This window comes from Chitinophagales bacterium, assembly GCA_040877935.1.
Lineage (GTDB): Bacteria > Bacteroidota > Bacteroidia > Chitinophagales > CAIOSU01 > JBBDNB01.
In genome coordinates this window covers 1-57671 of sequence record JBBDNB010000026.1, presented here as the reverse complement: position 1 = coordinate 57671, position 57671 = coordinate 1, and the positions used below count along the sequence as shown (strand labels likewise).

52 protein-coding genes and 1 tRNA gene (1 of these 53 running past the window's edge) are annotated in these 57671 nt (G+C 40.2%); 27 read left to right on the top strand and 26 right to left on the bottom strand.

Annotated elements, in window-relative coordinates:
- Positions 1-2094, bottom strand: partial view of a two-component regulator propeller domain-containing protein gene (locus tag WD048_06565; GenBank protein MEX0811860.1) — the 5' portion only. Its footprint begins 1056 nt before the window's first position; 2094 of the gene's 3150 nt are visible here — the first part of the coding sequence; the start codon lies at positions 2092-2094; the stop codon falls past the left edge of the window.
- Positions 2095-2348: 254 nt separating this feature from the next.
- Here WD048_06565 and WD048_06560 point away from each other — a divergent pair, with 254 nt between their 5' ends.
- From WD048_06560 to WD048_06540, 5 genes are all read left to right on the top strand, one after another.
- Positions 2349-3689: a tail fiber domain-containing protein gene (locus WD048_06560; GenBank protein MEX0811859.1), complete on the top strand. Its 1341-nt coding sequence runs from the start codon at positions 2349-2351 to the stop codon at positions 3687-3689.
- A gap of 73 nt (positions 3690-3762) precedes the next feature.
- Complete coding sequence (locus tag WD048_06555; GenBank protein ID MEX0811858.1) at positions 3763-4263, top strand: T9SS type A sorting domain-containing protein; 501 nt, start codon at positions 3763-3765, stop codon at positions 4261-4263.
- Between the two features lie 50 nt (positions 4264-4313).
- The gene (locus WD048_06550) at positions 4314-5666 is read left to right on the top strand and encodes a hypothetical protein (GenBank protein MEX0811857.1); all 1353 of its coding nucleotides are present in this window, start codon (positions 4314-4316) and stop codon (positions 5664-5666) included.
- Between the two features lie 42 nt (positions 5667-5708).
- Positions 5709-7145 (top strand): FISUMP domain-containing protein, encoded by a 1437-nt coding sequence (locus WD048_06545; GenBank protein ID MEX0811856.1) that lies wholly within the window; start codon positions 5709-5711, stop codon positions 7143-7145.
- Positions 7146-7170: 25 nt separating this feature from the next.
- Positions 7171-8949, top strand: a complete 1779-nt coding sequence (locus WD048_06540; protein MEX0811855.1) for a T9SS type A sorting domain-containing protein — start codon at positions 7171-7173, stop codon at positions 8947-8949.
- A 7-nt stretch (positions 8950-8956) separates the two neighbouring features.
- On the opposite strand, the gene WD048_06535 is transcribed toward WD048_06540, so the two are convergent.
- Both WD048_06535 and WD048_06530 read right to left on the bottom strand, forming a co-directional pair.
- Positions 8957-9475 (bottom strand): hypothetical protein, encoded by a 519-nt coding sequence (locus tag WD048_06535; protein ID MEX0811854.1) that lies wholly within the window; start codon positions 9473-9475, stop codon positions 8957-8959.
- Between the two features lie 13 nt (positions 9476-9488).
- Positions 9489-10415, bottom strand: a complete 927-nt coding sequence (locus WD048_06530) for a hypothetical protein (protein ID MEX0811853.1) — start codon at positions 10413-10415, stop codon at positions 9489-9491.
- Between the two features lie 292 nt (positions 10416-10707).
- On the opposite strand from WD048_06530, the gene WD048_06525 reads away from it, so the two are divergent.
- The 5 genes from WD048_06525 to pheS all read left to right on the top strand — a co-directional run bounded on the left by WD048_06525 (position 10708) and on the right by pheS (position 20091).
- The gene (locus tag WD048_06525; GenBank protein MEX0811852.1) at positions 10708-12639 is read left to right on the top strand and encodes a T9SS type A sorting domain-containing protein; all 1932 of its coding nucleotides are present in this window, start codon (positions 10708-10710) and stop codon (positions 12637-12639) included.
- Positions 12640-12830: 191 nt separating this feature from the next.
- Positions 12831-15329, top strand: coding sequence for an SdrD B-like domain-containing protein (locus tag WD048_06520; GenBank protein ID MEX0811851.1), 2499 nt, complete (start codon positions 12831-12833; stop codon positions 15327-15329).
- Between the two features lie 45 nt (positions 15330-15374).
- Entirely contained in the window at positions 15375-17360 is a 1986-nt protein-coding gene (locus tag WD048_06515; GenBank protein MEX0811850.1) for a T9SS type A sorting domain-containing protein, read from the top strand.
- Between the two features lie 207 nt (positions 17361-17567).
- Positions 17568-19037, top strand: a complete 1470-nt coding sequence (gene guaB / locus WD048_06510) for an IMP dehydrogenase (GenBank protein ID MEX0811849.1) — start codon at positions 17568-17570, stop codon at positions 19035-19037.
- A gap of 13 nt (positions 19038-19050) precedes the next feature.
- A complete protein-coding gene (gene pheS / locus WD048_06505) occupies positions 19051-20091 on the top strand; it encodes a phenylalanine--tRNA ligase subunit alpha (protein MEX0811848.1) in 1041 nt (346 codons plus the stop codon).
- A 9-nt stretch (positions 20092-20100) separates the two neighbouring features.
- On the opposite strand, the gene WD048_06500 is transcribed toward pheS, so the two are convergent.
- The 5 genes from WD048_06500 to gltX all read right to left on the bottom strand — a co-directional run bounded on the left by WD048_06500 (position 20101) and on the right by gltX (position 23610).
- Entirely contained in the window at positions 20101-20964 is an 864-nt protein-coding gene (locus WD048_06500; protein MEX0811847.1) for a 3-hydroxyacyl-CoA dehydrogenase NAD-binding domain-containing protein, read from the bottom strand.
- A gap of 20 nt (positions 20965-20984) precedes the next feature.
- Complete coding sequence (locus WD048_06495) at positions 20985-21215, bottom strand: hypothetical protein (protein MEX0811846.1); 231 nt, start codon at positions 21213-21215, stop codon at positions 20985-20987.
- A gap of 267 nt (positions 21216-21482) precedes the next feature.
- On the bottom strand, positions 21483-21794 hold the full coding sequence (locus tag WD048_06490) for a type II toxin-antitoxin system RelE/ParE family toxin (protein MEX0811845.1): 312 nt from the start codon (positions 21792-21794) through the stop codon (positions 21483-21485).
- Positions 21779-22006 (bottom strand): hypothetical protein, encoded by a 228-nt coding sequence (locus WD048_06485; protein MEX0811844.1) that lies wholly within the window; start codon positions 22004-22006, stop codon positions 21779-21781. The genes WD048_06490 and WD048_06485 overlap by 16 nt, the downstream gene beginning before the upstream one ends.
- A gap of 65 nt (positions 22007-22071) precedes the next feature.
- Positions 22072-23610 (bottom strand): glutamate--tRNA ligase, encoded by a 1539-nt coding sequence (gltX, locus tag WD048_06480; protein MEX0811843.1) that lies wholly within the window; start codon positions 23608-23610, stop codon positions 22072-22074.
- Between the two features lie 187 nt (positions 23611-23797).
- On the opposite strand from gltX, the gene WD048_06475 reads away from it, so the two are divergent.
- From WD048_06475 to WD048_06445, 7 genes are all read left to right on the top strand, one after another.
- Positions 23798-24412 carry a polysaccharide deacetylase family protein gene (locus tag WD048_06475; GenBank protein ID MEX0811842.1) on the top strand — a complete coding sequence of 205 codons (615 nt, stop codon included), beginning with the start codon at positions 23798-23800 and terminating at the stop codon, positions 24410-24412.
- A 2-nt stretch (positions 24413-24414) separates the two neighbouring features.
- A complete protein-coding gene (locus tag WD048_06470) occupies positions 24415-25200 on the top strand; it encodes a TatD family hydrolase (protein ID MEX0811841.1) in 786 nt (261 codons plus the stop codon).
- Positions 25201-25271: 71 nt separating this feature from the next.
- Positions 25272-25359 (top strand) — tRNA-Ser (locus WD048_06465).
- A gap of 62 nt (positions 25360-25421) precedes the next feature.
- The gene (locus WD048_06460; protein ID MEX0811840.1) at positions 25422-26273 is read left to right on the top strand and encodes a MotA/TolQ/ExbB proton channel family protein; all 852 of its coding nucleotides are present in this window, start codon (positions 25422-25424) and stop codon (positions 26271-26273) included.
- 32 nt (positions 26274-26305) lie between these two features.
- On the top strand, positions 26306-26626 hold the full coding sequence (locus WD048_06455) for a hypothetical protein (GenBank protein MEX0811839.1): 321 nt from the start codon (positions 26306-26308) through the stop codon (positions 26624-26626).
- Between the two features lie 9 nt (positions 26627-26635).
- The gene (locus WD048_06450) at positions 26636-27181 is read left to right on the top strand and encodes a biopolymer transporter ExbD (protein ID MEX0811838.1); all 546 of its coding nucleotides are present in this window, start codon (positions 26636-26638) and stop codon (positions 27179-27181) included.
- Between the two features lie 2 nt (positions 27182-27183).
- Complete coding sequence (locus WD048_06445) at positions 27184-27657, top strand: biopolymer transporter ExbD (GenBank protein MEX0811837.1); 474 nt, start codon at positions 27184-27186, stop codon at positions 27655-27657.
- 73 nt (positions 27658-27730) lie between these two features.
- On the opposite strand, the gene WD048_06440 is transcribed toward WD048_06445, so the two are convergent.
- Together WD048_06440 and WD048_06435 are read right to left on the bottom strand one after the other, a co-directional pair.
- Positions 27731-28339 carry a superoxide dismutase gene (locus WD048_06440; protein MEX0811836.1) on the bottom strand — a complete coding sequence of 203 codons (609 nt, stop codon included), beginning with the start codon at positions 28337-28339 and terminating at the stop codon, positions 27731-27733.
- A 145-nt stretch (positions 28340-28484) separates the two neighbouring features.
- Entirely contained in the window at positions 28485-28925 is a 441-nt protein-coding gene (locus tag WD048_06435) for a nucleoside deaminase (GenBank protein ID MEX0811835.1), read from the bottom strand.
- A gap of 103 nt (positions 28926-29028) precedes the next feature.
- Between WD048_06435 and WD048_06430 the strand changes: the two genes are divergently transcribed.
- On the top strand, positions 29029-30459 hold the full coding sequence (locus WD048_06430) for a TolC family protein (protein ID MEX0811834.1): 1431 nt from the start codon (positions 29029-29031) through the stop codon (positions 30457-30459).
- On the top strand, positions 30452-31723 hold the full coding sequence (locus WD048_06425; protein ID MEX0811833.1) for an efflux RND transporter periplasmic adaptor subunit: 1272 nt from the start codon (positions 30452-30454) through the stop codon (positions 31721-31723). Before WD048_06430 ends, WD048_06425 begins: the two co-directional genes overlap by 8 nt.
- A gap of 32 nt (positions 31724-31755) precedes the next feature.
- Here the strand turns inward: WD048_06425 and WD048_06420 are convergent, their stop codons facing one another.
- The 5 genes from WD048_06420 to WD048_06400 form a co-directional block, all read right to left on the bottom strand.
- Positions 31756-32193 (bottom strand): DoxX family protein, encoded by a 438-nt coding sequence (locus tag WD048_06420; protein MEX0811832.1) that lies wholly within the window; start codon positions 32191-32193, stop codon positions 31756-31758.
- Between the two features lie 3 nt (positions 32194-32196).
- Complete coding sequence (locus WD048_06415) at positions 32197-32967, bottom strand: sulfite exporter TauE/SafE family protein (GenBank protein MEX0811831.1); 771 nt, start codon at positions 32965-32967, stop codon at positions 32197-32199.
- 11 nt (positions 32968-32978) lie between these two features.
- Positions 32979-33308, bottom strand: a complete 330-nt coding sequence (locus WD048_06410; GenBank protein MEX0811830.1) for a YnfA family protein — start codon at positions 33306-33308, stop codon at positions 32979-32981.
- Between the two features lie 72 nt (positions 33309-33380).
- On the bottom strand, positions 33381-34637 hold the full coding sequence (fabF, locus tag WD048_06405) for a beta-ketoacyl-ACP synthase II (GenBank protein MEX0811829.1): 1257 nt from the start codon (positions 34635-34637) through the stop codon (positions 33381-33383).
- Positions 34638-34650: 13 nt separating this feature from the next.
- Positions 34651-34887 (bottom strand): acyl carrier protein, encoded by a 237-nt coding sequence (locus WD048_06400; protein MEX0811828.1) that lies wholly within the window; start codon positions 34885-34887, stop codon positions 34651-34653.
- 145 nt (positions 34888-35032) lie between these two features.
- Here WD048_06400 and WD048_06395 point away from each other — a divergent pair, with 145 nt between their 5' ends.
- The 6 genes from WD048_06395 (at position 35033) to WD048_06370 (ending at position 41055) form a co-directional block, all read left to right on the top strand.
- The gene (locus tag WD048_06395) at positions 35033-35470 is read left to right on the top strand and encodes an IPExxxVDY family protein (GenBank protein ID MEX0811827.1); all 438 of its coding nucleotides are present in this window, start codon (positions 35033-35035) and stop codon (positions 35468-35470) included.
- Positions 35467-36900, top strand: coding sequence for a pyruvate kinase (pyk, locus tag WD048_06390; protein MEX0811826.1), 1434 nt, complete (start codon positions 35467-35469; stop codon positions 36898-36900). The genes WD048_06395 and pyk overlap by 4 nt, the downstream gene beginning before the upstream one ends.
- Before the next feature lie 2 nt (positions 36901-36902).
- Positions 36903-37952: a M42 family metallopeptidase gene (locus tag WD048_06385; protein ID MEX0811825.1), complete on the top strand. Its 1050-nt coding sequence runs from the start codon at positions 36903-36905 to the stop codon at positions 37950-37952.
- Positions 37953-38254: 302 nt separating this feature from the next.
- Positions 38255-38491 (top strand): 4a-hydroxytetrahydrobiopterin dehydratase, encoded by a 237-nt coding sequence (locus tag WD048_06380; GenBank protein ID MEX0811824.1) that lies wholly within the window; start codon positions 38255-38257, stop codon positions 38489-38491.
- Between the two features lie 67 nt (positions 38492-38558).
- Complete coding sequence (gene ligA / locus WD048_06375; GenBank protein ID MEX0811823.1) at positions 38559-40664, top strand: NAD-dependent DNA ligase LigA; 2106 nt, start codon at positions 38559-38561, stop codon at positions 40662-40664.
- A gap of 103 nt (positions 40665-40767) precedes the next feature.
- Complete coding sequence (locus WD048_06370) at positions 40768-41055, top strand: ATP-dependent Clp protease adaptor ClpS (protein MEX0811822.1); 288 nt, start codon at positions 40768-40770, stop codon at positions 41053-41055.
- A gap of 223 nt (positions 41056-41278) precedes the next feature.
- On the opposite strand, the gene WD048_06365 is transcribed toward WD048_06370, so the two are convergent.
- The 3 genes from WD048_06365 to WD048_06355 all read right to left on the bottom strand — a co-directional run bounded on the left by WD048_06365 (position 41279) and on the right by WD048_06355 (position 44518).
- Entirely contained in the window at positions 41279-42760 is a 1482-nt protein-coding gene (locus WD048_06365) for a trypsin-like peptidase domain-containing protein (protein MEX0811821.1), read from the bottom strand.
- An 11-nt stretch (positions 42761-42771) separates the two neighbouring features.
- Positions 42772-43656, bottom strand: a complete 885-nt coding sequence (locus WD048_06360; GenBank protein MEX0811820.1) for a hypothetical protein — start codon at positions 43654-43656, stop codon at positions 42772-42774.
- Positions 43657-43789: 133 nt separating this feature from the next.
- On the bottom strand, positions 43790-44518 hold the full coding sequence (locus tag WD048_06355; protein MEX0811819.1) for a hypothetical protein: 729 nt from the start codon (positions 44516-44518) through the stop codon (positions 43790-43792).
- A gap of 125 nt (positions 44519-44643) precedes the next feature.
- Between WD048_06355 and WD048_06350 the strand changes: the two genes are divergently transcribed.
- Positions 44644-45393: a phosphatase PAP2 family protein gene (locus WD048_06350; protein ID MEX0811818.1), complete on the top strand. Its 750-nt coding sequence runs from the start codon at positions 44644-44646 to the stop codon at positions 45391-45393.
- A gap of 3 nt (positions 45394-45396) precedes the next feature.
- Here the strand turns inward: WD048_06350 and WD048_06345 are convergent, their stop codons facing one another.
- Complete coding sequence (locus WD048_06345; protein MEX0811817.1) at positions 45397-45903, bottom strand: dihydrofolate reductase; 507 nt, start codon at positions 45901-45903, stop codon at positions 45397-45399.
- On the bottom strand, positions 45900-46694 hold the full coding sequence (locus tag WD048_06340; GenBank protein MEX0811816.1) for a thymidylate synthase: 795 nt from the start codon (positions 46692-46694) through the stop codon (positions 45900-45902). Before WD048_06340 ends, WD048_06345 begins: the two co-directional genes overlap by 4 nt.
- 187 nt (positions 46695-46881) lie before the next feature.
- On the opposite strand from WD048_06340, the gene WD048_06335 reads away from it, so the two are divergent.
- Positions 46882-49134, top strand: a complete 2253-nt coding sequence (locus WD048_06335) for an MMPL family transporter (GenBank protein MEX0811815.1) — start codon at positions 46882-46884, stop codon at positions 49132-49134.
- A gap of 78 nt (positions 49135-49212) precedes the next feature.
- Here WD048_06335 and WD048_06330 read toward each other — a convergent pair whose 3' ends face one another.
- The 6 genes from WD048_06330 to WD048_06305 all read right to left on the bottom strand — a co-directional run bounded on the left by WD048_06330 (position 49213) and on the right by WD048_06305 (position 57505).
- Positions 49213-50460: a porin gene (locus WD048_06330; GenBank protein ID MEX0811814.1), complete on the bottom strand. Its 1248-nt coding sequence runs from the start codon at positions 50458-50460 to the stop codon at positions 49213-49215.
- A gap of 214 nt (positions 50461-50674) precedes the next feature.
- Complete coding sequence (priA, locus tag WD048_06325) at positions 50675-53116, bottom strand: primosomal protein N' (GenBank protein ID MEX0811813.1); 2442 nt, start codon at positions 53114-53116, stop codon at positions 50675-50677.
- Positions 53117-53304: 188 nt separating this feature from the next.
- Positions 53305-54465 (bottom strand): hypothetical protein, encoded by a 1161-nt coding sequence (locus tag WD048_06320; GenBank protein ID MEX0811812.1) that lies wholly within the window; start codon positions 54463-54465, stop codon positions 53305-53307.
- Positions 54466-54660: 195 nt separating this feature from the next.
- Positions 54661-56340 carry a mechanosensitive ion channel family protein gene (locus WD048_06315; GenBank protein MEX0811811.1) on the bottom strand — a complete coding sequence of 560 codons (1680 nt, stop codon included), beginning with the start codon at positions 56338-56340 and terminating at the stop codon, positions 54661-54663.
- Between the two features lie 188 nt (positions 56341-56528).
- On the bottom strand, positions 56529-56879 hold the full coding sequence (locus tag WD048_06310; protein ID MEX0811810.1) for a DUF962 domain-containing protein: 351 nt from the start codon (positions 56877-56879) through the stop codon (positions 56529-56531).
- 41 nt (positions 56880-56920) lie between these two features.
- Positions 56921-57505, bottom strand: a complete 585-nt coding sequence (locus tag WD048_06305; protein ID MEX0811809.1) for a hypothetical protein — start codon at positions 57503-57505, stop codon at positions 56921-56923.
- Between the last annotated feature and the right edge of the window lie 166 nt (positions 57506-57671).

Sequence of the window (57671 nt, the reverse complement as noted above, 5' to 3'; positions counted from 1 at the left end):
ATTGATGATGGCGTTAGAATAGGTGGAATCCGTATAAAAATATTTGGGATGAAAGGCGACCACGCCATTTACACCACCGAAATAGAGCGTGCCATCACTGGCTTTGCTAAATTCATAGCGATTGAATTCATTCCCAGCTAAACCATGATTGGTATTGTAATTTACAAACTTGTTTTCTGCAATATTAAAATGGCTCAATCCCTTGTTGGTGCTCAACCACAGATTGTTTTTATGATCAGTTTGAATGGCATAGACCACATTATTGGGCAAACCTTGTGCTTCATTGAATATTGTAAAATTTCCGGTTTTGATATTGAGCCTGTTCAACCCGCTCCCATTGGTTCCCGCCCAAATATATTTTTCCGGATTAGCAGGATCGGGACATACGCTTAATACCATGTCGAGCGAAAGGCTGCTGTCATTGGAAGGATCATACTGGTAGTGTTTCCACTTGTTTTTTTCAGGATTGAAAAGAAACAGACCCTGCGTGGTGCCCAGCCAAAAACTGCCATTTTTATTTTCGTACCAATCATGTACAAAACGATAAACACTTTCCTGAGGCTTAACGGGAACAGTGTATTCTATTATTGAATCGGATTCTATCAAATGATTGAATAATTGTAAGGAATCCCCCTTGCTTCTCTCGCTGTACCAAATATTGTTTTTTTTGTCAATAAATATAGGTGTGAAATACCATTTGTCAATAGGCGTAGTTCGCATTTCGAGCACATTGACCCCATAAGTATTGGTATCAATTTGCAGCAAAAAATTGCTGTCACTTTTGGTGTTTATTAAGTTGACATAAATAAAACCATTATTGTCAATTGTAATATTTGATTGCCTACTGGCGAATTGATGTCCTGCTTTTAGGGAAACGCTATCTTTTATTTTGCCCCACTTTTCCTTTATATCTTTGGAAAATACGGCCTTCGATCCAGGTTTTGAAACCCTGTAATCCCAAACAAGATTGGCAGAATTGTTTTTAATAGTTATTGTTTCAAATTTTTGTGAAACGGAAGACCACTTTAATGCTCCAAAACCTCCTGTGCCAATCCAAAGGTTATCATTTTGATCGTGGTGCTTAAAAAAAGTACAGCAAAAACCTTGCTCATTAAATCCTTCTGAATTGGCAATGAAAGAAACAAGCTTTTTTTCTTGCAAATTGATATTCAAGTATTTGTTATTTCTAAAAGCAATCCACAAGCGGCTCTTGTTGTCTATAAAAAGGTCGTGGATATTGGTGAGTCTTAAGGGCAGTTTTAAATAGGGGAGAAATTGCCTGGAGATTGTGTCATATTTTTCAATAATGGAGTTTGAAAGGAGATAAAAATCTTCTGTTTTCGGGTCAAATATAAATTGGTTTTCAAAATAGATTTCAGAAGAAGAGATATTATTTGGATAGGAATGATATGAAGCATTTTCCAATTCAGGGTTTTGTATGCTGTAAACTGAATCCAAACCATAATACCAGGCCTCACCATTTGATTTAAAATAAAGGTGCTTGGTACAACAGTCTTTTCCTGTTACTTTTCTCAGACCGGGATAAATATTCTGAATGGGGTAAATCCTAAAGTTATTTGGAGTGTTTGTAGAATCCGGTACTAAAATGTCATAGCCATTCCCTGACTTGGTTTGAATGATGATATTTCCTTTGGGGTCTTCAAAAATTTTTCCAATGGAACTAGAGCTCAACTTTTGTTTGGGTTTAGAATCTGTGTTGAAATGATTGAAGCTTTCAGTTTTGCGATCAAAAAAATTGAGCCCATTGAGATCTGTACCTACCCATAAGTTGTTTTTGGAATCAACAAAAAGACTAGTGATAAGATTGTCAGATATAGATAATGGGTCTTTTGGATTGTGCCTAAAAACCTTAAACTTTTTTCCATCGTATCGATTGAGCCCTTCTTTAGTGGCTATCCACATATAGCCATCCTGGTCAATCACAAGATCATTGATCATGCCCTGTGACATACCATCCTCAATACCCAGATGATCCAGGTATATTTCGCGCTGCTCAGTAGTGTCCAATAGAACCTGTCCACTGATTATAAATGGTATAAAAATCAGTACAAGGGTGAAACGATACAGTGTCATTAATCTATTTGGGTTCAAACAGGAAGCAAATGTAAAGCATTGAATAATATTAATGCAGTTGTCATTGATTCCAATGATACTATAAAGTGTTCAAAATACTGATTAAATCTGAAAACACACTGTTAGCAGGAGGCAGGAGTTACTTTTTGAATTTGCTTGTCAGATTTACGGATTTGAAAATCATTGAATCCAACTATTGTATTGCATCTAATATGTTTTGATTTTTACATCATTCATTCATTAAAAAAATTATCATGAAAAATCTAATGAAATTATTGTTCGCTGTGGCATTGATTTTTGCTGCAACTTTTATTTATGCTCAAGCACCAGAGGGCTTTAATTATCAGGCTGTAGTTCGCAATGGATCTGGTGATTTGATTACATCAGGTAGTGTTGAAATGCAATTTACCATCCGTACAGGTTCTGCAACAGGTACGGTGGAATATCAGGAGACTACAAATGCTACACCCAACCAATTTGGCTTAGTGAATCATGTGATAGGTGCTGGTACAGTAGTATCTGGCTCTATGGCTAGTGTTGACTGGACTTCGGGCGATAAGTTTTTACAGGTAGAGGCTAATACCGGAAACGGTTTTGAAGATTTAGGCGCACAGCAATTACTAAGCGTGCCTTACGCCATTCATGCAGGGAATACATATTGGGAAAAATCAGGGAATAATATTTACAGCAATAATAGTGGTAATGTGGGTATTGGCACAACAAGCCCAAACAATAAACTACATGTCGCAGGGGAGATTACTTCTGGAAATATTACCATAAACGGAAGAACTTTAGGAAGTGGTGGCAATAGTTTGGTTTTTGGAAATAATGCCATACAAACAGGAAATACAAATACAGTAGTTGGGGATGGGGGAATGGCTGCTAATACTACCGGTTATGATAATGTAGCATTTGGAGTAGGAGCTAACGCATCAAATACTACAGGTGCTCAAAATACGGCAATTGGAACAAGAGCTATGGAAACCAACACAACCGGAGATGGAATAACTGCAATTGGCCATTTGGCAGGTGTAACCAGTAATAATTTAAGTAACTCTATTGTAATAGGAAATTTCACAGCTGTAGATGCCAGCAACAAAGCAAGAATTGGTGGAGGAAGCTACAATAGCATAGGGGGGCAAGTAAACTGGACCGCTTTTAGTGATGGCAGGGTGAAGGACAATATTCAGGAAACCGTAATTGGCTTAGATTTCATCAAAGCACTTCGTCCTGTAACTTATAATTACGATGTAAACAAACAAGAGCAGTTAATGGGACTTAAAGAGACAGGTCAATGGGAAGGTAAATATGACATTGAAAAAATTCAATTTAGCGGGTTTATTGCACAGGAAGTTGAAGCTGCTGCTAAAGAAGCCAAATATAATTTTAGCGGGATAGATAAGTCTGGAGAAATTTTAGGCCTGAGATATGCAGAATTCACAGTGCCTCTGGTAAAAGCGGTTCAGGAACAACAAGAACAGATTGAAGCCTTAAAAGCAGAAAACCAAAAATTAAAAGCAGCAAATCAGCAATTCCTGACTGATTTAAATGCCATCAAAGCCCAATTGGGAATGGATATTCAAGGAAAAAAATAAGCTTTTCACAATAGGCAAAACAAGCGGTAATGATGCAGCTTGTTCTGCCTTTCTTACTTTAAAAAAACCAAACATGAAAAACATAACAGTAATACTCATTGCTCTTTTACCAGTAGCATTATTTGCCCAAAGCCTGGAAAGACAGGTAATCGCATCCAGTGGAAGCTATTCTGAAACAGCCAATTTGCAAGTTTCTTCCACTATTGGGGAAACAGTTATTGCAACAGGCACATCAGCTTCAGTTATTCTTACGCAAGGTTTTCAACAACCCGCTTCTGACAATACGGTTGGCATTGAAGAACCTGAGTTTGGTTTCTCCATGCAGGCCTATCCCAACCCAACGGCCAATATGGTGATTCTGGATTTCAATGCGGACAAAGAGTTGGAACTACAAATCAGCTTAATTGATGTAATGGGAAAACAATACCCAGTAGCAAAATCAAACATCACTGTTTTGGGCAATAGTCGCCAGCAGATTGACCTTTCGGCTTATGCGGCAGGCAACTACTTCATTCGCATAGACGATGAAAAGGGACAGTTTTCAAAAACGATTAAGATTCAGAAAATCGACTAATAAATTTATTTAGCAATCATACAATGTTTTAAAAACCAAATAAAAATATCATGAAAAACTTCTTGTCGTCTATCCTACTCATCGCTCTATTAATCTTGAGCAATACCCTTTTTTCACAAAGCCCTGAAGGAATGAACTACCAGGCAGTGGTTCGAAATGCAAGTGGTGAAATCTTGCAAAATGCTACAGCAGATTTGCGCTTTACTGTCATAGAAGATCTGCCTACAGGAATTACTGTTTACCAGGAAAGCTTTAGCAAAACCACCAATGATTACGGATTAGTAAATGTAGTAATTGGCGAAGGAACTGCTCTGAGTGGATTATTTTCGACTATCGACTGGAGCAATCACGAATATTATTTACAGGTAGAAGTGAATACCGGTAATGGTTTTCAGGATATGGGCACCACCAAATTTATGAGTGTGCCTTATGCCATGCATGCAAAGTATTCTGATACTGCCAAAGTAGTTTTGGGAAGTAATTCGCCCTGGACGCTTTTTGGGAATGATATTTACAATACGAATGCTGGAAATGTGGGCATAGGCACAGCTGCTCCTTTTCATAAGTTTGAAGTCAATGGACAATCAAGTTTAGGCTCAAGCTCTAATGTTGTTACAGGAGGATCTTCAGTAGCGGTAGGATTAGATGATACAGTTTCTGGCTATGGTTCATTTGCTGCTGGAAGATTCTGTAATGCCACGGCCAACCACTCCATTTCTATGGGCTTTCAAAATAATGCTACCGGAGGCCAATCCTTTTCAATTAATAGAGGGAATACTGCTTCAGGGAATCAATCTTTTGCTGCGGGTAGAGATAATGTTGCTTCTGGGACCCAGTCTTTTGTAGCTGGTATAGGCAACAGCGCAGTTTCAAATAATGAGGTTGTAATTGGTCAGTATGCCACTGAATATTCTCCACAGGGAAATAATACAGATAGAATATTTGCTGTAGGAGTAGGGGCAAACTCAAATAGCAGACAGGATGCAATCACTATTTTAAAAAGTGGAAATGTTGGCCTTAGTATAAGTAATCCTCAGGAAAAACTAGATGTAAATGGAGCGGTGAAAATTCAGCAAAACACCACTAACCCACAACCAAGAACAGTCTATGGAAACTCTACTCCAATTGCTTATGGCTTTGCTGATTACCTTGGGAATCTAGGTAGTAATTCTTATGGTGTAGCAAGCATGACCCGAACAGCTACAGGCAGATACACCTTAGTGCTTGATAACCCTGCCAGTGGAGCAATTGTGTTTAACGCTACCATGTGGGATACCAATGTGTATGGTTTTATCAATTACTACCCAACCAACAGCACAACTATAACGATAAGAACCAGAAATGGCAGCGGAACGGATACCAACCAGGGTTTCAGTTTTGTGGTTTACGGTACGCCACAGTAACCCCACCAGGATATTAGTTTTGAAAAACTAAACTGATCTAATATGAAGCATTTACATTATTTAATTATCGCCATCTCGATTATTCTATCGGCTTGCGAAAAAGATCCTGAAGACCCCGATGCACCACAAACCAATGACAACAATGAAGTAATGAGCTGTTCTGTGAGAAGCATGCCGGCCTCTGCTAATTATGCCAGTTTATATACGCAATATATCAATTGTACTGGAATACCGGTGATTGCTCCTGATGGCGTGCCTGAACAAGCATTAAGGGTGGGCGATGAAACCATTGAGTTTATGTTGACGGGTTTAGATGAAGTAAAAAACAAATTGATCGAAAGAGGGGAGTATTATATCCTTTTTGGACCTGGTAAGACAGCGCAGGAATTACCGGAATTTATAAATACTACAGTTTCCGAAATAGGTGTCTATTGGGATATGCCAGGAGCAGGAGCGTCAACTGCTGCTGGCTTGCTTTGTTTTGCAGAAGATAACCCTTCTCCAAACCACAATATCATGGTACATGAAATGGTCCACATGGTTGATATTTCAGGATTGCGTTTGCTTGATAGTGATTTTGAAAGCGAATTAAGCAGTGCCTACAATAATGCCAGGTCACAGGGGCTTTGGAACAATACCTATGCAATGACAAATAAAGAGGAATATCTGGCAGAATGTGTTATGATTTATTATGAGGTGCATTTTCCTTTTGGCCCTCCGGGAGGGGATGGAAATAGCAATGATATAATTACACGGGCACAGTTGCAAAATTATGATCCTACGATCTATAATATTATCGCGTCCCGCTTCAACAGTAGCTTTGATGTTCCCGGTTGTATTCAACGTAATGAAGTAATACCATATGAGGATGAGAGCATCACTTGTCCTTCAACCATAACAGATGCCGATGGTAATTCCTATCCGGTAGTTAGAATTGGTAATCAATGCTGGATTGCTGAAAACTTAAGAACCACGAAATATAAAGATGGCTCTCCCATTGATCATGTTTCAGATTCTCTGGCGTGGATCAGCACCAATAGCGGAGCTTATGCCTATTATCGAAATGATATATCTAACCAACAGACTTACGGCAATCTTTACAATTGGTTTGCCATTACCCATTTAAAAGGAATTTGCCCGGATGGATGGCGAGTTCCAGTACCAGATGACTGGCAAACTTTGAAAACTCATTTGCAATCGATAGACGAACCCACAGGAGGTCCCTTAAAAAGCAGAAGCTTATGGGATGCGCCAAACGATGGTGCAACGAACAGCACCGGTTTTAATGCAGTGCCTTCCGGAATCAGGGAAGATGACGGACATTTTACAGGAAAAGGACATGCCAATATGTTTTTTACCAATTTTGAGGAAAGTGCTACTGAAGCAAAGACTTACAACCTTTGGTCCAATGGAGATTTTTTAAATAGCCAGACCCATAACAAGAAAAAAGGCACTTCCTGTAGGTGTATTAAAGAGTGATGTTTAATTTAAAATGTATTTAATTATGAGGTATTTAATTTTTATTCTCCTTCCTTTAGCTGGAGTATTTTTGAAAAAGTCCATACAAGCTCAGTGTCCTATTCCGCAAAATAATAATTGGACAGCAGAACAAATTGGGAATGGATTTAACGATGGCAGTTACTCTTTACATATAAATGCGCAAGGAGATTTATTTGCTGGTGGGCAGTTAACTGAGAAAGTTGTTCAATGGAATGGTAATACCTGGATCCAGGTTGGAACGCCTTTTGGTGCAGGTAGTACAGGAGGTAGAATATTCGGTTTGAAATCTATAGGAGGAGATTTATTTGCCGTAGGTAATAATAGTAGCGCAGATTTATTACAAAAATGGGATGGAAATATATGGTCTAAGCTTATTGGATCAAATATAACTTCCTATTCAATTGCAATACACAATTCCAGTGTCTATGTTGGTCATACAACTAATTCTTTTTTTAACAATGGCATAATTTCTTATGAAGGGGTATTTGAATGGAATACAAATTCTCAAACTATTTCTGCATTAGGAGATGGCTTAACGAGAAGTAATTCACAAGGTGGAGGAGCTGTAGGGATTATAACAGCATTAGTAACTGATTCTAATGGTGATTTATATGCCAGTGGAGGTTTTGATGAAGCAGATGGAATAGCTGTTAATAATTTTGCTAAATGGAATGGTTCATCCTGGTCGGCTGTTGGTGGAGGATTACCTGGCGGTGCTGAAACACTTGTTTTCTCTTCAAATGGTGATTTATATGCAGGAGGCTATTTCACAACAGCGGGAAGCGTCTCTGCAAACCATGTGGCTATATGGAATGGCACAACATGGTCAGCTTTGGGTTCTGGTTTGAATGGTGATTGTTTTGCCCTGGCCTTTGACTCCCAGGGAAATCTATATGCTGGCGGAGATTTTAGTATGGCAGGAGGTATATTCGTGAACAATTTGGCCAAATGGGATGGTTCATCCTGGTCGGCTGTAGGTATGGGGGTGAATGCTTCGGTTCAAGCTCTTGTTGTAGATGATTGTGACCGACTAATTGTTGGGGGTGAATTTACTGAGGCAAATGGTACTCCAGCAAATAGAATAGCAATGTTTTATACTGAATGTAATTTGGACACCTCAGTCACTGTTAATAGCGGAACTCTTAGCAGTAACGCTTCTAATGTGAGTTATCAATGGCTTGATTGCAATAACGGTAACTCACCTATTCCTGGAGCCAATAGTTCTTCATATACTCCCTCAGCAACTGGCAATTATGCAGTTATTGTGTCTGACCAGTGCGCTGATACTTCTGCATGCAGAAAAGTTTGTGTTGCCCCTTCCGTATCTGTAAGTGTTTCAAATACAACTTTAACTGCAACTCCGGCCGGATTAAACTATCAGTGGATTGATTGTGATAATGGGAATAGCCCTATAGCAGGGGCTACAGGTCAATTCTACACTGCTACGGAAAATGGAAGTTATGCGGTAGAAGTTGAGGAAAATGCTTGTTTTAATATTTCTAACTGTACAAACATTAATTTTGTCAATATCAATGAAGCTAAGGGCGTGAATGCCAATATGCTCATTTACCCTAATCCTGCTGAAAACCAGATCATAATAGATGCTGGTAGAGAAAACATTCAAAGGGTAAGCATAACCAGTATAAGTGGAAAGCAGCTAATGAATGTTCAAGGACTTAATACTTCAAAATACCAGTTAAACCTGGATATTAAAGCCGGAATTTATCTGATTGAGGTTTACACGATTGCCGGCATCTCAATTAATAAGTTAATCATTAACTAGGGCTTCCTCAAAAAGCCCTAACTAAGTTTGTTGGCTCAACTAATTGTTTCACCAACCAATCTCTATTGGTGATATTTTTTGTTTTTTGAATTTGCTTTAAAAGCTTTCGGGTTTTTTGTTGGATTTGTGTTTTTCTATCGGTGTAGCTCAAATTCCTAAGCTGATAGCAGCGCTTTGTAAAGCGAATGAAATTCAAATGTACCTTGCGCTGATAAGCAGAAATCACTTTATTCCGCAGCAGGTAAATCTTAAATGCGTGAAAATGCGCATCCAGGGCATCGTCCTCTTCCATTTCAAAATAGATTTTCATCAGCATAGAGCGGGCACCCAGGGCGAAATAGGTATCGGTAAATTGTACAGTGTGTAGCAATTGCAGGGCTTTCTCGAAATCATTTTTTTCGTAATAAAATGCGGCCAGGTTATATTGGAACACATCTTCCCTGATTTTTTCATCCAACTTGTTTTTGTAGCGGTGAATGAAACTTTCCGTCCATTCAAATTCGTTCAGGCGGCAGGCAATGGTCACAATGTTTTTAAAATCAGAAGGTGGAAACAGCCCCTTTCAGTTCTTTTTCCAGCATCAGTTGATAGAGGTCAAGCAATTCCCTTAGATATTTGGAATCCCCCTGATTGATGCGCTTGATGCAATAATTTTGCGCATAATCGTACATGGCCTTGGCTTCCTGATGGGGAAATTCGCTGCTAAACTGCAGCAGGTTATTTTTCAAGGCACTGAAATGCTGCTCTGCATCCGGCTCGTAAAGGGTTTTGAGTATGCGGTAATAAATACTGATAAGCGGTATGCCGAGGTATTTTTCCTGATTGGAAGCTATGAGTTGCAACAGTGCATCGAGCAGCGGATAGTCGTATTCAATATTCAGCACATTGCTGCGGTTGAGCATATCGCAGTAGTATTGTAGCTTGGTGGCCAAAAAGAAATGATCCAAGCTGTCGGATTTTTTCTGAAGGAAATTGGCTTTTGTTCGCTTTTTCCGGTTGATATAAAACTCATCCAGCTCGGCTTCGGCCTTGCCTTTATAAAGAAAATAATCGGCACTGTGTTGGTCATTTTTGTCTAGGTTTTTAAGCATTTGCTGCAATTTGCGCTCGTATATTTTACCCGGCACTTTTGTTTTCAATTCCTGCACAGCGAGGTACTCCCTTAGAAAATCATCTGCTTCAAAAGCTTCTGTGGCCAAAAATTGCTCCATCAGTTTTAGCAGGTAATTCATCAGGTGGGAGAGTTTTTGTTCCTCAAACTTCTGTTTTGGAAAAAGCTTTTTAAACACCTTTTTCCTGTCGAGCGGCTCTGCTTTAAAATCAGGGTGAAGTTCAAAAAGCAAATCCATCAGTGCCCTGACTTTGGGGTGCTTGTTGTAATAGGGCGAATGCACAAAATCCCGCAGCCGGTTGAGTTCCGGCCGGGACAATGCTTTGAGGTGGACTATGAGTTTGCTTTGCTGCATGGTGGTTTGAACGCTGATGATGCTAATAAAGCGGATTTTCGCAGATATTTTTGTTTATATCATTTTTCATCTGCTCCACCTGCGTTCCATTAAAAATTTCATTTCAAGTAAAAAATGTTTTCTAAAAATTTATTAATTCATTGATTTACAGTAATTTAAACTATTTAATACTAATTTAACTCAATTTTATTACCCGAAAAGTACCAAAAAACGTGCTTTTTTCTAAGCAAATAAGCATTTACTTTCATAGCTGTGAAAAAGTCTTTAAGCGAATAGATAAAATTACTGTGCTATGAAAAAGAATTCAAAATTGATGTTAATTACGATCCTAAGCCTAATGCCATATTGGGTATATTCTCAATCAAGCACCTCAGATTGTGAGGGAGCGATAACTATTTGCTCAGATATATATTATGTTTCAAGCCCTAATATTGGGCAAGGTTTTGTCAATGATCTTACAATAAATTATTCAGGATGCTTAGACAATGGGGAGACAAATTCTATGTGGTTTAGAATAGATATTCAAAGTAGTGGCCAACTTTTATTTGATATTATACCAGATAGCCCAGCTGATTATGATTTTGCTGTTTTTCAATCTCCTAATGATGGTATTATTTGTAATGGGATTGCTTCTGGAGTCATACAAGATTTAAGATGTAATTTTTCGGCTGTTTCACAAGATACTACGGGTCTGCGTGCAGGGTATTCGAATTTTTCATCAAGTCCATCTGCCGCACCATTTTCAGCTCCAATTAATGCATTGGCAGGAGAAACATTTTTTTTAGTTATTGATAAATTTTCAAGCGGTACAGTTGGGTATACATTAGATTTTTCTTCGAGTACAGCAAGTATTTCAGATACCTCAAGACCAGAAATGGTTGCTGTTTCTCAAGGAGTGGGTTGCCAGATAAATGATAGTATTCTTGTTTCATTCAATGAACGTATCGATTGTGATTTGGTAGAAGTTTATAATTTCAGGATTGTTGGAGGAACAACAGTTTCAATTGAAGATGCTATTCCTCAAAATTGTCAATCTGATGATTTGATATCTCAAGTAATGCTGGTTTTTAACCCACCTTTGACTTCCAATAATACCTACCAGATTATACCAAGAAATATATTTGATTTATGTGGAAATCGGATAGATTCTAATGCCAGTACTTTAACAATTACTGTATCAGATTCTAGTTCATGTTCTATTCCAGACCCTAGTGGTGGTGAATGTTCTTGTGTTTGGCCTGGTGATATAAATTATGATGGTGTCGCTAATAATTTTGATGTTCTGGGCTTGGGTATTGCTTTTGGTTCAACCGGGCAAATTAGAGCAAGTGCATCATTAAATTGGGAAGCCCAAGAATCGGAAAATTGGATAGATACTTTTTATAATGATGTTAACTATAAACATGCAGACTGCGATGGGGACGGATTGATCGATTATTCCGATACCCTGGCGGTTTCCCTGAATTATGGATTGTCCCATAACAAATCCAGCAGCGGGGGTGCTGTTGCCGATCCTCCGCTTTACCTGGATTTGCCCGATACTATCAGGGCCGGGGAAACCGTCAACGCAGCGTTGATCTGTGGCTCACAGGCCATGCCGATCGCCTCGCTTTATGGCTTGGCATTTTCTGTAAACTACGATAATGCCCTGGTCGATAGCAGCAGCTCATTTTCATTTGACAATTCTTGGCTCGGTACACCCGGCAGCGATTTGCTCACTTTTAGCAAAAATTTGCACGCTAACGGCAAAACGGATATTGCCCTTGCCCGCATCGATCAAATGAACGTGCAACAGCAACAAGGACAAATCGGTACCGCACACATCGTGATCAAGGATGATGTTTCGGGCAAAGGAAATGGAGCCATTACCCTGAATATTAATATTGACAATATCCTGGCCATAACAGCAGATGAAACGATCGTTGAACTGAGCGGTGAAAGCAGTAGTGTCGTGGTGCTGCAAAAGGGCGTGGGCATTGAGGAAGCTTTTGACAGAAACAAAATCAAAATTTATCCGAATCCCGCACATGGGCAGATCAATATCCGCTCTGAAGAAATGATGGAGGAAGTGGCTTTACTGGATATTTACGGAAAAGTGATCAGTCGCAAAATCGTGAATGAAAATACCCATCGCATTGATACGGAAGGCCTGGCTGCCGGCACCTATTTAATTAGGGTCAGCAATAGTGAGGCTTCAGGGTATTTTAAGGTGTTGGTGTATTAATTGGCAAAAAGAAATTTTCCAAAAAGGGGAATAATAAAATATCACCCAGTTTTTGAAATTTGAAAATCAGTTGATTGTGAAAAACAGAGATTGATATTATAATTCAATTTCTTTTTCAAAGTTCTGAAATTGTATTTTTTAATAATTGAAAAAATTGTTTTAAATTAGATTCATCCAAAAAAATAAATACCATGAAAAGTTGTCGTCTTATTTTCAGTTTGCTGTGCCTGATTGTTTTTTCACAAGCAAAAGCACAGATCAATGCAGGTTTTACATTTAGCATAAACAACCCTAGCGGATGTGCTGCGGAAGTTACTTTTACAGACACTTCCAGCGGAAATATTACTTCATGGTTATGGGACTTTGGAGATGGGACAATAGGGACTATTCCAAACCCTACGCATGTATATAATATAAACGGGACCTATAATGTTACGCTTACCGTTAGCGATACCAATTCACAGGACATAGTTACGGCACAAATCAACATTACAAATGTTACGCCATTGGATATAACTGTCAGTACTACCAATAATACGATGTGTGATACGGTTTTTAATTGCAATGGATCTATTTCAGTTACTGTAAATAACGGGGCACCTCCATACCAATATCAATGGTCGAATGGTATGATTGGCTCACCGATACTTGGTATGTGTGCGGGAACGTATAGCGTTACAGTTTTTGATTCAAATGGTTGTGATGCTGCTGCTGTAGCCACAATTATTGACTCAAGTATAGCAGCAATCGATTCCACCCGCGATGCATCATGTGGATCCTGTGATGGATATGCCTCTGTAATACCTCAAGGAGGGACACCGCCCTATCAATATACCTGGTCAACAGGTGATACCACATCGGAAGTGATCAATCTATGCCCGGGCTTCTATGATGTTACCATAAGTGATGCAACGGGTTGCCAGGCTACCGACACCTTTTTATTGGCGGGCACTTGCGGTAGCATCAACGGACATGTATTTGAAGATTTAAATGGCAATGGTATAAAAGATGCCGGAGAAGCAGGACTGGCAGGCGTAAGGGTTAGCCTGGCTCCGGGGGGCTTGTTTACCTATAGCGATCAGAATGGCGACTATTCCATAGGCGTGGGCACTTTCGGCAATTTTAATGTGGAGATCAACGCCCCTACACGGTACTACTGTTCCGGCAGCGTTTTGCTACCGGATTCTATCTCTTTCCCAGTGGGCAATAACCATAGCGTGGACATTTCAGTAGCTAACCCTGACAGCAGCGGCCTGGATTTCGGCCTGATACGACCGCAATCGCCCTGTGGCACCATCAGCGGGCATGTGTTCGATGACCTGAACGGCAATGGAGTGCAGGATGCAGGCGAGCCGGGCTTGGCAGGTATGAACATCATCCTGAGCAACGGTCAGCAGACGCAGACAGATGCCAATGGCGACTACTCGGTTGAAGTGCCTTTTGACTCTACCATTGTGCTGGAATTTGTTCCTGGAAGCCCTTCGTATTTTTGCGGAAGCAGCAATCCCACTTATGTACAGACCTTTCCCGTTTCCCCGCCCACCTATACGGTCAGTGTGTCCACCTCCAGTCCGGTATCATCGGGTAACGACTTTGGCGTGGAGGTACAGCCGTTTTTCGATGTGGGGGTTTATACGATCCGCTCTTTCTCCGGCATCCATGCCGGGCAGCAGTTTCGTGCCTGGATGGATTATAAGTGGCATGGTGTGACAGGTAACTGTACGCTGCGGCTGGAATTTGATCCCCTGGTCAATTTTGTCAGTGCCGCTATTACGCCTGATGTTGTCACCAACACATATGTGGAATGGATATTCCCGCCTCAGGCCAATGGCATGGGTTGCATGAGCATGTATTTTGAGCTGGATTCATCGGCTACTGCCGGGACGGCTTTGGATTGGCGCGGGCTTTATACCTGCGGAACACCAGATGCTTGTCCCGGAAATGATGAACGGACCAATACCGTATATGTGCAGTCAGGCCCGCTAAGAAGAGCTGCTGACAATGGTTTCAACTTTATGGAAGTGTTCCACACCGGGGATGCTCAGCAAGAAACAATAAGCAGGGCAGACTCGGTATTCTCATATGTGATCAACTTTCAAAACATCACCGATGACACGGTGTATCATTTGACCATTGTCGACACTATTTCCCCGCATCTCGATATAGAAAGCGTTTCGCTGCCTTTCGCCAGTAGGCCCGACCTTATGGAGTTCCACATGCCGCAGCCGAATATCCTGGTCTGGGAGTTTGATGGCATTATGCTTCCTGACAGCACGACAAACTTATTGCAAAGCTATGGCTTTGTCCAATACAATATCATCATGAAGCCAGGCTTGCCGGACGGTACTGTTATTGAGAATAGTGCTGCGATTATTTTCAACCATTCCGCTTCGCTAAAAACAAACGAAACCCAGGTAACCCTTGAACAGGGTGTCGGCATTGAAGATTGGGCGCAGGGGGATATTATAAATCTCTACCCCAACCCCACCGAAAACCACACGATCATAGATGCTGGAAATACCGTTATTCAGCGTGTAGCGGTAACGGATATCAATGGCAAGGAACTGTATTACAAAGAAAACATCAACGAAAACCGCCACCGATTAAACCTTGATGTGCCAGCCGGGATTTATTTGGTACAGATTTATGCTGAGGAAGGGATGCTTACTAAGAAGATGGTGGTTAAATAAATATAACTATTTTTACGAACTGAACTTGTTAGCAAAAAATCAACTATGAAAATCGGCCACAAAGCCCTATTGACTTTTTTAATTATATTCTTACCACTTTTTTCTTTTGCCCAATGGGGAGATTGTGCCACTTCAAAATTTGTTGCTGGTGGAGTCAATGTTTTTCCCGCAAGCTTGGATACTGGAAATGTTAATGATCTTGCAAATTACAATGGGTGTATAGATGATGGTGAACTTTACTCTACATGGATTATATTTGAAATAGATAGCGATGGATATTTGCTTTTTGATATATTCCCCCGAGCTTTTGGGTCTGATTATGATTTTGCACTTTTTAAATTAAGGGATACATTATATTCTTATTGTTGTGAAGATATTGCTTCTGGATTGTTAAGCAATATAAGGTGTAATTATGCTGCAGTATTTCAATCTAGTAATGATACTACTGGGCTTCGTCATGGATATACAACGGTAAGTTCAGATCATACTCAACCATCATTTAATGCTCCATTACAGGTTTTCGCAGGTGAAAAATATGTTTTGTTCACTAACAGGTATTATTCTGCTTCAGATAGTTTTACAATAGATTTTACTCCAAGCACAGCAACTTTCCTTGACTCACTGAGCTATTTCAATCCAAACAATCCAGATACCATCGCTCCTGAAATCGCAAATGCTTTTACAAGCCTTACTTTGGACTCCAATTGCCAGAGAAGGGACACTATTATGGTTGAATTCAGTGAAGGCATTCCTTGTGGTTCATTGTCAAAAGAGGATTTCAATATCAGTGGTCCAGATTCAATTGTAGTTTCTGAGCTAATTTCAGGTCCTTGTTCCTGCAATTCCGCAAATACAGTTCAGTTGGTTTTGGATGAAAATTATCCTCCTTCCGACAGTGCCCAATATTTTATCTCCGCAAGCTTTTCAGACCCAGCGGGCAATCAAGCAGATTCAACGCAAGGGGTGTATTTCTATTCTAAAAATTATGATTACTGTAATATGACCGCTCCAACAGGCACAGACTGTTCCTGTGTATGGCCAGGAGACATCAACAATGATGGCATTGCCAATAATTTTGATGTACTGAGTCTGGGAATAGCTTATGGAACTAATGGACCTGTCCGGCAAAATGCAAGCATCAACTGGGAAGGACAGAAGTCGAGTAGTTGGGACAGCATTTTTTACAATGCTGTAAACTTTAAACATGCCGATTGCAATGGTGATGGATTGGTTGATTTCAATGACACGACAGCGATCAGTCAAAACTACAACCTAACACACAATAAGAACTCCCAAAATAGTGCACAGCAGAACTTTATCCCACTATATGTCAATCTTCCCGATACCATGTATGTTGACGACACGGTCTATGCAGCAATTATGTTGGGCAATCCTACAATATTTTTGGACAGCCTCTATGGTATAGCTTTTTCTCTTTTATATGATTCCTCCTTTTTAAGCAACCCACTTTATTTACAATTGGATACCAGCTGGATGGGCAATTTGGCGCAGAATCTGTTGGGTTTTTCAAAAAACCTGCCATCTATGACCCAGACTGATATAGCCATTACACGAACCGATTTGCAGAATAGTGTTGGTCAATTGTATGGGCAGATAGGAACCATAATGGTAGTATTGGATCCGGATTTGTACAACAAGACCACCCGAATGGAATTCATCATTCAGACTACAAATGTTCGGGCAATAGACAATAAGGAGAATATCATTGATGTAATTGGTACACCTGATACCGCAGTTGTGATTGATCCCTACTTGAGTGCTTTAGGTTTAGAATTGGCTAATTCAATAAAGCTCTATCCCAACCCAACCAAAAACCAAACCATCATAGATGCCGGAAATACCATTATACAGCGAGTAGCTGTAACGGATATCAATGGCAAGGAACTGTATTACAAAGAAAACATCAACGAAAACAGGCATCGCCTAAACCTGGATCTGCCAGCCGGGATTTATTTGGTGCAGATTTATGCTGAGGAAGGGATTGTAACCAAGAAGATGGTGGTGAGGTAAAATTGCAATGTAGAGTAAAAATTTACAATACTTGTCCTGGGTAAAGCTGTATTTCCAGTCTTATCTCAGTGTTTTCTGACATTCTGAGCACATAATAATTTTTGACCTTATTTAATAGAGGTTTAGCTTTTGATGCTGAATATTTAGCGTCCACTGTTTTCACGCTTAGGGCATTATTTTAGTATCTTTGCCAAAAGTTTCTAGAAAATGCTGCTTTCCAACGAAAAATTTGCAGGTGAAGGACTCACCTTTGACGATGTTTTACTAATCCCCGGATATTCAGAAATATTACCCCGAGAAGTAAACATTCAAACCAAGCTCACCAAAAAAATAACCTTGAATGTGCCGCTCGTATCCGCTGCTATGGATACGGTAACGGAGTATCAATTGGCCATAGCTATTGCGCAAGAAGGCGGACTGGGTTTTATTCATAAAAACATGAGTATAAATCAGCAAGCCGAACAAGTGCGGAAAGTGAAGAGATCTGAAAGTGGCTTGATCATCGACCCGATTGTATTGACCATAGATGGTACTATAGGTCAGGCGCTGCGCATCATGAAGGAAAATAAAATTGGTGGAATTCCAATTGTTACCAAAGAAAACCGACTGGCTGGCATCCTTACCAATAGGGATTTGCGATTTGAAAAAGACAATGACAAAAAGATTTCGGAAGTAATGACTTCTGAAAACCTGATTACTGCTCCGCAAGGCACCGATCTTAAAATGGCAGAAGCTATTTTGAAAAAACACCGCATAGAGAAGTTGCCCGTAGTAAATGAAGAAGGGAAATTGGTCGGGCTTATCACCTACAAGGACATTATTAAAGTGCAAAGCTTTCCCAATGCCTGTAAGGATGAATATGGCAGATTGATGGTAGGCGCAGCAGTGGGCGTAACGGCCGATATGTTCGAGCGCATAGAAGCACTTGTGAAAGTGGGCGTGGATGTCATTACCATTGACACCGCACACGGTCATTCAGCGGGTGTCTTGAATTCCGTAAAAGAAACCAAAAAAAGATTTCCAGATTTGGAAGTCATTGCAGGAAATGTTGGAACCAAAGAAGGAGCAAAAGCCCTAGCAGATGCCGGGGCAGATGGCGTAAAAGTAGGCGTAGGCCCCGGTTCTATTTGTACCACAAGGGTTGTTACAGGCGTTGGTGTACCTCAAATAACCGCAATTATAGAAGCAGCCGAAGCCCTTCGCCCATTAGGCATTCCCTTGATTGCCGATGGCGGCATTCGCTATACGGGGGATATTCCAAAGGCGATTGTAGCGGGAGCAGATAGCGTAATGGCAGGATCACTTTTTGCCGGAGTGGAAGAATCACCAGGCGAAACCATCATTTACGAAGGAAGAAAATTCAAGTCATACAGAGGAATGGGCTCTTTGGAGGCCATGCAAAAAGGTTCAAAAGATCGTTATTTCCAAGATGTAGAGGCAGATATTAAAAAATTGGTGCCAGAAGGCATTGTGGGCAGGGTACCGTTCAAAGGTTCATTGGCAGAAGTGATGTACCAGTATGTTGGCGGTTTGCGGGCAAGCATGGGTTATTGTGGTGCTCCTACAGTGGAAAAACTGAAGGATGCCCGATTTGTAAAAATGACAGCAGCGGGATCTAGCGAATCGCATCCACACGATGTTTCCATTACCAAAGAAGCTCCAAATTACAGCAGATAAATAATAATGAATTATGCCTGAAGTGGTTGACCAATTGTTTGAAGAAATTAAAAATCTGGCCAAGGAAGCTGAGGATAAAACAATTTCCAGCCCCGAAGAATTGGAAAAGTTCCGCATTGAATACTTGGGCAGTAAAGGCAAGTTGAAATCCATTTTTTCCAACATGAAGGTTGTGCCGGGAGAAAAGAAAAAAGAATTTGGACTGGCTTGCAATGCATTAAAACAAGGCATTGAAGCCAAATTTGAAAAGCTTCAAAAAGAATTGAAAAAAGACAAATCAGCGAATGCTACTGTTGATTTGAGCTTGCCCGGATACCCGCATAATTTTGGCAGTCTGCATCCGGTCACACTGGTCAGAAACCAGATCGTTGATATATTCAAGCGCATTGGATTTACCATTTCAGAAGGATCGGAAATTGAAGACGACTTCCACAATTTTACGGCATTGAATTTCCCAGAGGACCATCCCGCCCGTGATATGCAGGACACCTATTTTATCAATGAAAATCCGGATATTGTTTTGCGCACACATACCAGCTCGGTGCAGGTGCGTGTAATGGAAAACAGCGAACCGCCCATTCGCACTATTTCACCCGGTAGGGTTTACAGAAATGAAACCATCAGTGCGCGCTCGCATTGTTTTTTCCACCAGGTTGAGGGGCTGTATATTGATGAAAAAGTTTCCCTGGCAGATTTAAAACAAACCCTATTGTATTTTGCCCGTGAGTTTTTTGGCGCTGACACCAAAATAAGGCTGAGACCCTCTTATTTTCCCTTTACAGAACCCAGTGCAGAGATGGATGTGAGCTGTTTTATTTGTGGCGGTGATGGCTGTTCGGTTTGTAAGCACACAGGTTGGGTAGAAATTCTCGGCTGTGGAATGGTAGATCCCAATGTGTTGGAAAACTGTGGCATCGACAGCAAAAAATATACGGGCTATGCTTTCGGAATGGGTGTAGAGCGCATCACCATGCTCAAGTACCAGATCAAGGACATTCGCCTGCTGGCTGAAAATGACCTGCGCTTTTTACAGCAGTTTAGGCAGGCTTTTTAAAGTGCTCTTTTATTTCCCAGAATAATCATAAAAGCCCCTACCACTTTTTCTTCCGTGGTGGCCGGCATGTACTTTCTGCTCTTGAATTCTGCTGGGTCGGAATTTGTCATCGTAATGAAAGGATTCATACATGGAAGTGGTTACGGAGAAATTGGTATCCACCCCGATCAAGTCCATCAATTCAAATGGTCCCATTTTAAAACCACTTGCTTTTAGGAGTTTATCTATTCCCTGGTGGTCAGTTACCTGTTCTTCTAATATTTTAAGGCTTTCCACATAAAAATGCCGCGCAACCCTATTCACAATAAATCCTGGAGCATCCTTTGCATGGACGGGTTTTTTGCCCATTTTTTCTGCCAGTTGAAATACAGTTTCAGCTACTTCTGTGTCGGTACTTGCCCCGGAAATTACTTCCACCAGCTTCATGATGTGTGCCGGGTTGAAAAAGTGCATTCCCACAACCCGTTCGGGATTTGGGATTTGCGCTGCAATTTTAGTAATCGGAATGGAAGAGGTATTGCTGGCAAAGATGCAGTGCTCACCATTTAATTCGTGCATGGTTTTGAAAAAATCAACTTTAGGATCCAGTTTTTCCAAGATGGCCTCAATGACCAGTTCTGCATTGAGGTGGTTTAAATTGCTCGTAAAAACAAGGTTTTTGAAAATTCTCTCCTTGTCCCCGGCACTGAGTTTGCCTTTTTCAATACCCTTATCTGTGTTTTTGTTGATGCTCTGTTCAGCATTTTGCAGTGCTTTGTTTTTGATGTCGAATAAAACGACTTTGTAGCCCGCCTGTGCTGCCAATTGGGCAATACCACTTCCCATAGTACCTGCACCGGCCACTGCAATGGTTTTGATTGAATCTAATGACATGGATTTTCTATTCTGGATTTCTATTCTTTTTTCTTGCCTTTCCCTTTTTTGAATTTTCCTTCCTTGCGGATTTCATCTTCATCATCGCGCTCTTTGAATTTTTTATCAGAAACATTTTTGTTTAAAAATTCATTGAGTTTTTCGGGCGACATATTGCTCACAATTTCGCCAAATTCATTGATATCAACTTTAAACCCTTTTAGGTCTTCGTGAACCTGTGGATCTCCCTTCATTTTCTTTTTCTTAGGCATAGCTTGTTTTTTTAGTTGCTTATTAAAAACACAAATTCTTGCATCATGTTTAGTGATTTTAGTCTAAACTAAATGTAAGCAATACGTCAGAAATAAACTAATTATTGTTTTTGCTTTCTTTTAAAGCATAAGCCTATCATATAACTAAACTGCTTTCTTCCTGATAATCAGATAAAATCTTGTTATCAAAATAGATAATAGGAGCATCGCTCATAGGTGAACTGAGTTCGGAAATTATTTAGTGCACTTAATGCCAAAATTAAGTTTTTACTTTTTCAAGTATATATTGGTTTCAGGATCTTGTCGATTGTCCCAAAAGTTGAGGATTATTATATTTTTAGGATCAACTCTATAGATGATCAAAAAATTATCCATAAATGATTTAGCCCTAACTTTATTATTTGGGTAAATTGTTCTTTTCCCAATTTCTGGATAATAAGAAACCAGCTTTAGCACACTTCGCAAGTGTTTGCGCAACTTTTTAGTATATGTTGTTGATTGATTATGGCTATTCCAATAATAAATAATTTCTCTGAGCTGTAATCTTGCAACAGGTGCCCAAATTAATCTTTTAGCCATTCATCAATATCTTTGTTCATTTGTTCCTGAGTGATAAAATCACCTCTATTCACTTCCTCTTCAGCTTTTTGAATGGATTTGATCTGACTATTTCTAAGTTGAATCACTTCATTTTTGTCTGATTCTTTTAAGACCTTATAGATTTCCCTTAACAATTCTGTGTCATTGGAATTTCTGATTTCTTCGATTAATTTTTCCTTCAATTTAGCCATGCACTAAAAATACTTTAAAAAATTCAAATGCAAAAACACTTAAAAAATCACGTATAGTTGAAAGGTCAATCTTTGCCAGCAATTCCCTCAAAAGCTTCCAGGCCTTTTTCTAACCTGTTGACGGTTTCTTCTTTACCGATCAAAGCTGCCATTTCAAAAATAGGAGGCCCCTGCATAATGCCTGATACTGCTATGCGGATAATGGGAAGCACATCGCCAAACCCAAGCTCATTGTCGTGCATAAAAGTCTTCACGGTTTGTTCAATACTTTCTGCATTAAAGGGGTCGGTTTCTTTGAGTGCTTTGACCAGCTCAGGAAATTTCTCTTTTTTGCCCGGCTTGAATTTTTTGCGGATCATTTTTTCCTCATAAGCATCAGGAGCCTGGAAATAAAACTTGCCCTCTGACCAAAAATCGTTGATGAATACAACACGTTCTACCATTTGCATTACAAATTGCCGGAGAAAAGCATCGTCTTTTTTAACACCATTTTTTTCCAGCACGGGCCTTGCAAGTTCTACCAATGTTTCAGGTTTTTGCATTTTGAGATATTGTTGGTTGAACCATTTGCCTTTCTCAAAATCAAATTTAGCACCTGATTTACCAACCCTTTCCAGTGAGAATGTCTCAATCAGTTCTTCTTTGTTAAATACCTCTTGATTTGTTCCCGGATTCCAGCCCAAAAAGGCCAGCATATTGTTGAAGGCATCGGGGAAAAAACCGCGTTCCTTGAATCCATTGGATTGCTCTCCTGTTTCAGGGTCTTTCCAGTTGAGTGGAAAAACGGGAAAGCCGAGTCGGTCGCCATCTCTTTTACTTAGTTTTCCATGCCCATCAGGTTTTAAGATAAGCGGTAAATGGGCAAAAATGGGTTGTTCCCAGCCAAAAAACCTGTATAGCAAAACATGTAATGGAGCAGAAGGTAACCATTCTTCACCTCTTATAACATGTGTAATTTTCATTAAATGATCATCTACCACATTTGCCAGGTGATAGGTTGGCATACCGTCAGATTTGAACAATACCTTATCGTCCAGTTGGCCGGTATTGAACACTACCCAACCACGAATTTCATCTTCAAAACGCAATTCCTCATTTCTGGGCAGTTTGGCACGAATCACATAGGGTTCGCCATTGTCCAGTCTTTTCTTAACCTCATCGGCAGAAAGGGCGAGTGAGTTTTTCATGTATTGCCTTGAAACGGCATTGTACTGCGGTGAGGGCACATTTTGCTTGCGCATGCGTTCGCGCATTTCTTCCAGTTCCTCGGCAGTATCAAAGGCATAATAGGCATGCCCTGATTCAAGCAATTGCTCTGCATATTGCCGGTATTGGTCTTTGCGTTCCGATTGCCGGTATGGATTAAACTCACCGCCTTTTTCCGGAGATTCATCGGCTTCTATGCCACACCATTTGAGCGATTCGGCAATGTATTCTTCTGCCTTCTCCACATAACGGGTTTGGTCGGTATCTTCAATGCGCAGAATGAAGGTTCCTTTGTTTTTTTTGGCAAACAGGTAATTATACAAAGCGGTACGTACACCACCAATGTGCAATGGCCCGGTTGGGCTTGGCGCAAATCTTACTCTTACATTAGAAGACATTTCTTATTGGGTTTAATTGAGTGGCAAAAATAAGAAAGTATATACGCCTTTGCTATCATTCCCGGAAAAGTCTATTTTCAGGTTATGTTTATGTTGGTTGGCATGAATTATTTTATGTTGTTGTGCCTTTCACATCAAATTTTGATAATTCTAAACCCTTAATTTTACAGAAATTCATTAGCAGGTTTTGAAATGGTATAGCACCCCCGGTATTTTACAAAAAGCATTCCCCTCTGTTTTATGGCGGGTTCCGAGTGAGTCAAATGAACTGTTTTTGACTTTTGACGATGGCCCCACGCCTGAAGTCACAACCTGGGTTTTGGATTTACTAAAAAAACACAATGCAAAAGCCACCTTTTTTTGTTTGGGAAAAAATGTAGAAAGATATCCTCAAATATTTGACCGCATATTAGCCGAAGGGCACAGCATTGGCAATCACAGCTACGATCATCCAAGAGGTAAAGATTGTGACAATAAAATTTACTTTGAAAACATTGAAAAAGCTGCAGATTTGGTAAAAAGTAAATTGTTCCGACCACCTTATGGTAGTTTGAAAATCAGTCAGTACAGAAAATTAAAAAAACAGTATAAAATTGTAATGTGGGATTTATTGTCCTATGACTTTGATCTACAAGTTGATATAACCCAAAGTGCCAATCAATTAAGAAAGAAAGTAGAAAAAGGCTCCATCATTGTTTTTCACGATAGCAAAAAAGCATTCCCACAGCTCAAAAGAATGCTGCCCCAACTTTTAGAGGATTGGAGCAAAGCCTATACCTTTGCAGCACTCAAAGCAGGATAAGAATGAAAACTCAATTGACAGACACACATACACATATTTACGCAGAACAATTTGATGAAGATCGCGATACAGTTATTCAAAGCGCGATAGATCAGGGTATTGATAGATTGTTTATGCCTAATATTGATTCTGGTAGCATAGAAGCCATGTTGGCTGTAGCCAAAAAATTTCCCGACAACTGTTTTCCTATGATGGGTGTTCATCCCTGTTCGGTTACAGAAAACTGGAAAGAAGAATTGGAAATAGCCCGCAAATATTTATTTGACCAAAAAGACATTGACTTTTGTGCAGTAGGAGAAATTGGCCTGGATTATTATTGGGATACTTCTTTTAAAGCAATTCAGAAAGAAGCTTTTCGAGAACAAATTAAATGGGCAAAGCAATTAAAACTGCCCATAGTCATTCATGTACGCGATTCCTTTGACGATGCCATAGAAATAGTTGAAGCGATAAATGACGAAAATTTAAGCGGGGTATTTCATTGTTTTAGTGGCACTAAAGCCGAAGCCGAACGCATTATCGCATTGGAAGGCTTTTATATTGGACTGGGAGGAGTACTTACTTTTAAAAACAGCAAGCTCCGGGAAGAAATAAAAGACATCAGCCTGGAACATATCGTTTTAGAAACAGATTCTCCTTATCTTGCGCCAAGTCCGCACAGGGGGAAAAGAAATGAAAGTGCCTATGTTGCATTAGTGGCAGAAAAGCTTGCGGAAGTTAAGGAGCTTGATATTGCGACAATTGCAGAGTTTACAAATCGCAATTCCAAACATCTGTTTAACAAATAATGACACGATGGATGCAGATTATTTTTTGATTATTGCATTAAAATTTGAATTTTTGTAGCCTTTGTGATACCGGAGAGGTGACCGAGCGGTCGAAGGTGCACGCTTGGAAAGCGTGTGTGCCCCAAAAGGGTACCAAGGGTTCGAATCCCTTTCTCTCCGCAAAATTTTTATTATTTTCACCAAATTAATTGAATTCATTCTCAAACAAATCTTAATCACCAATGAAAAAGCTGTTTATCATCTTAGCTATCTTAGGCATCCAACTCGCCTTAGCTCAACAAATTTTTGCACAGGGCGAAAGCGATACTGCTGCGACAAGTGAAGAAGTTACTGATACCTCCGCAAATGCTGAGGAAGAAGTAATGGAAGAAGAGGAAGAAGAAGCTGCCGCTGCTCCTGTGGCAGAACCAGAAAAACCCGTTGAAGAACAAGTCAGAGGACATCAATTGATCAAGAAATACTTTATTCAGGGTGGTCCTGAATTTATGGGTATCGTTTTGGTCTGTTTGATCCTGGGACTTGCCTTCTGTATTGAGCGTATTATTTCACTGAACCTGGCAACTACCAATACCAAAAAACTACTGGCCAGTGTAGAAAATGAAGTGAAAGCAGGCAACATCGATGGTGCCAAAGAGATTTGCAAATCCAATAGAAGTCCAATTGCAAGTATATTCTACCAGGGATTGGATCGAGTAGATGAAGGAATCGACATTGTTGAAAAATCAATTGTTTCCTATGGTTCTGTTCAAATGGGCTTATTAGAAAGAGGATTGGTATGGATTGCATTGTTTATCGCCTTGGCGCCTATGTTAGGATTCATGGGTACGGTAATCGGTATGATCGAAGCCTTCGATTCTATTGAAGCAGCCGGAGATATTTCACCTTCACTGGTAGCCGGTGGTATTAAAGTAGCACTTTTAACAACAGTATTTGGTTTGATCGTAGCTATTATTCTTCAGATTTTTTACAACTACATCGTATCTAAAGTTGATGGTATCGTTAATGATATGGAAGATGCATCTATAAGCTTTGTAGATATTTTGGTAAAAAACAATGCCGTTAGCAAGAAATAGGCGGGCATTTTTCTCACAGAAAACAATTTAAAATGGTTGATGCAGGATTATATTTAGCTTATGCCCTAATCGGAATTGCAGCACTTGCTTCTTTTATATTTCCCTTGGTTTATGTAGCGCGAAATATAGGAGATGCCAAAAAGTCTCTCTTAGGCGTTGGTGTGCTGCTTCTCGTTTTGGGACTTACATATGCGTTCTCTTCCGGTGAATTTTATTTCAAGGGGATAGAAAAATTTGATATGACAGAAAGTGGTATCAAAAGAGTAAGTGCCGGTTTAAACTCCTTTTATGTACTTGTGGTGATTGCTATAGTTGCAGTAATTTATTCAGAAGTATCAAGTATTTTTAAATAAGCGCTGATTATGGCAAGAGGTAAAAGCAGGATGTCCAATGAGATCAATGCCAGTTCAATGGCTGACATTGCTTTCTTGTTGCTGATATTCTTTTTGGTAACAACTACTATTGATGTGGATAAAGGGATTCTTCATAAACTTCCCCCTTGGACTGAAGAAGAGCCGCCTGAAGCTGAAAGTAATGACAGGAACACACTCGTTGTATTGCTCAATTCATTGGATATGCTTTTGGTAGATGGAGATGAAATGCAGGTGAAGAACCTCAAAGAAACAACCAAGGAATTTATAGAGAATCCTGCCAGCAGACCTGATTTAGCAGAATCGCCTGACAAGGCAATAGTCTCTTTGCAGAATGACAGGGGAACTTCGTATGATATCTATATTCAGGTTCAAAACGAACTGAAAGCTGCCTACAGGGAATTGAGAGACGAGTACAGTATGAGAAATTTTGGGAAATTGTACAAGGATTTGGATTTAGAGAAGCAAAAAATGATTCGAAAGGACATTTACCCAATGAAAATTTCTGAAGCAGAACCTAAAGAAATAGGAGGTTAATTATGTCAAAGTTTAAAAAAGACGAAGGGAGAAAAACCCCTGGAATATCAACGGCCTCATTGCCCGATATTATCTTTATTCTCCTGTTTTTCTTTATGGTTGTGACTGTGATGAGAGAAGTAGAAATTAAAGTTAAAAATGCTTTGCCCAAGGCAACAGAGCTTACAAAGCTGGAACGAAAATCATTGGTAAGTTATATTTACGTGGGGTCGCCCATTGGTAAATATGCCGAACAATTGGGAACAGCTCCGCGTATTCAGCTCAACGATCAGTTTGCTACATTGGATGATATTCCCAATTATGTGGAAAACGAGCGTCAGTCGGTAGATGAGAAATTGCAGCCTGCGATGACTTTCGCCCTGCGCATAGATAAAGAAACCAAAATGGGCATAGTATCAGATATCAAACTTAAGCTGAGAAAAGCTGATGCCTTGAAAATCAATTATTCTTCGCTACCACGAGAAAAGGATCTTTAAGCGTGATTATATATTAATAAAAAGCCCGATTGAATATTCAATCGGGCTTTTTTAATGCTGCAATTGCTAATTTCTATTTAGCAGCCTCATATCTTTTACTGACTTCATCCCAGTTAACAATATTCCAAAAAGCTGAGATGTAATCAGGGCGTTTGTTTTGGTACTTCAGGTAATACGCATGTTCCCAAACATCCAGTCCCAAAATTGGGGTGCCTTTTTCATCTGCCAGATCCATCAGGGGATTGTCCTGATTGGGTGTAGATGTAACAGCCAGCGAGCCGTCTGATTTCACGATCAACCAAGCCCAGCCTGAACCAAAACGTGTAGCTGCGGCACTTGAAAACTTTTCTTTGAATTCATCAAATGATCCAAAGGTGCTTTCAATTGCACTTCCCAGGGCACCTCCTGGTTTTCCGCCACCATTGGGCGAAAGCACTGTCCAAAACAAACTGTGGTTGTAATGTCCTCCACCATTGTTTCTCACACCGGTAGAAAGTTTTGAAACTTCAGCAAGTAGTTTTTCTAAAGAAGTACCTTCATGGTCGCTCCCTTCTACTGCTGCATTGAGTTTAGTAGCATATCCGTTGTGGTGTTTTGTGTGGTGAATTTCCATTGTGCGCGCATCGAAATGCGGTTCTAATGCATCGTATGCATAAGGTAAATCCGGTAATTTAAAAGCCATAACTATTATATTTTTTTGGTTAAACAATTGCTTGAAATATACAAATATTTAATTGGTTCGCGGGTTAAATTTCTTTAAGATATGCCCGCTTTTTATAGGAAAAATTGATATTGGAATAAAAAGGGCTGATAATTTATCAAAACATTCACTGTTCTCTTCTCTCTTTAAAAAACTTTTGAAGCAGCTTTTGAGCAGGGTCAGCTATAATTCCTCCGCTTGTTTTGCAATTGGGCAGCAGTGAAGGTTCGTAATTGCTAAACCCCATTTTTGGATCAGAAGCCGCATATACAAGTTTGCCGAGCTGGCTCCAATGAATGGCAGCAGCGCACATCGGGCAGGGTTCCAAGGTAACATACAAGGTGCAATCTTTCAAATACTTTCCACCGATATAATCACAGGCAGCAGTAATGGCAATCATTTCTGCATGTGCAGTTGGGTCACTCAGCATTTGGGTTTGATTGTGCGCCTTGGCAATAATACTATCGCCATAAGTAATTATGCATCCTACAGGAATTTCTTCCTTTTCATAAGCAATTTGCGCCTGCTCCATTGCTTTTTCCATCCAAAAGACATCTTTATCAGTCATTTTATATACTTATCTGGTTTATTAATTGACAAACATCCCCTTTATTTTTCTTTGTAAAAACAATTGCCTGTATTTTTCCCTTAATTTTGAGAAAAATTTTGATATGCGCAGCCTATTCCTATTTTCAGTATTATACTTTATTACAACAATATTGTCTGCACAAAATACCTGGACACTCGATCGCTGTATAGTTCATGCGCTGGAAAATAATATTGAAATACAGCAAAGTGACCTGAATGTAGAAATGTCTGAAATCAATTTAAAAAGTGCCAAAGCAAATCTACTTCCCGGTATCAATGCTGATGCAGGCTACAATTTAAATTATGGCCGTTCACTGGATCCCACTACCTACGATTTTGAAACACAGCAGATCAAAAACTCGAACCTTTCAATGAGCAGTGGCCTGGATATTTTCACCGGAGGAAATAAGATCAACCGCATCAAGCAAAATCAATTGAATTTAAAAGCCAATAGGCTGCTTAATAAAAATGTACAGAACAATATTGCACTTCAGGTGACTTCGGCTTATCTGCAAATTTTACTGGCTCGTGAAAATTTAAAAACCCTGGAACATCAGCTTGATATTAGTTTAGAGCAATATCGCCAAACCACTAAGATGTATGAAAACGGGGCAGTTCCAGAGGGAAATTTATTGGAAGTAGAGGCACAAATGACCAATGATACTGTCAATATGATACAGGCACAGAATTCGTTGATCATCAGCCTGCTCTCCCTGCAACAATTGCTTCAGATCGATCTCAGTGAAGAATTTGACATTTACTCCCCCGATATTGAAGTCAGTGATCTAAATTATATTGTTTCAAATGATCCTGAGGAAGTTTACCAGATTGCACTGGGCAATCAGCCCATAATTGAAAGCAATACCTATGCAGAAATGAGTGCAGAAAGAGCAGTAAAAGCCGCTAAAGGATTATACTATCCCAGCATCAGGTTAATTGCCAATTTAAGAACCAATCATTCCAGCCTGGGAAAACAACAAAGTGGTACTGAAGTGATTAATAACCCACCGATTGGATATGTGGCCGGCAGCAATGAGACTGTGCGCTCTTTTCAGAATGCAGAAATTCCGATTTTAGAAGACGCTCCATTTTATACACAGTACGATAATAATTTCAATCAAACTGTTGGCATTTCAATGTCGGTGCCAATATTGAACGGATTGCAAACACGCTACAATGTTAAAAATGCTCAACTGCAACTGGAACAGCAAAAACTGGAAAATGCAAGCACACGCAATCAACTGAAAAACGATGTCTATGTTGCGCACAACGATGCCCGTCTGGCATTTCAAACCTATAAGGCAAGGCAAAGAGCATTAGATGCCACACAGCGCTCTTTTGAATATGTAGAAAAAAGGTTTAATATTGGTGCGGCTAATTTATTGGAATACACTACTGCCAAAACCAATTATGCCAATGCTGCTGTCAATCTTACAAGCGCGAAATACGATTATATTTTAAAAACCAAAGTCCTTGATTTTTATCTCGGAAAACCGATCAGTTTAGATGAATAGAAAAAAAATAATTTACGGAGGAATATTGCTGGTAATAGTTTTACTTGTGGTAGCCTATGTTGGCAAGCAATATGGCTGGATTGGCCAGGCTGCTGCCGAACAGGTTACATTTGGAGAAGTGACTAAAACCACTATTGTAGAAACAGTGACCGCAAGCGGAAAAGTATATCCTGAAAAGGAAGTGAAAATCAGCCCGGATGTTTCAGGTGAGATCATTTTGCTGAATTATGAAGAAGGTGATTCGGTTCAAGAAGGCGATTTGCTTTTGCAGATCAATCCTGATATATACCAGGCGGCTGTCAACAGAACAGAAGCGGCATTGAACCAGAGCAAAGCCAATATGGCCAATAGCAAAGCTCGGCTGGCACAGGCCGAGGCAGCACTTGAAAACAGCAAGGCAGAATATGAAAGGAATAAAAAACTCTTTGAGGAAAAGGTGATTTCTGAATCTGAATTTCAAAAAGCAGAACTCTCCTGGAGAAATGCACAGGGCGAAATGACTGCTGCCGAGCAAAGCCTGGAAGCTGCCCGCTACAATATCAAAAGTGCTGAAGCTACTTTAAAAGAAGCCCGAGACAACCTTACCCGTACCAGTATTTTTGCACCTATGGATGGGATTATATCCATGCTTGCAGTTGAAAAGGGTGAACGTGTAGTAGGGACCACTCAAATGGCAGGAACGGAGATGTTGCGCATAGCGGATTTTTCAAATCTTGAAGTGCGCGTGGATGTCACAGAAAACGATATTTTACGGGTAACGAAAGGGGATACTGCACGCATTGACTTGGATGCATATATTGATAGGAAATTTAAAGGAGTAGTCAGCCACATTGCTAGTTCTGCCAAAACAGACCAGGCAATGAGCAATGAGCAGGTGACCAATTTCGAGGTAAAAGTAAAATTGCTGAAAAACTCCTATTCTGATTTGATGCAGCCGGGAAAGCCCTTTCCCTTTAAACCGGGCATGTCGGCAACAGTGAATATTGAAACCAATAAAATAGCAGATGCTATGGCTGTCCCTATTCAATCCGTCACCATTCAGGAGGAAGAAGACGGAAGAATCAGTGAGATTGTGTATGTAGTGGAAAACGGAAAAAGCAAGGTTGTAGAAGTTAAAACCGGCATTCAGGACAACCGCAATATTCATATAAAATCAGGACTGGAAACCGGCATGAAAATCATTACCGGCCCTTACCAAACCCTTACCCGAAAACTCAAAGGCGGAGAAGCAGTAGAGGAAATGGAGCAAAAAGGCAAAGAGTAAAATCTCTTTCTGGATTGTGGTTTAATATCATTTTAATTACTAAATGCACTCAAAACCCTGTCCAATGACCATTTTCCGCCACCTTTAATAATTAAGAAAATGCTGCCCAATAACATGGACCAGTCTGTTCTGCTGCCGTGCAGCATACTCCAAAAACCTTCATCTGCCAGCACCTGTGATTTTGTAGTGGCTATAGCTACCAGCATAATTACAAGAGTTGGTATACTTGATAGTCTTGTAAAGAGCCCAATCAAAAGCAGACTTCCACAAGCTATTTCAAATGTGCCAACAAAACTGCCGAGAAATTCAGGGTTTGGCAATCCGATTTTTTCGAACCTGCCTGCACCGCGAAGGGCTGGAAAAAGAAATTTCTGAATGCCTTCGGATAAAAAAACCGCTCCTACCATTAGCCTGATGATAGTAGTTGCTGCTTCGTTTTTGGTTTGTAATATTTTATGTAGAAAATTCATGTTTTATTTAAAAATTTGATTGTAAATAAGTATCGTGCCACTGATTACCATAAAAGCAATAAGTAGTCTTCTAAAAGTAATGCTTGAAATATTGGAAAGAAATTTTTTGCCGATGATATTTCCGGCAGTAGCTCCAAGCCCCAGGGAAATACCATAGATCCAATTGCTTTCACTCAGCAATCCAAAAAAAGAATAACTGCCGATTTGCGCTATTCCCATCAGGAAAGAATTGGCGGTTTTTGTAGCAATTAATTTTTCTTTATCTAAACCCAGGTTTAAATAAAAGGGATTGAGAATTGGCCCCAAAGCTCCTGTAATTGTTCCTAAAATGGAGACAATCAACCCCAGTGGAATAAAGTACCACAAGTGCATAGTGAAAGTCCTGGACTTTTTGCCAAAGCGATATTGGAATATGGTGCTGATCAGAAATATTCCAATGAAAATCTGAAGGAATTCCAGTTTAAAACTGCTGAATACAAAGGCACCGATATAGGCGCCAATAATGGCCGATGGTGCATAGTACATACAAACTCTCCAGTTGATGTCATTCCAAAAAATAAAGAGCCTTGCCGGTCGGCCAATAAATGTTCCCAGGTTGAGCACCGGGGCAGTGTTTTCTACACCTATTGCGCGATTGAGTATTGGGATCAGCACCAATGCCCCACCTCCACCTGAAATTGTAGATAACACAAAGGCAAGTATTCCTGCCAGAAATAATAGGACAATCAGCCAATAGTTTAATTCATTAAATAGGCTTACAATAGACTCAGGCATTTTAATTGTATTTAACCTCTTGGTGCGTAATAGATTATACAAACCCCGAATAGTGCTATCAATGCGCCTACAATATCGTACTTATCAGGATTAAAACCATCGAACTTCATTGACCATAAAAGCGACATAACAATAAACACGCCTCCATAAGTGGCATACACTCTGCCAAAATCTTGCGGTTGAAAACTTGCAACAACTCCGTACAATGCTAAAATAAAACCACCTAATAGACCGTACCATATTGGTTTATCTTCTCTGAGCCAAAGCCAGATAAGATAACCACCACCAATTTCACAAAAACCGGCAAGAATGAAAAGTGGAATGGATTTCAGTAAAATCATGCTTTTGAAATTTATGGATATAAACTTGCAAAATAGAGAATTCTAAAAGGGATTGGAAACTTGGATAAAAACCTACCCTTCAAGTGCCTTAAAAATCACCGAAGCATTATGCCCGCCAAAGCCAAAAGTATTGCTCAATGCTACTTTTACTTTGCGTTCCTGGGCTTTGTTAAAGGTGAGGTTCAGTTTAGTGTCAATTTCCGGATCATCCGTAAAGTGATTGATGGTGGGTGGAACCGTTTTGTTTTTGATGGAAAGCACACTTGCCAATGCTTCTACTGCTCCGGCAGCCCCCAGTAAATGTCCTGTCATGGATTTTGTAGAACTGATATTGAGTTTATAGGCATGTTCGCCAAAAACTGCCTTTATGGCCTTTGTCTCGCTCAAATCTCCTAAAGGAGTAGAAGTACCATGTACATTGATATAATCTACTTCACCGGCATTTATCTGCGCGTCATCAAGCGCATCGCGCATTACTCTTGCAGCACCTTCTCCTTCTGGATGTGGAGCTGTAATGTGATGTGCATCTGCTGTAAGTCCGGCACCTATGAGTTCAGCATAAATTTTTGCCCCTCTGCGCTTTGCAGATTCATATTCTTCCAAAACAATTGCTGCTGAGCCTTCTCCCAGCACAAAACCTTCGCGGTCTTTATCAAATGGGCGGGAGGCTGTTTTAGGATCGTCATTTCTGGTTGAGAGTGCTTTCATGGCATTAAAGCCACCAATTCCGGAATGCGTTACTGCTGCCTCTGAACCACCGGTAACCACTGCATCTACTTTTCCAAGCCGAATATAATTGTATGCATCAATAATGGCATTGGCCGATGATGCACAGGCGGATACGGTGGCGTAATTCATGCCTTTAAATCCATATTGAATGGAAATATGACCGGGCGCAATGTCCACGATCATTTTAGGAATAAAGAAAGGGTTGAAGCGCGGGGTAAAATCTTGCTGAACATAATTGATCAACTCGCTGTCGAAAGTAGTAATGCCTCCGATTCCCGAGCCCCAAATTACGCCAATCCTGTTTTTGTCAACAGAATCATCCTCTGCCAGTTCAGCATCTTTTACTGCTTCTGCTGCGGTAACCATTGCGAATTGCGTAAAGCGATCCATTTTTCTGGCTTCCTTGCGATCGAGATAGTCTAGCGGATCGAATCCTTTTACTTCGCAGGCAAAATGTGTTTTGAATTTTGAAGCATCAAACAGACTGATTGGGGCAGCCCCACTCTTTCCAGAGCACAGTGCTTTCCAGAAATCCGGTACAGTATTACCCACAGGAGTAATTGCACCCAAACCGGTGACAACAACTCTTTTTAAAGGCATATTGCTCAAAGAATTATTTTACATTTTCTTCCAAATAAGCTACAGCCTGTCCTACAGTTGTAATGGTCTCAGCCTGCTCATCAGGAATAGAAAGATTAAACTCCTTTTCAAATTCCATGATCAACTCAACGGTGTCAAGTGAATCAGCGCCTAAATCATTAGTGAAACTTGCTTCGGGAGTAACTTCGTTCTCATCAACGCCTAATTTATCAACGATGATCTTTTGAACTCTTGATGCTATATCTGACATGCTTATGTTTTTTTTAAATCGGTATAAAGTCGATGCAAAATAAGCCATTTATATTTTTCCAAACAAAAAAAATGAATGGAGCTGGGTTTGCACAAGATTTAATTTACTCGTAAATTCAGCACCTTAGCAAGCTACAGCCAAAAATATGCCTCAAAAAAAACACCAACTGTCCTTAGGTTTAGAGTTAGAAGTGCCGGATTTTACGCTTTTTGGGCTGGTTGGTAACCTTAAAGCGATAGCTTTAGCATGGAAAATCAATCAATTGCTCGATATTGACTTTAAGTTAAAAGGAAGTATTCAGCTCGATAATACCAAAAAAGCTTCGAGGTCAGAACACCCTTATTTTTATTTCTATAATGAAACGAGCATGGTGAGTTTCTGCATGTTTGTAAATAAGGACGGAAAACAATCTTTGCTCCCAGAGCTTAATACAATAGATTATCTTTTGAAAATTGAAGACCACAATGAACAAATTGATGCTGGGGAAATTCTTTCAAAGCTGAAAGAAATACAATCCATTAACTTTGCACTTGAAATTGACCCACATAAACTAAAAAACCAGGAAAACCTTTTAATTGAATGATCTCTAAAAACCATCTTCACAGAACAAAAATAATTGCTACCTGCGGTCCGGCTACTGACAGCTATGAAAAAATGCTGGAACTGGTAGAAGCAGGGGTAAATGTTTTTCGATTTAATTTTTCACATGGAGATCACAGCGGGCATTTGAAATTTTTCAATTACGTAAAAAAAATCAATGAGAACCTGAAATACAATATTGGGATTCTGGCTGATCTACAGGGTCCGAAGATCAGAATTGGAGAGGTGGAAAATGGGGGAGTACATTTAATAAGTGGTTCAAAAATCATACTCACATGTAGCCCGCAAAAATCAAATGCAGAGAAAGTTTATGTCAGCTATGATTTCCTGGCAAGAGATATTAGGGCAGGAGAAAGAATTTTGATTGACGATGGAAAGCTGGAATTGCTTGCCGGTGAAAAAATTGATAAAAACAGCATTGAAGCCAAGGTATTGTATGGAGGTGAACTCTTTTCTCGCAAAGGTGTAAATTTACCTGATAGCGACCTGAGTGTTGCATCCATAACCGATAAAGACAAAGCAGATTTAAAATTTGCAATAGAGCAAGAGGCCAATTGGATAGCCCTTTCTTTTGTGAGAAAAGCAAAAGATATTCGTGAGCTCAAATCAATGATACCAGATACAAATGAATTTAAAGTCATTGCTAAAATTGAAAAGCCAGAAGGTGTAGCCAATATTGATGATATAATTGTAGAGGCCGATGCAATTATGATAGCGCGTGGTGATTTGGGAATTGAGGTTCCGTTGGAGAAAATGCCCCTTTTTCAAAAGCAAATTATAAAAAAGTGTATTGACAAAGCAAAACCGGTAATTGTAGCTACACAGATATTGGATTCTATGATTGAAATGCCAACACCAACAAGAGCAGAAACCAATGATGTGGCCAATGATATTATGGACGGTGCAGACGCATTAATGTTGAGTGGGGAAACTTCTGTGGGCAAGCATCCTGTAAAAGCCATTCAAACCCTGAAAAAAATCACAGATTATATTGAAGCCAATGCAGAAATTTACAATAAAAACCTGGTGCCACAGCTCACTTCTAAAAGTTACCTTTCCGATGCAATATGCTATAATGCCAGTAGAATTGCTGCGGAAATTGGTGCCCAGGCTATTGTTGGTATGACGCGTTCCGGATACACTGCTTTTATGGTTTCCAGCTTCCGCCCCAATAGTAATATTTTTATCTTTACGGATAATCGTGCGCTGCTCAATATTTTAAGCCTGGTATGGGGTGTCAAAGGATTTTATTACGACAGGTTTGTAAGCACTGACGAGACAATATTTGATGTCGTAGAATTTCTTAAAAAAATCAAAATGTTGAAAACCGGAGATGTGCTGGTCAATACGGCATCAATGCCCATGCACAAACAAGGCAAAACCAATATGCTTAAAGTAACCAAAGTAGAATAAACATGACAGATATAAACACTCCTCTATTGAAAGAAATTTGTGAAGCAGCCGGTGCTCCGGGGCATGAACAAAGAATCAGGGAAATAGTCATCCGTGAAATTGAATCACTGGTAGATGAATTGCGCATAGACAATATGGGCAATGTCATTGTATTGAAAAAGGGCCGTGAAGACAAGCGGGTAATGGTAGCTGCCCACATGGATGAAATTGGCTTTATGGTCAAACATGTGGACGAAAACGGCTTCCTGCGTTTTTTCCCCTTGGGCGGATTTGACCCCAAAACACTCACAGCTCAGCGCGTAATCGTGCATGGCAAAAAAGACCTGATTGGTGTAATGGGCTCCAAACCCATTCACGTAATGACTCAGGAAGAGCGCAACAAACCACCAAAAATTGACGATTTCTATATAGATATGGGTATGCCCAAAGAAGAGGTGGATAAATATATTGAGAAAGGCAATGTGGTTACCCGCGAAAGGGAATTGATTGAAATGGGAGATTGTGTCAATTGCAAATCCATTGACAATCGTGTATCTGTGTTTATACTCATCGAAACCCTAAGGAAACTGGCAGAAACGCCTTATGATGTTTATGGTGTATTTACCGTTCAGGAAGAAGTGGGAATCCGTGGTGCAATGGTAGCCACACACGCAATAGATCCGCATTTTGGTTTTGGGCTGGACACTACCATTGCTTACGATCTGCCCGGTGCCAAACCCGAGGAAATGGTGACAAAGCTCGGTGACGGAACAGCCATTAAACTAATGGACACTTCCTCTATTGCAGATTACCGCATGGTGAAATTCATGAAAGAAACTGCTACTAAGCATAAGTTAAAATGGCAAACTGAACTGCTAACCGGTGGCGGCACCGACACAGCGGGTATTCAGCGCATGGCTACGAATGGTGCTATTGCAGGAGCTATTTCCATCCCAACGCGCCACATTCACCAAGTAATAGAAATGGCACACAAGGGCGATATTCACCAAAGCATAGAATTGCTACAACACTGCCTGGAAGATTTGGATCAGTTTGATTGGAGTTTTAAATAGTAATTAGATGCAGGAAAATAGAAGTTAGAATTTTAGAATGTAGAATGAAAATATGGTGTTTTAATTTTTGCATTCTAATTTCCCAATCCTTTTTTCTATATTTTATTTCCTAATTTAATGGCTGGAAATAAAAAACCCGGATTCATCACCAGCACTAAATGTCTGGGAGAGGAATTACCGGGACTGCTAATGCTAATATACAGTTTAAATCATCGAGGACTGAAATTAACTTAAATTAATCCGCTGGGTTTTGATTAACAATCAAGGTTTGTCATATTATAGTTTCAACTAAAAAACACAACATGAACTGGAAAGAAGAAAACAGCAAACTGAAAAGACTTTTTGAATTTGACGATTTCTCGGAAGCATTTGCTTTTATGACTCGTGTGGCCATATTAGCTGAGCAACATCAGCATCATCCTACATGGAGCAATACCTACAATAAAGTGGAAATCATATTGACCACACATGATGAAGGAAACAAAGTCACGGAAAAAGATCGGCAAATGGCTGCAGCCATTGATCAGTTGATGGTTTAATTGAGTGGTGGGTTATAAGTGAAGAATGCACTCATAACTCCTAATTTATAACTCCTAATTAAAATAAGTGTATTCAGAAAAAGCCCAGAAAGAATTGCTTCAACTTACGGAAAAGTGGAAATCGGAAGCTGAAACAGTCAACAATCCTGAAAAAGCGATAAATGAACTCAGCGCTATTTTACGCTACCACGACTGGCGTTATTATGTTTTGGCAGATCCCAAGATAAGTGATTTCGAGTATGATCAATTGTTCAAGAAACTTCAAAAATTAGAAGCAGAACATCCCGAATTATTGAGCAATGATTCACCTACACAAAGGGTAGCGCAAGGCTTGACCGATAGCTTTGAAACCGTTGCCCATTCCGTACCCATGCTTTCGCTGGACAATTCCTACAATGAAGAAGACCTGCTCGAATTCGATCGCAGGGTGCGCAGTTTGAGCGGAAAAGAAAACATCCAATATGTGGCAGAGCCAAAGTTTGACGGATCGGGCATTGCCCTACTTTATGAAAATGACAAACTGGTAAGGGCCGCAACCCGTGGCAATGGTGTGATGGGTGAGGAAATTACCAATAATGCGCGCGTAATAAAATCCGTGCCGCTGAGGGCAGAATTTTCTAAATACGGGATTTACAAAGCCGAATTGCGTGGGGAAGTAGTCATTGCCCATGATGTTTTTGAAAAAATCAATGAAAAGCGAGAAGCAGAAGGTTTGTCCACTTTTCAGAATTCAAGAAATACCGCTGCCGGAGGACTGCGCATGAAAGACCCCTCGGAAGTGGCCAAAAGGGGCATGGAAGCCTTTGTGTATCAAGTGGGCTATGCAGTAAATAAAGATGGGAACAATCTTTTGGGCAATCAACTCAGGGAACACGATGCAAACATTCAAATGCTCTATGATCTTGGTTTTAAAACACCCGGAATTGAAAAAACCCTGGGCAATATCAAAAGTGCCATAGATTTTTGCAAGGATTGGGAAGAAAAAAGAGACGCTTATACCTATGAAATAGATGGCATGGTGGTGAAAGTCAACGACCTGCAAATACAGGATGAAATAGGCAGTACGGCACATCACCCGCGCTGGGCCATTGCCTATAAATTCAAGGCCAAGCAAGCCAAAAGCCGATTGGTAAATGTAGAATTCCAGGTGGGCAGAACTGGAGCGATTACTCCCGTAGCCAAAATAGAGCCGGTGCGATTAGCAGGCGTTACCATTTCCTCCATTTCCCTGCACAATGAAGATTTTATAAAGGAAAAAGACATTCGCATGAGCGATCTGCTCCTGGTGGAAAGAGCTGGAGATGTGATTCCCTATGTGGTGGGCGTGGTAGAATCCGAAAGAAAAGAAGAAAGGGAATTGGTTCAATTTCCCGAGCAATGCCCTTCTTGCGGCAGCAAACCGGTTCGCCTGGAAGGAGAAGCTGCCTGGCGCTGTGTGAATGCAGAATGTCCGGCTCAGACCGAGGAAAAACTCATCCATTTCGTTTCAAAAGCAGCCATGGACATTGATGGGCTGGGCAAGGATATTGTCAAGCGATTTATTCGCGAGGGACTGATTTCAGCCATTCACGATATTTACAATTTGGATTACGATCATATTTTGGCACTGGAAGGCTGGAAGGAAAAATCAGTTGAAAACCTGAAAAATGGCATAGAAAATTCCAAGCAAAATCCCACCTGGCGATTGATCGTTGCGCTGGGAATCCGGCACGTAGGCTCTGCGACTGCAAAAACGCTGGCCAAGCAGGTCAAGTCGATATTGGAATTGCAAGAATTTGAAATTGAGACTTTATCCGAATTGCAGGATGTTGGACCCATAGTTGCCGAAAGCATTTACGATTTCTTCCACAATGAGGCCAACATCCAATTGATCAAACAATTGGCTGCTGCCGGGGTTTCTATTGAAAATACGGAACAAGACGAAGCCAAATCGGATGTGCTGGAGGGTAAAAGTTTTTTGTTTACCGGATCGCTGAGCAAATTTACGCGTGATGAAGCAAAAGAGCTGGTGGAAAAAAACGGAGGAAAAACCATCAGTTCGGTAAGTAAAAAACTCGATTACTTGGTAGTGGGCGAAAATGCGGGCTCCAAAAAAACCAAGGCCGAACAATTGGGCACGGTGGAAATTATTTCTGAGGCCGATTTCTTAAATTTGATAAATGCAGATGCTTAAGCGAAACTTTTTTTGTACCTTTTGCTGTATGCAATAACAAGTGGGTTTTTTCAAGCAAATGAAATTTAAAAACCTGCAATCATCAATTAAAAAATAAATAATCATGGCTGTTTTTCACGAAACGGATGTACTTACGGATGAATTAACCGACACCATTGAAAAACTCGTAGATCAAAAGCACCTTGTGGTGCACAATGACGAGGTCAATACTTTTGATTGGGTAATTCAATCCCTGGTGGAAATATGCAACCACAATCCCTTACAAGCAGAACAGTGCAGCCTATTGATCCACTATAAAGGAAAAGCCAGCGTAAAGGAAGGCGAACTGGAGGAACTCAAGCCCCTTAAAGATGGATTGACCGATAGAGGATTGAGTGCTACGATTGAATAGATGTTTTTTCTAAGAAATAATACCTGCGTAATTAAAGTTGCGCGGGTATTTTTTTACCCTATTGCCTTCAATCTAGGTAAGACTTCCCAAGTCTTTGAGACTTTGGAAGTCTTGGGAATCTAAAGCAATCCCGGTTGTACTCGATTCATAAAACAGCGACAATAATCAAGTAACTTGTAAAAGTTTTGACTATTGATTATTAATAGTCAAAAGGAAAAACCCACTATTTATCCACCTGAATATTCAATATTTCTACAGCAGTTTTAACAGGTACGGCAAAGCCGATGCCTTCCACACCTTCGCTGATAATTTTGCGCTGAACGATGCCAATCACTTCTCCTTTTTTGTTGAGCAAAGGCCCACCGCTATTACCAGGACTTACAGAGATATCTATCTGGTAGTAAACATTTTCCTCGACCAGCCTTTTTCCACTCAGGATACCTTTGGCAACACTCTGTCCCAAATCAACATTTGCGGGTGTACCGATAGTCACTACATCTTCGCCCAGTGCAAACTCCCGATCTACACCAAGTGGTAAGGCCTGAAAACCAGACCCCACTATTTTCAACAATACAATATCATGCTCCTGGTCATAGGCCAAGACCTCGGCATTCAATTGCAGACCTTCTGAAAATTGCACCTGTATTTTGTTTACGCCATCCACCACGTGATAAGCGCTCAGTACATAGCCATCTTTTCCAACGATTACCCCGCTGCCATGACCACCATCCGTAATAATCGTTACGCAAGATTTACTGGCATAGTTGATCATTTCACCAGAAGTGGCAAATTCAGGTAATTCCTTCTTTTCAATATTTACTTCTTCACCGCTTTTTACACTAACTGAATTAACTATTGGGCTGCTGTCTGCATTTTTTAGCAAGTCACGAAAGCTTCCTTCATTCAGGAAATCAATCAAAGCATCCTCAAAGGCCATTAAATTATTTGGCGTGCTGTAATATCGACCAGTTCTGTACCTGATTTTGCCCTCGGTCTGTTTTTTCAAAACCACATCACCACTTTTTTTATCCAATACTTGCCATTCTATTGTCATTTTGGTAATCCCGATTTTTTTTCCGGCACCATATGATTCTTTCTTGGTGTTTTCAAAATACACATCATATCCTGCCAGGTTTGCGCCCACTATAAATCTTGGTAAGGGTTTGCGCTTATCTGAATCATCGGAAAAAAGGGAAGTAAATTCAGAAAGCGGTGTAGTAAATCCGGCATTGGTTACAATTTCGTAAAAGGTCTCTTCAAAGCCTGATTCCCCTATTTTAATATTGCCCTCCCATTTGATAGTTTCCGTTTCATCTTTTGATTTTTTGTACTTGCCAACAGTTGTACCGTCCTTAAAATCCGCCAACAATTTGTCGAAAGCAACCAGGGCCGTTATGGAATCCAGGTCATCAAAAACGGGCAGTTTTCTCTTGAGTTCGGCATCATGTTTAAAATTAAATTTTGATGGTTTTTTCCTGAGCGTATCTGCCCAAGGTTCAAATCCGGGAGCTTGCACGGCAACAATCAACTTTCCGTTTTCAGCTTTTCTCCAATAGAACTTTACCCGGCATGGTGTGTAACACTCAGTTTCGCCATTTAACGTGACCTTTGCGGAATCGGGGATAGAAGTAAGGTCGTAGTGGAATTGTGCAGATGCAAATTCATAACTAAGAAATAGAAGTGCGCAGAAAAATAATTTATTCATTGAAATAATTTTTAAAAGTAATAGCCAATGCCTACGTTTAAGACAAATGAAGGTCTTACACCTCTTGCTTGTGAAGAAAGGGTAACATACTCATGATTACCATTTATGGGGTCAGAACTGTAATCAGTACTCCACTGAAATGGAATTTGGTATTCAAAGCTCTTATCCTGCCCAAAAATCCAAAGATCAAATCCAATATTTATATCCAAAAATAAATGATCGGTAACATGAGGCATAATCCCTGTGCTAAATCCCGGTATTAATAAATGATGTGTTTTATTATAATCAATGTCTCTGGCAGGAACTTCACCATATTCAACCCCTCCACTAAATTGTGCTATATCATCCTCTGGAAAATAAATAGGAGGTGCATACTCTCTTTTAAATACAAATTTTTCTTTAACCGGAGAATACGAAAGCCTTACATCGGCATATACATTAACATAGGTTTCAAAAAAAACCCTGGCAAAAATTGAGGCTTTTATCCCTTGCTTAAATGTATAATCAAATTCTTGCGGGACATAACGATTTTCCTCTTCAAAATATTCAGAATACCTAAAACCATCATAAAAACTACTGATTCCTGTAGTTGGCGCATTTGAGAAACCAAATTTACTTCGCTGATAAATTGGATAGCCAAATCCAATCCCTACTCCAAGATTTCTTATTGGTCTGAAAACTGCCTGTGCATTTATATTAAAGGCGAATACAGATGTGCGATCTTCAGAAATTGTTGCAGAGCCAATGGTGGCATTATTTATTCCAAATCCACCCTCTACATAAGTAAACTGTGCAAATGAAACCTTAGGCATCAATAAAAGAAAAGCGATTCCAAATAATATGGAGATGGACTTATTGAAAAGTAAGGATGATATGTTTTTCTTTTTTGTTAGCAAGCTTAAAATTTGTGAAGCAAAATTATAAAATAATCACATTACATTTTGCTTGAAATAGTTTTGGTTTTTTTCAAAATTGTCAATTTCTATTTCTTTTCAGTTATTGTTTGTCAAATGAATTAAGCGATTGCTTTTAAAAATAATAGCCCAGGCCAATATTTATAAAAATAGAAGTTTTTAAGTCTGTTAGCTGCGATTCGAGAATTACATAATCCTGATCAAACGGAACCCGCTGGTAATCCACGGTATAGGAAAAACCGGGGTCTGAGCCTATAAGCAAAAGATCAAATCCAAAATTGATATCGAAAAAAAGATGGTCTGTTAAGTGGGGCATAAAGCCCAGCGCAAATCCCGCAGCCGGCAAATTGATTTTTTCCTCATAGGAAACGATGTTGTAATTGCTTAAAAACTCAAACTCCTCTTTGAATGAAACATATGAAAAGCGAAAATCCACATGGAAATTGGCTTCGGTATCAGCAAAAAGACTGGCAATTGCAGTAAGTCCAAATGCCTGCTTGGCTGAATATTTAAAGCCTTTTGGCTTGCTTGCTCCATAATATTGATAATCATAAGTATTGTTCATGGTTCCTTGAACCAGCGGGAAAGATACCTCAGCTCCTACACCCAAAAAGCGCAATGGCCTGTGAATGGCTTTTACATTCATGAAAAGACCTAAATTAATCATCCTTTCATCAAAAGTCCCAAAATCTGATGAGGAACCAATTATATTGTTCTTAAAACCAGTGGCCGCCCCTATATACGTATATTGGGCAGATGAAATCTGGGGAGTCAATAAAAGAATAACGACACCAATTAATATTGAAAAGGGCTTATTGAAAAGCCTTAGATTTTTTGCTTTCATATTCGGGTTTGAGGAACAAAAGTAAAAATAATTAAATAAGGTTTTGGATTTGTTATTGCTGAATTGATTTTCATGGCTTCGGTTTTCTAATTTTATTCAGATATTGCACATCAAAACTTCAGCTAATGCGGTATTTTTCATTCCTTCTTGCTTTATTAATCCTGTTTTTTTCTTTTCAAAGCCTTCAAGCACAAGGCCCCTACAAGTATCGGCTTTCAACAGAAATCACTATTCCGGCAGTTGGGTTGGGGACAGCACTCACAGGTTTTTTTCTGGCCAAAAACAAAGAAACGCTTACAGAAGCCCAAATTCGCCAGCTCAACAAAAGCGATATTTGGGGAATTGATCGTCATGCTACCAGGAATTGGTCCACAGGTTCGGCATTGGCCAGTGATGTATTGATGATTGCCAGTTATGCTGCACCACTGACACTCTTGGCAGATAACAATATGCGCAGGGATGGTTGGAAACTGACTGCCATTTATGCTGAAACGGCTATGTTGAGTGCAGGGCTTACCTTTTTGACAAAAGAGCTGGTAAAACGCAATCGCCCATTTACTTATAATTCAGATGCCCCGCTCCACAAAAAGCAGAAAAAAGACGCCCGCAGTTCTTTCTTTTCCGGCCATACTTCTTCTACGGCAAGCAATGCATTTTTTATGGCCAAAGTCTATGCGGATTATTACCCCAATTCAAAATGGAAACCACTTGTCTGGAGTTCGGCAGCAGCCGTTCCCCTGGCTACGGGTGTATTGCGCTATACGGCAGGCAAGCATTTCCTTACCGATATCATTACCGGCTATTTGGTGGGTGCTGCCGTGGGTGTACTGGTACCGCATTTGCACAGAATAGATATTGGGAACAGGAAGCCATAGCAATCAGAGGTTCTGTTTGCCTGCTCGCTCTAAAATAAAAAAAGTGAAAGGCAGGGCATGTTTTTCATCGGCAGGATGATACTCCTGTGAGCTGATTTTCCATTCGTCCTTATTTAATTCGGGAAAAAACACTTCTCCATCAAAATGGCCATGCACACGGGTGAGATAAATCCTATCAACAAAAGGCATGGCCTGTTCGTAGATTTTAGCTCCGCCAATAATGAAAACCTCCTCCTGATCGAGGGTTTTGGCAAAATCAATAGCTGCTTTGATATCGTGAAAAATCTCAATACCTTCAGCTTTGAAATTTTCATTGCGGGTCAAAACAATATTGCTTCTTTTGGGCAATGGTTTACCCATGGAATCATAGGTTTTCCTGCCCATTATCACCGGGTGACCAAGCGTGTGTTTTTTGAAGAATTTCAGGTCATCGGGCAAATGCCACATCAGGTCATTGTCCTTGCCAATGGCATTGTTTTCCGATACTGCCGCTATACTTGATATTTTCATACGGAAACTTGGGCTTTGATATGCGGATGCGGGTCGTAATTTTCCAATTGGAAATCATCTATGGTAAAAGCAAAAATATCCTTCACTTCCGGATTGATTTTCATTTGTGGAAGAGGGCGCGGTTCTCTTGTCAGTTGCAATTGCGCCTGTTCCAAATGATTGCGGTACAAATGCACATCGCCAAAACTGTGGATGAACTCCCCTGGCTCCAAATCACAGACCTGTGCCACCATCGTGGTGAGCAGCGCATAGGAGGCAATATTAAAAGGTACACCCAGAAAAGTATCGGCACTTCTTTGGTACAGTTGACAAGATAATTTTCCATCTGCCACATAAAACTGAAACAAGCAATGACAAGGCGGCAAAGCCATATTGCCCACATCTGCTACATTCCAAGCACTCACAATATGCCTGCGCGAATCGGGATTGTTTTTCAAGCCATCAATCAACTGACTGATCTGATCAATTTGACCGCCATCTGGCGTGGGCCAAGAGCGCCATTGATGCCCATAAACGGGACCCAAGTCGCCATTTTCATCTGCCCATTCATCCCAAATACGCACCTTGTTTTCCTTGAGGTATTTGATATTGGTATCGCCCTGCAAAAACCACAGCAGCTCGTGGATAATACTCCTCAGGTGTAATTTTTTTGTGGTCAAAACTGGAAATCCCTCGGAAAGATCAAAACGCATTTGATAACCAAAACAACTGATGGTTCCCGTTCCGGTTCGGTCTTCCTTGACATTTCCATTGTCCAAAATATGCTGTAAAAGATCTAGATATTGCTGCATTTTACAAATATAGCTAAAAGCAATTAAGCTTTGGGATGTGGGATGGAAAATGTCAAATGGAAACAACATGTATTATTAAATATAGTATGTGCATTCCAATAAACAAGATAAGTTTAATTAGCGTTATCCTCACGTTCATAAATTAAGAACAAAAGAAATACCCGACCTTTACAATCAAATTCCTTAAATGAATCTTTTTCTGCGTGCGCATAAATTTGTCATTGCTCTTTTTGTAGCACTGTTTCTTTTCAGCCTCTACTTTAGCAAGGACATTCAAATCATTTATGATTTTGAAAGCCTTTTCCCACAGGGAGATCCGGACCTGGAATTTTACAACGATTTTAAGACCCAATTCGAACCAGATGACAATAATTACATTATTGGTATTGAGGAAAAAAACGGCTTTTTTAAACAGGAAAAACTAAAGGCTTTTCAGCAATTACAAGACAGCCTGATAGCGCACCCACTTATCCTTGAGGGCATATCGCCTACCAGCATTAAGTTGCCCGTAAAATCTCCTTTTGGCTATTTAACAGTTCCCAGCATACATATCGATGAACCGCAAAGATATGAGCAGGACAGCATTAAAATGATGCAGGATCCCTTGCTGAATGGACGCTTGGTGGCTCAGGAGGGCAAGAGTTTTCTCATGATCTTGAAAACCATTTACCCCATCAGTCAGGACAGTGCCGAAATACTGCATGATTTTGTGGTGGAAACACTGGAAAAAAGTCCATTTGAAAATTACCACACCATCGGCCGGGCAACGATCCAGACAGAATTTGTGCGTTTCCAATTGCGTGAAATGCTGCTTTATACCTCGCTTGCCTTGGTCATTGTGCTCATTGTGCTTTGGCTGGTTTTTCGCAAACCGGTTCCGGTCATTATCTCCGTTTTGATTGTAGGAGTGGCCTTGGTTATTTTCCTCGGCTCGCTGGGCTATTTCGGCATTCGCATGGATTTCATCAGCGCACTTTTTCCCATTCTAATGCTGATAGTGGGCATGAGCGATGTCATCCATATTTTATCAAAATACATAGATGAATTGAAGCTCGGCATGCAAAAAGAGCTGGCATTGAAAAAGACCATTAGTGAAATCGGGATGGCTACTTTTCTTACCTCTGTTACCACTTCCATTGGTTTTCTTTCGCTGCTCAGTTCTAAAATAGAACCCATCAGGCATTTTGGATTAACTGCCGCTTATGGCGTTTTTCTGGCTTATATTGTTTCTATCCTGCTCTTGCCGGCAGCTTTAATGCTCTTTGATTCCAAAGCCATTATTTCCAATAAAAATATTTTGGGGAAATTGGATCCGCTTTTGAATGCCATTCACAGGCAATGCAAAAACGGAGGCACAAAAATAATGGGTGCCGCGCTGGTTTTGATTCTGGTTTTTATTTATGGAACGAGCAATATCAACCCGCAGGGCAAGCTGAAAAACGATTTGCCACAGGATCAAAAAATCACTTTTGACTATGAATATTTCGAGGAAATATTTGGTGGCTTTCGCCCTTTTGAAATAGCCCTGATGCCAAAGGAAGGTTATTCTTTCAGGGATATTGAAGTCCTAAATGAAGTGGAAAAATTGGAAGAACACCTGAGAAAGGACACGACTTTTCATTCCATTTTTTCACCCAATGATATTTTCAGGGGCATTCAGCGGGCAAGAAAAAGCAATAAAATTGAAGCCTATGAAATTCCCGAAAATCAAAAAGCACTGGACATAAGCTTGCGCGAATTGGAAAAAGCACCTGAAAATTCCTTCAACCGCATTTTGACCAATGATTTCAAAAGAGGAAGATTGACCGCTAAAATGCCGGATATTGGCTCTGGAAATGCAGAAGATTTAATTGAGCAATTGCAAAAATGGAGGGATGCTAACATCAATACCAATATTCTGGATTTCAGGATTACGGGAAGTTCCCTGCTCTTTGACAACAATCACAAATACTTGGTAGAAAGCCTTTTCAAGGGATTGTTCCTCGCCTTTTTAGTGGTGAGTCTGCTCATGACCATACTTTTCAAAAGCTGGAAAATGGTTTTTATTTCGCTCGTTCCCAATATGCTTCCTTTATTGGCCACCGGGGCATTTTTGGGTTTTACGGGCATTGCTTTGGATGCCACCAGTTCCATTATTTTCACCATTTCCTTTGGCATTGCAGTGGATGATACCATTCACTTTTTGAGCCGCTATAAACTGGAGCGCCTAAAAGGTTCGAGTGTTGACAGCAGTATCCACCGCACACTTTTGATTTCGGGGAAAGCCATCATTCTCACCACCATTGTGCTTTTTGCCGGATTTTTGATTCTTTGCACCTCCAAACTTTCCGGTACTTTTAAAGTGGGCTTATTGACCAGCTTAACCCTGGCCAGTGCTGTTATTGCCGATCTTTATTTAATCCCCGTTTTGATTCGGTTTTTTTATAAGGAGAAAGCATGATGTGTGCTGAAATGAATTCAGCTCTTTGAATTTTTAAATGTAGGGGCGCACGGCCGTGTGCCCCTACATTTAAAAATATTAAAAATTAACCTGCGCCTGTAGTCTCAGCAATCTGCCTTTCTGGAAATTATCCGGGTTTTGGTAGTCTTCAAATCTTCTGGAGGAAATGGTGTACATTACTACCAATTCAAAATTCTTGATGGGCAGCCATTCCACGCCAATTTCAAGTTCATTTACTTTGTGCTTGCGCGCATCCCTTTCGTGTTTTTTGCCGCCTTCGTAATATTGCAGGCGCATAAATGGATAGAGCAATTGTTTCTTAATACCTATTTTGTAGTTGAGCGTAATATATCCTCCAGTTAAACTTTTCAACTCAATAGAATCTGTAGCGGGGTTAAATTCAGGGCCTCGTCCGATATTGTACTCTGCCTGAATTCCAAATGGTTTTGGGTAAAGTACAAATGTAGCAGCAACTCTCTGATCAGTATAGTTTCTGTCGTCTTTTACCTTCACACCTTCGCTCAATTGATCTTCGCGCAATTCATATTCACCGGTATAGGCTTGTATTCCAGGTTCAATTATTTGTTTGCGTACTTCAAATGGATAAGACAATCTGGCCACGATGTGTTTGTTTTTGTTGAGTTCGGGCCTATTGGCCGTTTGCCCATTGAAAACACCCAAGCCAAATACCCCGTAATCGCCACTTCCTTTCAGCCCAGCAGGATTCAATGTGGAATACAGTTCACGGATTTTTTTTGGTGCCCAGTAAAAGAATATCCCGATATCGCGCTCATTGGCCAGAGCACTGTTCAAGCCATCATTTCTATCCAAGGGCAATCGGTTTTGACTCGATTGCATATTTTCAAATCCAAAGGGAACCTTGCTCTGTCCAATCCTAAACCTGAATTGATTGTGTTTGTCAATTCCAATATCAAAATAAGCATCGCGGAGTTGCACAAAATTCAAAACATTGGGATTGTCTGTGCTGGCAAAATCAGGTTGTATGTAAAAATAAACGCGCGTTGAAATCTGACCGAAAAAGATCACCCGAATCCTGCGCATAAAAAAACCGCCATCTTCGCCCCAGGATTTATCACATTGGTCACATTTTAATTGGTCATTGGTTTCCAACAGCCTATTGTAGCGCGCCTGCGCATAGCCCCGGATGTTTATTCTCTGAAACCATTCCTTTTTAAAAAAAGGCTTTTTTTCTTTTTCCGATTTTACTTTGCCTTCGGCTGCTTCCTGATTTGGCTGTCCTGTTAGATTAGAATTGAAAACGAGAAACAGGCAGAAAACACAGGGAATAATTTTATACAGGTTCATCTATTCCGTAAATGGTTTGCGCAAAAGTATTATGAAATAGTTAGGCATAGGTTAAGTTAAATACACCATACTGTTAAGAAATTGTTAAGAAGGTTTATTCAACATGGTATTTTCGTTAGGTTAATATTATCTGTTTTTCTATCACTTGATAATGAACATGTTATGCGAAGGCCTTAAAATTGGGAATTCCAAAAAAATACTTGTCGTTCAATCATCAAGGATCCACATCAAAATAGATATTCAGCGATGCGAAGTTTTTCTGTTTTTGCAGGTGATTGGAAGCAGCAATCAAAACCCTTTTGTTGGCGGCCATTGTCGCGGGGTCTTTTGGTGCTTTCAGCAAAAAATCAGCGAGGTATTGGTTTTTGATCCGTCCCACCATCGGTGGAGCGGGGCCTAACAAATGGCCTTTTAAGCGTGGGCGCAATATTTGATCTAAGGCATTGGCTGCCTGCCACAATACAGGGCTTTTCTTGTGTTTCAAACCGATTTTAATCAGGCGGTAATAAGGCGGATAGTAAAAAACTTTGCGCTGCTGCAATTCGGTTTTGTAAAAAGCCTTTGTTCCCCGGCTTATCAATGTTTGGATTACAAAATGATCAGGCATAGTGGTTTGAATAATCACCCGGCCATCTTTGTTTCTCCTACCTGCACGCCCGCTGACCTGTTCCATTAGTTGGAAAGCTCTCTCGGCAGAACGAAAATCCGGCAATTTCAGCAAATGATCTGCCTGCAAAACTGCAACTAAGGCCACTGCATCAAAATCCAGGCCTTTGGTAACCATCTGTGTCCCGACCAGGATATCTGTTTCTCCCTGTTCAAATTTTCGGATGATCTCTGCATGCGCATTTTTGCGCCTTGTATTGTCCAGATCGAGGCGCTCAACACGGGCTGTTGGAAAGCGTTTGCGCATTTCGTCTTCTACTTGTTCTGTCCCGAAATTCACGACCTGCATATCATTGGCGTCATAGCGTTTGCAAATTTGTTCCACTGTAGCTTTAAATCCGCAATAGTGGCAGCGCAAATCGGCATTCAGGCGATGATAGGTCAGTGAGACATCGCAATTGGGGCACATCGGCACTTCATTCGATTCCTTAAAGCGCACATAGGGAGCGTAGCCTCTTTTATTTTGAAATAAAATGACCTGTTCTTTGCGTTCTAGTCTTTGCTCAATTTGCTCCAGCAGATAGTTGGAAAAATAGGAGGTCATTTCTTTGCGCTTGTACAAGCGTTTTAAATCCAGGACTTTAATTTCGGGGAGTTGCCCTTCACCAAAACGCACTTTTAATTCTATATAAGCGAATTTCCCGTTCAGGGCATTTTCATAAGATTCAAGAGAAGGTGTTGCTGTACCGAGCAATACCTTGGCCTGATGTATCCCTGCAAGATAAATGGCAGCATCCCTGGCCTGATAGCGCGGAGCAGGGTCAAACTGTTTGTAGGAACTGTCGTGTTCTTCATCAACAATAACGAGTCCGAGTTCGGTGAAAGGCAGAAAAAGACCGGAGCGTGCAGCCAATATTACCTTGTATTCGCTGTTCTGTACTTTTTGCCAAATTTCTACCCTTTCTGCATCATTGAACCCCGAGTGATAAACACCGACCTTATTGCCAAAAACACTTTGCAGCTTTTTGATAATTTGGGTTGTCAGGGCAATTTCCGGCAATAGATACAAAACCTGTTTGTCGGCTTTCAGCATTTCTGCAATCAGCTCTATGTAAATATGGGTTTTGCCGCTACCGGTAATGCCGTGCAACAAACAAACTTGATGGTTTTTCCAGGCTGTGTTTATTTGTTCAAAAGCCAGTTGTTGCGCCTCAGAGAAGGGATGTGATTCGGGCTCAAAACTCGTACCCTCAAAAAGTGCCAGGCGATCAATTTTTTTTTCAAAAATCTCAATTACCCCTTTTTTCTCAAGGCTTCTTAAAGACGATAATGTTGCATCAGCTTCTTTTAACAAGTCCTGCTGCGCAAAATCTTTTTCTGATTTATGAAGTATAAGATTGAGTAATTCCGCCTGTTTGTGTGCCCTTTTTTCCAGGTGATTTAAGAGTTCACTGAGACTTTCCTCATCATAGGTTTCGTCTAATTTTATACGCTTTTCAATTTTGGGTTTGTATTTTTCCTGAACACTTTCCCCGGTTTTAATCAAATCGCGTTTTAGGAGATTTTGCAAGGGCTGCCACAGGTTTTTTATGCCGGTTTTGCTTTCCAGTTCACTGAGAGCAAGCACTTTTTTTTCCAAAAGCATTTCGCAGATTTGAAACTCCGTATTGCTGAGCTTGAATTTATCTACTTCGAATTTATCGGTGAGCGAAAACACACTTTCGCTGCTAAGCTTAAATGCAGAGGGCAATGCAGCGCGCATTACATCACCAATGGGGCACATATAGTATTTGTGCATCCAATGCCAGAAATAGAGCAGTTTTTCCGGAATGATTGCCTGCTCATCTAAAATTGCCAATAGCGGCTTGACCTTAAAATCGCCTTTTTTCTCTGCCTGCAATTCAGCTACTATGCCTGTGTAGATGCGTTTTTTTCCGAACTGCACCAATACCCGGTGGCCAAGTGTTACTTTACCCAATAAATGCTGCGGGATACCGTATGTAAAAGTCCCATCAAGGGCAAAAGGTAAAATCACTTCTACATAGTTCATTGGGGAATAATGATTTTTTGTAAAGATATAGATTAGAAATGGACGAAATGAACTGCTTGCTTGTCGAAGTTTTGTTTGCTAGTAGCTTAAAACAAATACTAATGATTTAAAGCTTCTTGTCTAAAACAATCTAGACGGTATAGAACCATCTGATAAATGGTGAAAAATCCAACTAACCAACCAAAACCCTAATCCTCTATCGGCTTGCGCTTGAAGGGCTTGTTTGGATCAAAGAGTTTGCGGAATGTAGCATGGGTTTTTACAATTTCTGCACCGAGGTGTTCTGCTATGCGCATCATTTTTGGATTGAAATCTCCAATCCAGATCAGCTCCAGATCATCCCAGCGTTTTTTGGGCACTACCACTTCATTAGCCGCAATAATGATTCCGCCTTCCACGCCTTTTCTCTGATGCTCAGGAACTACGCCAAACAAAAAGCCATACATTTTTCTATTGGTTTTGCGCCATCTGTGCCAAACAAATTTCAATTTGCCCAGCCAGTTCATTTTACCATTCACATGCTTAAAATATTGGTTCAATTCCGGCATCATAAAAAACATGGCAATGGGATCGTCTTTGTAATAGCCCAACCAAAGCAGGTAGTCCACCAAAACGGGTTTTAGGGTATTGATCAGGTTTTTGGCCTGTTTTTTAGTCATGGGTTTCACGCCTTCTCGTCCACCGAAAGCATTGTTGTAAACGTGCCTAAAATCTTCGGTGTATTTTTCCAGATCATTGAGATCGGCATGTTTAAAGCTGTAATTGGGGTCTTCCAGCACTTTTTTAGCACGTTCGTAATATATTTTCGGGCGCGGAGCATTCACCTTCATACCGTAGGAATACTGTTTGAAATAGATTTGAAATCCATAAGCCTCGAAAAGAGATTTGTAGTATTCCGCATGGTAGTTCATGCCATAACAGGGCTCTGTAAAGCCTTCTATCAGCAAGCCCCACCATTGGTGTCGCTCGCCAAAATTTACAGGGCCGTCCATTGCTTCCATACCGTGTTCTTCGAGCCATTCCTTACATTTGTCAAAAAGCATAAATGCCGCTTCCCTGTCATTAATGCATTCGAAAAAGCCCATTCCCCCTGTAGGTTGGTCAAATTTATTGGCATTGCTTTCATTGATAAATGCCGCTACACGACCGATGTTTTCTCCCTGGTCATTTTTTAATAACCAACGGCTGAGCGATCCGTGTTTAAAAAACTTATTTTTCTTAGGGTTAAATATTTGATTGATATCATTGTCCAATGGGCGAATCCAGTTGGGATCATCTTTGTATATTTTTTCAGAAACATCCAGGAATTCTTTCGATTGCTGGTCATTTGTCACTTCTACGAGCTTCATAGCTATATTTTAATGCGCAAATAAAGGCTGAAAATAAAAGGATTTATGCAGAAATAGCTAAATAAAGGTGGGATATCTATTATTCTGTTGTTTGATCAAAACAAATGTATTTTATGCAAACTTGTGCTGTGCGAAAGTTTGAGAGGGTTAATTTGCCCGAGAATCAACATGTTTATCTTCTTTAAAACCCCCACCTCATTTATCATCTGCTTTCCGCAGCTTTTCATTTTCCTTTAAAAATGCGGCCACACGTTTATTGATCTCATCGGGGCTTTCCTCGTATTTGGGTGTCAGGCTTTTCTTTTCCGGAAATTCTTCCATATGCAGCGTTTGTGTGGGGAATGCAAAGCGAATCCTCAATGTTTCTGCCAGTTTTATAATAGAGATCAGCAATTCATGCCGGGCTTTTATTTCTTCCGACCAGGTAAGCACATCAAAAAATGTATAAAATAAAATATCAAGCGAATGTGAGCCCATACCGTTGAGCTGTACTTCATAAAAACCTTTCCATGTTTTGGGGTGCTGTGCTATAATTTCGCGCAGTCCTTTTACATAGGCTTCTATCATATCGGGTGGTGTGTCATAAGTGATGGCAATTGTTGTGCTAAATCTTCTGTAGCGCCTCAAACCAAAATTATCTACCGTCATATCTGAAATACGGCCATTGGGAACCGATACCAGTGAATTGGCAAAAGTGCGCACACGGGTAGAGCGAAAGCCCACTTCTTCTACTGTGCCATCTACCCCAGTAAAATTAATCCAGTCGCCTACCTGGAATGGCTTGTCAATAAAGATCATCAGGGAGCCAAAAAAGTTTTTAATCGTATCCTGTGCAGCGAGGGCAAATGCCAGACCACCAATGGAAATACCGGCAAGCAGTGCTGTAATATTAAAATTCAGGTTTTGCAAAACGATAAGTACACCGACAATAATTACCAGCACTTTCAGTGATTTGCGCACAAGCGGCACCAGTTGATCGTCCAGCGTGTTTTCAGTGCGTTTGGTTATTTCAGTAAGATATATATCTATTAAATCAACCACTTTATAAGCTGCAACTATAGCAAAAACAGGTGGTAATACCCTTAGCACCATCATAATATACTTGTTGATTTCTACCGGAATCTGAAGTGCTGGTTCTAAAAAATGTGCCAGCGAAAAAACCCAAAACAAGCTCAGCGGCTTGGATATTTCATGAATGGCTTGAATGGCATCTTCCCGAATTTTGGTATATCTATTAAGAATTCTTTTAATCAGTAAATCCAGTAGAAGTGTGAGAAATTTGTGAAAAACAAAACTGAACAAAATCAGCCCAAACATTCCAATATATTGCCAAAGCTGAAGCCCTATGAATTCTTTCTGACTGTACTGAGGAAATAAATTCATTAAAAAATCAGCACCGAGCGGGTAAATATTAGAGTGCGTTTTTTCTATACTGGCAGCCGTTCTTCGCGAATAATACCAATTGTCGCCTTGTTTTTCTACATAAATTTGAGGGAAGGCTGGAAATAAAATATAGCGGTGCAATCCTAATTCATTATCTGTATAATCAGGGTCGCGTGGTAATAATTTCATATCCACATAAAGCCCTTCACCATCTAAAATCTGTTTTAATTTTTTAGCAAGTTCTGCCGCATATTTTTTGTTTTCAATATTAAAAACACCTCCAGCTACTTCAGGCTTGAAATTATCCTGCTGCAGAAAATACAGATGGGAATAAACCGTATGATAGGGCGACTTTAAACTGAATTCATAATCTTCTTTCAGCTCATCAGCCAGGAGCGGCTGGCTTCCATTGGAAAGCGTGTCTTGCTCCTGTGGCAATGCAAGGCATTGAAAAGCGAGAAAAAATACGAGTAAAAAATTGATAAACCGCATATCTATTTTTTTTTCGAAGATAGCGGTTTCTTTAAAAAGGTTTGAAAGGGGGTGTTTTTTTGGGGGTGCTATCGCTCGCGAGACACGAGCAGAAACCTGGTCAGCCTCCTGTGGGAGTGGATTTGTTATAAATTAAATCTTTGCTGCCGCTCGCATATCGCAAGTGGAAATCTATTTAAATCAAAACCTTACTCCACACCCAAAATCGTTTTTCTGGCGTATTTCAGTTTTTCGTCAATCTGTCCGGTGAGGATGTGGTAAAACATAATAAAGTCCGAAGCTAGGCTGTAGAATGGATATTGAAATGTGGCGGGTTTGTTTTTTTCAAAGAAAAAATGGCCGGCCCAGGCAAAGCCGTAGCCCAAAACGGGAATGGTGGCAAACAACCACCATTTTTGCAATACAATGGTTAAAACCAGCACAGCAAGCAGAAGAAATGTGCCGGTAAAATGCAGCCTGCGGCATGTTTTGTCCTGGTGTTCTGTAAGGTAATAGGGATAAAATTCCTTTAGGCTTTTGTATTTTTTTTCAGTTGACATATTGCTTGGTTTTGAACTATTAAAGTTAATGGAAAACAGTTTTATTTAAAAATAAGCTTCAGCAGCTCAGGAAAAGCTTTTACATCCTTGTACAAATGATCCTGGTAATAGCTAGCATTCAGTTTTACAAATTCAGGGACATCATCGCGCAGGTGATGTTCAATGGCAATATTTCCATACTGTTGCTCTGCCTTATCGCTATGGTGCTTTTGTTTTCTTAGCGGTTTCAGATAATGCCGTTCAATGGTTTTTACCACATTTCCGGGTTCGGCTTTTATTTTCCTGTCTGACATGTACAAGTTGTACTCTAACTCTAAAACCCGCTCTTTTAAGTGGTCAAAATAATACTGCATTTCTGTTTTTTCCATGCCGCTGCCTTCAAAATAGAACACAAAAGTATAGCTCCGCTCGTTTTGAAAGCTCTGGAAATTGGAATAATCTGCTTCAGGGTTTTCCAGAAAAGCTTTTATATTGCTGAACAAAAGCTCTTTGCGCGGACTTTCAGCCCAGGCAATATGGGCCTCTGTTTCCTTATTACTGCGCTCAATCATTTCATGGACAAAGGGTTTTCCGGATTCCTTTGAACTTTTGAGCAGTGATTTAATTTTATCGAAAATATCTCTCATCTTAACCCGACTTGGCTATTTTTTCTGTAATTGTTTGAATGAATTATAGCAAAATTGCACATTGTAATAAGCAATTTTAAATTTACGCAAAACCAATTGATTAAATGCTTTTAACCTGAGTTCGATAATTATTTAAGAGCTCAGAAATTCACTAAAACGCAATAGG

Excerpts from the sequence above, each read along its gene's own strand:
- WD048_06560 (MEX0811859.1), top strand. The coding sequence starts at position 2,349 with ATGAAAAATCTAATGAAATTATTGTTCGCTGTGGCATTGATTTTTGCT.
- WD048_06555 (MEX0811858.1), top strand. The coding sequence starts at position 3,763 with ATGAAAAACATAACAGTAATACTCATTGCTCTTTTACCAGTAGCATTA.
- WD048_06550 (MEX0811857.1), top strand. The coding sequence starts at position 4,314 with ATGAAAAACTTCTTGTCGTCTATCCTACTCATCGCTCTATTAATCTTG.
- WD048_06545 (MEX0811856.1), top strand. The coding sequence starts at position 5,709 with ATGAAGCATTTACATTATTTAATTATCGCCATCTCGATTATTCTATCG.
- WD048_06540 (MEX0811855.1), top strand. The coding sequence starts at position 7,171 with ATGAGGTATTTAATTTTTATTCTCCTTCCTTTAGCTGGAGTATTTTTG.
- WD048_06530 (MEX0811853.1), bottom strand. The coding sequence starts at position 10,415 with ATGCAGCAAAGCAAACTCATAGTCCACCTCAAAGCATTGTCCCGGCCG.
- WD048_06525 (MEX0811852.1), top strand. The coding sequence starts at position 10,708 with ATGAAAAAGAATTCAAAATTGATGTTAATTACGATCCTAAGCCTAATG.
- WD048_06520 (MEX0811851.1), top strand. The coding sequence starts at position 12,831 with ATGAAAAGTTGTCGTCTTATTTTCAGTTTGCTGTGCCTGATTGTTTTT.
- WD048_06515 (MEX0811850.1), top strand. The coding sequence starts at position 15,375 with ATGAAAATCGGCCACAAAGCCCTATTGACTTTTTTAATTATATTCTTA.
- guaB (MEX0811849.1), top strand. The coding sequence starts at position 17,568 with ATGCTGCTTTCCAACGAAAAATTTGCAGGTGAAGGACTCACCTTTGAC.
- pheS (MEX0811848.1), top strand. The coding sequence starts at position 19,051 with ATGCCTGAAGTGGTTGACCAATTGTTTGAAGAAATTAAAAATCTGGCC.
- WD048_06500 (MEX0811847.1), bottom strand. The coding sequence starts at position 20,964 with ATGTCATTAGATTCAATCAAAACCATTGCAGTGGCCGGTGCAGGTACT.
- WD048_06495 (MEX0811846.1), bottom strand. The coding sequence starts at position 21,215 with ATGCCTAAGAAAAAGAAAATGAAGGGAGATCCACAGGTTCACGAAGAC.
- WD048_06490 (MEX0811845.1), bottom strand. The coding sequence starts at position 21,794 with ATGGCTAAAAGATTAATTTGGGCACCTGTTGCAAGATTACAGCTCAGA.
- WD048_06485 (MEX0811844.1), bottom strand. The coding sequence starts at position 22,006 with ATGGCTAAATTGAAGGAAAAATTAATCGAAGAAATCAGAAATTCCAAT.
- gltX (MEX0811843.1), bottom strand. The coding sequence starts at position 23,610 with ATGTCTTCTAATGTAAGAGTAAGATTTGCGCCAAGCCCAACCGGGCCA.
- WD048_06470 (MEX0811841.1), top strand. The coding sequence starts at position 24,415 with ATGAAAACTCAATTGACAGACACACATACACATATTTACGCAGAACAA.
- WD048_06460 (MEX0811840.1), top strand. The coding sequence starts at position 25,422 with ATGAAAAAGCTGTTTATCATCTTAGCTATCTTAGGCATCCAACTCGCC.
- WD048_06455 (MEX0811839.1), top strand. The coding sequence starts at position 26,306 with ATGGTTGATGCAGGATTATATTTAGCTTATGCCCTAATCGGAATTGCA.
- WD048_06450 (MEX0811838.1), top strand. The coding sequence starts at position 26,636 with ATGGCAAGAGGTAAAAGCAGGATGTCCAATGAGATCAATGCCAGTTCA.
- WD048_06445 (MEX0811837.1), top strand. The coding sequence starts at position 27,184 with ATGTCAAAGTTTAAAAAAGACGAAGGGAGAAAAACCCCTGGAATATCA.
- WD048_06440 (MEX0811836.1), bottom strand. The coding sequence starts at position 28,339 with ATGGCTTTTAAATTACCGGATTTACCTTATGCATACGATGCATTAGAA.
- WD048_06435 (MEX0811835.1), bottom strand. The coding sequence starts at position 28,925 with ATGACTGATAAAGATGTCTTTTGGATGGAAAAAGCAATGGAGCAGGCG.
- WD048_06430 (MEX0811834.1), top strand. The coding sequence starts at position 29,029 with ATGCGCAGCCTATTCCTATTTTCAGTATTATACTTTATTACAACAATA.
- WD048_06425 (MEX0811833.1), top strand. The coding sequence starts at position 30,452 with ATGAATAGAAAAAAAATAATTTACGGAGGAATATTGCTGGTAATAGTT.
- WD048_06420 (MEX0811832.1), bottom strand. The coding sequence starts at position 32,193 with ATGAATTTTCTACATAAAATATTACAAACCAAAAACGAAGCAGCAACT.
- WD048_06415 (MEX0811831.1), bottom strand. The coding sequence starts at position 32,967 with ATGCCTGAGTCTATTGTAAGCCTATTTAATGAATTAAACTATTGGCTG.
- WD048_06410 (MEX0811830.1), bottom strand. The coding sequence starts at position 33,308 with ATGATTTTACTGAAATCCATTCCACTTTTCATTCTTGCCGGTTTTTGT.
- fabF (MEX0811829.1), bottom strand. The coding sequence starts at position 34,637 with ATGCCTTTAAAAAGAGTTGTTGTCACCGGTTTGGGTGCAATTACTCCT.
- WD048_06400 (MEX0811828.1), bottom strand. The coding sequence starts at position 34,887 with ATGTCAGATATAGCATCAAGAGTTCAAAAGATCATCGTTGATAAATTA.
- WD048_06395 (MEX0811827.1), top strand. The coding sequence starts at position 35,033 with ATGCCTCAAAAAAAACACCAACTGTCCTTAGGTTTAGAGTTAGAAGTG.
- pyk (MEX0811826.1), top strand. The coding sequence starts at position 35,467 with ATGATCTCTAAAAACCATCTTCACAGAACAAAAATAATTGCTACCTGC.
- WD048_06385 (MEX0811825.1), top strand. The coding sequence starts at position 36,903 with ATGACAGATATAAACACTCCTCTATTGAAAGAAATTTGTGAAGCAGCC.
- WD048_06380 (MEX0811824.1), top strand. The coding sequence starts at position 38,255 with ATGAACTGGAAAGAAGAAAACAGCAAACTGAAAAGACTTTTTGAATTT.
- WD048_06370 (MEX0811822.1), top strand. The coding sequence starts at position 40,768 with ATGGCTGTTTTTCACGAAACGGATGTACTTACGGATGAATTAACCGAC.
- WD048_06365 (MEX0811821.1), bottom strand. The coding sequence starts at position 42,760 with ATGAATAAATTATTTTTCTGCGCACTTCTATTTCTTAGTTATGAATTT.
- WD048_06355 (MEX0811819.1), bottom strand. The coding sequence starts at position 44,518 with ATGAAAGCAAAAAATCTAAGGCTTTTCAATAAGCCCTTTTCAATATTA.
- WD048_06350 (MEX0811818.1), top strand. The coding sequence starts at position 44,644 with ATGCGGTATTTTTCATTCCTTCTTGCTTTATTAATCCTGTTTTTTTCT.
- WD048_06345 (MEX0811817.1), bottom strand. The coding sequence starts at position 45,903 with ATGAAAATATCAAGTATAGCGGCAGTATCGGAAAACAATGCCATTGGC.
- WD048_06340 (MEX0811816.1), bottom strand. The coding sequence starts at position 46,694 with ATGCAGCAATATCTAGATCTTTTACAGCATATTTTGGACAATGGAAAT.
- WD048_06335 (MEX0811815.1), top strand. The coding sequence starts at position 46,882 with ATGAATCTTTTTCTGCGTGCGCATAAATTTGTCATTGCTCTTTTTGTA.
- WD048_06330 (MEX0811814.1), bottom strand. The coding sequence starts at position 50,460 with ATGAACCTGTATAAAATTATTCCCTGTGTTTTCTGCCTGTTTCTCGTT.
- priA (MEX0811813.1), bottom strand. The coding sequence starts at position 53,116 with ATGAACTATGTAGAAGTGATTTTACCTTTTGCCCTTGATGGGACTTTT.
- WD048_06320 (MEX0811812.1), bottom strand. The coding sequence starts at position 54,465 with ATGAAGCTCGTAGAAGTGACAAATGACCAGCAATCGAAAGAATTCCTG.
- WD048_06315 (MEX0811811.1), bottom strand. The coding sequence starts at position 56,340 with ATGCGGTTTATCAATTTTTTACTCGTATTTTTTCTCGCTTTTCAATGC.
- WD048_06310 (MEX0811810.1), bottom strand. The coding sequence starts at position 56,879 with ATGTCAACTGAAAAAAAATACAAAAGCCTAAAGGAATTTTATCCCTAT.
- WD048_06305 (MEX0811809.1), bottom strand. The coding sequence starts at position 57,505 with ATGAGAGATATTTTCGATAAAATTAAATCACTGCTCAAAAGTTCAAAG.